Origin of the sequence: Pasteuria penetrans, assembly GCF_900538055.1 — a bacterium.
In the GTDB taxonomy this organism is placed as follows: domain Bacteria; phylum Bacillota; class Bacilli; order Thermoactinomycetales; family Thermoactinomycetaceae; genus Pasteuria; species Pasteuria penetrans.
Genome location: NZ_UZAC03000001.1, coordinates 1326439 through 1384109, shown reverse-complemented (window position 1 = coordinate 1384109; position 57671 = coordinate 1326439). Strand labels below are relative to the sequence as shown.

Below are 57671 nucleotides of genomic sequence, written 5' to 3'. Positions count from 1 at the left end.
CCCAATCGTAGAACAACACAAGGGCCAACGCCCCCGCACAAGGCAACACCCATTAAGGATACACCATTGTTCCCAAAAGTGCAAGGGGTCATCACCGTATTTTTTCTCCACCTCATACATTTGCTTTACGGGACGGAATTTACTATACCAGGGAGAAGCTGGGAATCGGCTGGGGGTGTCGAGTAGGGCCGGCATCTCAGTCAACCCCCCCACGTCGGATAGGGCTGCTGGCACCCGGAGCCAACCCTCCTCCCCACAGAACAACGTACTACTCTCGCATTATGCGTCTCTTATGGTCCTATCCTAGCGTCTTATGGATATGCCCATGGACGAAGCGGTTCCCGTACCTTTCTCGTATATATTGGATCCACTTGCTGGCCTTTCGCATGCTATTGATTGGGCCCCTTATAAGCCCACTAAGTCAAAACATTGTCATCAAAGTTGCGTAGTAGATTTTCTCAGATGTGGGGGATCAAAGGTGCCATAGTAGTGGACCCAGTCCCCCCATATGGGATTGGGCATTTTTGTTACCTCGTGCAGTTTCATATCTGGTCTTACGTGTTTTTTTATTTTCTCCCCCCGTCCAACCATCCTTCTCTTCGATTTCCGTCTGGTGGCTGGATTGTAACTTAGAAATTTTACTGGATCTTGGCCGCATATCGGATCTGGGGGTTCAGTCCTGGGGGTGGGGGTTGAACCATTATTCGATAGATCGAATGTATCTTGACAGGGTTCTGTGTGTTGTGTCGTGCTCTATGAGGGATGGGGGAGGAGGACCCCCCGGAATCGGCAGGTGGTATGCAGAGTTCAAACCGCCCAGATTTATGGTGGTGGGCGTTCTAGGAAAAAGCAGGATGAAAGAATCCCGTCCAGTGTGAATCAGGGGGATTGGTAAAGCGAACCATGGGAGGAAAGCATTGAAAGGCTCAGTCGATGTTGAAACAAGGGACCTATCCTTGGAACAAAGCCATGGAGGGCGAACCACCTACTGTTCTGGCGGCATTCGGTGCACAGATGGAATAACTTGATGTAGGTCCTCATTAGGGAACCACGGGAGACTATCGCACGGACACCTGGCCTTAGCCAGGAGGTGTAAAGGGCTAAGGGTATACCACAAGGCCCCCGTGAACAGAGTCGGATCAACTCATAGTAGTGAAGAAACCCTTGTAATGAGGATGGAGTAAAGGGGTTGAATGGTCTGCCTGGACCAGCCAACGTACAATTTCCGAAGCAAAGAGATGATGGTGGGTTAGACCCATCGGGTTTAACTGGACGCACAATCTGAGGTAAGGAGATGATCGCAAGTTGGACCAGGCAACATTGGATCGAAATTCGGATAGAACACAGCAGAGGAAGGTACGAAGAACGTTACACCGAGACTGGGATCCCGAATGGGCAAAATCCTATGGGATCATAGGGCATAGGGTCAAAAGTCTTCCGCAGGGCTTCTAAATCTTCGGGACCTATCTTTTTTAAAATATAATATATTTATTTAATGATAGTACCCATCACATGTATTTGTTAGCAAATAGTATCTTGTGATTGTATGATGGCAAGCACGAAAACTGGAGTGGGCGTGTTTAAACGATTGCTGGCACTACTCTCATACTTTTGACCCGACACCCATAAGAGCCACATAATGCGAGAGCAGTACGTGTGGTTTTGTGAGAGGGTTGGCTTAGATGTCAGACCTACCCGACGTGGTTGTATTTGTCTAGATTTGAATTTTTCCCACCGCAAATTACCATCGGGGTGACAAGGCTACCCATTCTTTTATAGAGGGAAAAAACTATGCCCCCAAGCCCGATTTTCGTCAACGTTTGGGGGTTCGGATTGGGGGGAACTAGGAAAACCCTGCTATCGTATGTCGCAATAGTCACCTAGAAAATGATCAGCGAAGAACGCCATCGTAATGTTTCATAAAAATGAATATAGTTTCTAATACACATAAAATAAAATGAAAATTATTCAATAATTTAGAATAAATGCAAATAATAGAAAAAATAACATAATTTTTTTTATTTATTTTATATATTTATTTTATAAATTAATAGAGACAGTTGTTCTTTAGCATAGGCTCGTGTACAGTGAACTGAATAAACAAACCAATTATGGAAGGAAAGTAGGCCCCTACCTAATTCATCCTTACAATCCAGAATTAGGAAAAAGTCGCTCGAGGATATTTCGGGCCCGAAGTTTGGCCAATATTCAGAGTTCACACCCGCAACGAGATGCTATGGGCTGCTTTTTAGACTCTGGGTTGCATTCGTAAAAATTTCAGATGATTCTCTATATGTCAACTCTGTATTGAAATTATGTTTTCCAAATATTTCTCTCATCGCCTCCTCGTACCTTGTGTAATGAGTATCATTATTTTTCTTATCTTCGATCAGTGATTTTTTGATTTTCATTCCGTCCTCATCATTTTGGGCATTGGACGTTAATTCTTTTTCGAGGTCCTTTACTTTCAATTCCAATTCTTGTTGTTTAATTTTTAAATCCTGGGAGTCTTTGTCCGTGTTGTGTATTGCCATATAAAGGGCTACCGCGAGGCTTCCCCATGCCGCTATGGGAAAGAGGTTCTTTTTCACCCATCGACCGGGATTACGTTCCTTGTGTTTTTGGACCAATCTATCTGCGGTATTGCTGATTAAGTTCTCTCTTAGTTTTGTCAATTCCTCAGGGCTCAGGGTCTCAGCTAGTCTCTTGTATTCATCCGATCCAAGAATCCTTGTCAGGGAGGTTGTTTTTTTATCCACACCGTGATTTAGATTGGACGCCCCCCTTCCGCTTGTCCCTGGTTTCCCTTCAGTGATCTGATTCATGGGTGATGCAGACAATGCTTCGCTTCCCATTCCTGAATTTATTTTGCTATTGGGAACAGAATCTGATGAGGATTGGGACGATGGTAGGGCTCCGTTGTCCCATGTTGTCCTTGTTTCCGATTTACCTTTTATCCCTTGTTCCGGTAGGGCTTCGCCGTCCCATGTTGCCCTTGTTTCCGATTTACCTTTTATCCCTTGTTTTCGCAGGGATTCACCTTCCCATGTTGCCCTTGTTTCTGATTTACCTTTTATCCCTTGTTTTGGCAGGGCTTCGCCTTCCCATGTTGTGGTGGTTGGTACGGATCTGCCTACTTTTGTCTTTGGTGTTCTCCTTAAAAATTCCCAAAATGCGTTTACATTATCGCATTGTATAGGGGTTATAAGTAAAGAAACTATGAGTAGTATTGGAGTTATTTTTTTCCTTCTAGAATTCACATCGTACTCCCCTTTTTTATATGATAGTAATTTCGTATAATGATATCATATAGGTACGTTGTACCCTATTATAACAATGTAATTTATTATATTCAAATATTTTCTCTTCATTAAATAATATTTAATATTTAGTTTTCAGATCGTATTCAGTTTTTGGAATGATCTTTATCGTGAGGACTTTTTCTGACTTTTCACTTGATAACGATCAATCATCGACCTCGTTATGGCAGGGGTGAGAATCGTGTGATAGAGCATATGTAGAGTATGTGTGGATTATACGTTTGAAAGGGAAGTGGACAGGGATGAATACCATAATTGTGGGAAAAATAACAGTAATATTTTTTATTTTCTCGTTGTTCCTCGTTCCCATATCATCGGGTGCGAGTGGACCATCTCCTTCCCCCGGGGTACAAAATCAAGATTGGGATACAAAGTATGGGGGAGAATACCCGGTAACTAAAACAGGGGAGTGGATACGGTCCCATAGGGAGGTTACCGATCAGATTAGGAACGCCATTGTCGAAAAGGATCCTAAGCTAAAGGAGGAAGGGCCAGGGAAGGACTATGAAGTTAGAAGGGTTAGGCTGAGCCCAGATGAGGGTAGGGGGGTAGCAGAGATATGGTTCCCGACTTATAATAAGAGTTTTAGTTTGTTGTTCAATTTAAATAGTGGTGACATCAACGGGGGGAAGGAATCAGAACCGAGACATAGCGGTAATTCGGACAACTCCATTGCAAGATGGATAGACAATCCCTTGGAAGAGGGGGGATGGGAGAAATTGAAGAAGGATATAAACAGGGATCCTGGTGGGACCCTTCTCGGTGCAACTACAGAGGTACCCGTAAGTGCTGTCAACAATTTATATCGGGGGATTGTGGATTTTGGACAGGATACAGAGTACAAAAAACAAACGATGAAAAAAATGGATTCTGGACCCCTGAGTCTTCTTCTTACAGGACTTCTTAGACCCACTGTTGATTATCTTGATTATGGCTGGAGGAAATTGAAAAATCTATTGGGGAACCCATCATAAGTTCCACAGCAAAGTAACGATGATGAAACCCGAAAATCGGATACAAACAGAAAAGAAACAACACCCGAACCGGACAGTCAATGAAAGCCAGGGGGAAAGGAGGACCTTCCCAAGGTCATCCTTTTGTAGTTTTATACTCCTGACAGGTTGTCAATGTCTCAGGGATATTCCTTTTGTCTTGCTGTCTTTTATGGGTTTGTTTCATCTCCGTGGTCCGACTTGTAGACAACCTTCATGCGGGAATCACGCGACCATTGAATTGAATGATAGGCGCCCTCAACTCTTTGGACAAAAATTTCGCAAATTCATTCCCCTTACTGCGGTCACCATGAGTGGCATTGGGCGGAAGGGTAAGACGAATAGCAGGCGAGTCATTCTTTTGTTCCATAGCGAACAGCAAGCCAGTATAAAGTTTAGGCTGGGTGGATGTAAGTTTTAGGTATTTTTCGCCGCCCTCCCCCTCCTTCCCTATATGTTGAATGGTATAAGGAAAGGCAGCGGCTGCATAATCCCAATCCAGCTGCTTCCCTGTTTTTTGTAGGCGACTACGATAAGTCTCCAGGAGTTGCATCAACTCCAATAAATCTAGTTCGCTGTGTTTTGTATTTTTTAACGTGATCCAGGCATCCTTTCCCAAAATTTCTTCAGCCCCTTTTTACCCCATGCTGGGGTCTATTGGATTTTTGCCTTCCATTATCTTTCATAACTAATCCATGGCGATAATCTTTATATGGTAAAAATATTTATTAATTTCAATCCGTATGCATTGGGTACAGCGTGGTAAACTGAGGGGGTGTGGGCCTAGTGTCATTGGCAAATTCTGCTTCCTAGGGAAGGGAAGCGGGGACGGTGATTATAGTACAAATTCAGGATCCCCTCTACGATGAATCAGAAACGGTACGTGTACGTTTTGTTGGCTTTGCCACAGAAGGAAGGCGATATGATCTTGGTTTGATTTACACCCACATGTTTTTCAATCATCCATTAGTGATCTGCATGCAGACACGACGCTCCTCCCTGTTATCAAAGGATGATCTGGAGAACATCGAAACCATTCGCCATATTTTCCATCTGGACTCCTTGGAAGAGGCGGCTGATGTAGCATCGTTTTTGTCCGGACAACTTCCACAAACATCCTTTGTAGCTGAAGTGGAGCCTAGGTGGAATCATAGAGAAATTGAGTCTGAATACCCGCATTAGAGCAGGTCGCCCCGCTTCTTGTTGAGAGAAGGGGGGCGATAGAACGTTTCGCAGGACTCGATGGAGGAGAGAACCCAAGCAGGAGGGGATGATCATCCCTTAGGACAGAGAAGAGGCTTCCCTTTGCGGATATGGTCTCCGTAGGGATTACGATAATGACTCTTTATCTATCTAATAACTTCTATTTAGTAATCTTAATTTTTTCAACCTTCAAGTTTTCCGAACCCTGTACATGGTAACCCTCCCGCAAATGTGTGATGATGTATTGGATGCTTTCTGTTGTAATTCTCTCTCCCGGCAGAAGGACAGGAATACCGGGGGGATAGATGGAAATTGTCTCCGTTGAGATACAACCGGATGCTTTTGCCAGGGGCACGGAATGGGAGGGGGAAAAGAGTGCTTCGCGCGGTGAGAGTACCAATTCGGGAATGGAAGGGATAGACAAATTTTGTTGTATTTTCCGATGGGGAGTATAGAAACAGCGTGCTAGATCATGCAGGCCGTTGACAAGGGCACCCATAGAATGGATGGTATCGGCCCAGGTGACAAAACAGAGTAGGTTGTTGCGATCGCTCAACTCCACCTCGATATTGTGATGTGTTCGCAGCCATCGCTCGGCCCCAATCCCCGTAATATCTAGATCTCCCAAATGGATTAGTAGCTTAGTACCATCCATAGCATAGGCCGTCTCCCCATCGAGGCATCGAGCATCCATACATTGAAGACCCGGGATTTTGTTGATTGCTAATCGTGCCTGTTGTGCTAAGTAAAGGGCTTGGTCCAATAACTGCTTGCCCCGTAGGGCTAATTGTTGGCGCGCACAGTCTATGGAAGCGAGTAAGAGATAGGAGGTAGAAGTCGTTGTGAGCAAACTCATCAGTGTTTTGACCCGTTGTAAATCAATCCGTTGCGTACGTATGTTGAGTAGGGAACTCTGTGTCAATGATCCCCCTAATTTGTGAAGGCTGGTGGCTGCCATATCGGCCCCCGCCTCCATGGCCGAACAGGGTAATAGGGGATGAAAGTACGTATGGGCCCCATGAGCCTCATCGACCAAAAGGGGGATGTCATATTGGTGAACGCATTGGGCGATGGCTGCAAGATCACCGGTGATTCCATAATAAGTGGGATGGATGATGAGTACGGCACGTAAATCGGGATGTTCCCGTAGAGCCTTATCTACTTGTCGGGTACTCACCCCATGGGCGATACCGAATTTCGTATCCACTGCGGGGGGGAGAAAAATGGGATGGCTTTCGCCCAATATGAGTGCCGCTAAAATGGATTTGTGGATGTTACGGGGGACAAGGATCTTATCCCCCGGGTTGCAAACGGACATAATCATGGCCATGATGGCCGTACTGGTTCCCTGTACCGAAAATAAACAGACATCAGCACTAAAGGCCCGAGCTGCCAACCGTTGCGCTTCGGCTATGATTCCCTCTGGTTGGTGTAGGTCATCCAAGGGTTCGATATTGATGGAATCAATGGAGAGGGCATTTTCGCCGAGAAAATGACGGAAATCTTCCTGCATTCCTTGCCCCATCTTGTGACCCGGGATATGGAAATTGATCGGCTTGCGGGCGGCGTGATTTCGTAAATGGGTAAAGAGTGGTGTGGATTGTTGGGGACTGGTTTTTCTCCCTGGTGGGGGGGGAGCAAGGAGACCTGTATTGAGCGTTCCTCTGTGCATGGCTGTGTTTGCACCAGCCTTTCTGAAACCTTTTTTCGGCTATCCTTGTATGGATTGTAGGCCCTTGTTGAAAATAGAAACCACTGCATTATAGCGATTATTGATTGCACAATGCAATGTGGTGGGTTTGGGGGGTAAGGGGGGTAGGCCCTCCGGCTTAGAGGGGGGGTAAATTTTTGAAGTTTATCCTCTCCCCCTAAGGGTAATCCTTGAGTTGTTGCCGCGGGGGCGTGGTCCCCTTTTGGCCGCCTTCACGCGGGTGTCCGAAGTGTGTCTCTGCTTGAAACCTTTGGTGTGAGAGAGGGTGCTGCCCTATGAATGATACGATTGGTGTCGAATTGAATTATGATTTTGCGAGTGCTCATGCGGCTCTGAGTCAGGTTATTGACGATGAATTAGCCTGTCTGCATTCTGCTTTGCGTTCCGAGGATCGTTCCCGTGTCGATGCCTGCAAGAGTCGACTGCTACAGTTACATGGTGCTATGGAGAAATTGCATGGTCGCAAGAGATGAGTGGTTCTTTCCCCCTCTTTCTGGGGGTTCTTAGCCCTTCTTTCCCTAGAGTTGCGGGCGTTAGGAGGCCTATGGTACGATGGAGGCAGTGGTACATCGGGCGCCTGTAGAGGTGCCTTTTGTGTTGCTCACAGTCTCCATATCATTTTCCCATCTTTGCAACAGCTTGGAGTGGATTCCTTCAATGAAAATCGGTTGTCATATCAGTGTGGGTAAGGGTTTTTTACGTGCCGCCCAGCGGGCTGTGTCTCTTGGTGCTACTTCCTTTCAGGTATTCACCAAAAATCCCCGGGGTTTGCGTCCTAAAAAGCTAAACCGGGAGGATGCAGAGGCGGGACGGAATTTTTGCCAGGAACATCGTTTGACAGTGGTTACACACACACCTTACATAACCAATTTATCTACTCCAAAGGATGATTTGCGTTCTGTCATCATCCGGTCCATTCGTGAGGATCTGCAGATTACAGACGCTTACGGGGGAATAGGGGCCGTGGTTCACTGTGGAAAGCACGTAGGGGAGGGAGAGGAATACGGAAAGCAGCGGATGGTTGATACCCTCAATGCAATTTTGGATATGGATCAGGAAGGATCCCCTAACGCTTTACTACTTCTCGAAAATACAGCGGGGCAGGGAACAGAGTTAGGAACCCAGTTAGCTGATTTGGTGGAATTGCGGGCCGCTACCCGTTACCCTGATAGAATAGGCTTTTGTTTTGATACGTGCCATGGTTTCGTTGCGGGGATTTGGGAGGGGGAGAGTTTTGTAGGCCTGGTTTCCACTATGAAGGAGGTCGCTTACTTACCCCACCTACGTGTGTTGCATTTCAATGACAGTTTGACCCCCTTTGCCAGTCGTAAAGATCGTCATGCCAAAATTGGCAAGGGGGAGATCGGCACATCAGCATTGCATCACTTTCTCAAGGAGCCTGCTTTTGCCCATCTGCCCTTCATCCTTGAGACCCCTGTGCAGGATGAGGGAGAGTACAAGGATGAGATTTCCTATTTGCATGCATTGTGCAATATGCCATTGAATGCTGATCTTCCTGGTCCAGAGAAGTTCATAGGGTGTACCTGAATCCTGGTTCTGTGGGGTTTATGCTGCAGGGATGAAGGCGATTATGATCCTACTACCTGAACAAGGGTGGCTGTCTCCCCCTATGGCTGGGGCACCACACCCTATCTATTATAAATGGTATAATCTGAAAAGATAAGGATTCTTTTATTTCTATAGGTTCATCGGGGCTTTTGGGGTCTTCCTGTTCCCTTAAAGGATTGGGTTGTTTTGTCCTTAATGATTACATGAATAGATGATATTTTTTAAAATTACAAAATTATGTCTAGGGGGTTCCTGTTTCCTGCGGAAATAGGAGTAACGAATTCGGGATTGATGGACTTCGGTGTCTTTCGGTACGGGTTCCCTTGCGGCAAAACGGTCCCAATCGTTCATTGATGGTGGGCGGGTCTTGGTCAGGCACGGCAATGGGATGGACCGTTGCTATGGAAAAGACCATGGATTTTCGTATACGGTTGATTCGCCATCGAATGGACTTACGAAGAAAGGGAAGATGTTGTGATGTGGGAGGAACTGGTTCATACCCTGCCCCGGGGTGTAGCTTATGCCCTAATTACGTTCTTGTCCATTGTTATTTATCTATTGGTTTTTGCTCAGCCTCTTCCCCTTGGCCGGCAGTTGATGGTTGTGGGGACGCTGGCCCTAGGTACCTATATTTTGTGGTTCTTTCATAACCGAAAGTTACCCATTCTTCAGGTACTCGTTGTTACTGTAGTGGCAATTTTCATAGTTCGGATACGCCTATGGTGGACAAGGCGACGATGCGAGAAGAGGGGGGCTGAAGGGGGGAATAGGAAAACAAATTAGATGTCTTTGTTGATTTTGATTTTTGTTACTCTTCCTTCGGGGGGAGTGGATTGTGGTCCTATAGGGGTCCTATAGTGTTAAGAAATATCCGTACCATAATGAATATGCTATGTAATTCATGGCCCCCCTACTCCGATGAACGGGACCCCATCGTGCCCTTAAGGGGGTGTAGATGGTTTTGGGGGTTTGTTTCGGAACATTGAATGGAGAGGGGGAGCTGTCCAAGGGGGTGGTCCCTATGCGCAGGGGCAAGTCCCGCCCGCCCGCCATCCCGACACAGGAATTAGGTGGTGGGGTCTGTCATGAGAGAAGGTGAACGGTTTCTAAGCTGATTAGGGTGGTTGAGAAGGAATGAAACTTTCCGAAAAGGAATCACTACGTGCCTGGTTGGAACTAACGGTAGTGGCGGCCGTGCATCCCGAAGATATGGCGGCCCGGGAGAGTTTGCAGGTGTTGCAGTCGAATCTGCGGGATCAACACGACGTAGAGTCCGTTACATGGGAAGAAACACCGATGGGTTATCGGGTCAAGGCGCGGCGACAGGGGGGTAGCCCTCCAATGGTTGTCTATGATTTTTCTGAGGATGAAGCCTATCGCCTTTTTCATCAGCTGGAAAGTGACTCACGTTATCGATGATAGGATTACGTTTGTCGTCCCTTGCTATGGCTTCGTGGGGTTGCGTTGTTGCTTCTGGCGGTTCGTTTGTGCCGGGGGGAAAAGCGCGGATTTTGTCTTGGTGTGGGACGGGAAGGAAAAATATTGTGTTTCTTTCGATTTTCATATCGTGCTATGGTTTTGCTGGCAATCAATTGATTACAAGGGGGACAGAGCACGAGTCGATGGGGTTGTTTTTGTAGTCGACGAACGATGTTATCATCAGGCACGAAGGGTTTGTCACAGAGAATACAAGTCACACGCACAGTCGGGGTCCTCCTTAGATTTTGCGCCCAGTTTCATAAAGTGTATCTCCAGTATAGCAGAGAAGGGAATGAGGGGGGAAAGTGCAAATTCATACCTTTGTCCTAGGTCCTGTGAGTACCAACGCTTATTTGGTCGTTCGGCCGGGTACGAAACGTGCCCTTGTCCTTGACCCCGGTGGTGATCCCGCGCCTCTGGTGGAACATATCCAACAGGCTGGTTTGCAGGTAGAGGCAATCCTGCTTACGCATGCGCATTGGGATCACATCGCGGGTCTAGACGAGGTACGCGAGGCCACCCAGTGGCCCCCTGTGTACCTGAGTGCAGTTGAGGAGAGTTGGACGGGGGATACGGAGAAGAATGGTTCTGCGCGTTGGCTGAAGGACGGTTGTACGGTGTCCAAACCGGTTGAAAATTTGGTGCAAGGTGAACCGTTGTTATCCTTTCTTGGTAAGGAAATTCAGGTAATTTCTACCCCGGGTCACACACCGGGCAGTCTCTCCTATAAGATGGATCAGGTGATTTTTTGTGGTGATCTTGTCTTTCGTGGTTCTGTGGGTCGGACAGATTTATATGGGGGGGATGCACAGGTTTTACGGAATTCACTGCGACATTTAGCGATTTTTTCATCTGCGGGGACGCGTCTATTACCGGGGCACGGGCCCGCTACCACTTGGGGGTATGAGCAGGAGCACAATCCATGGTTACAGGTCGGGCGGTCCCCGTGGTAGCCACACGGGGGGGTAGCCTGTCGCCCGCCGTGGGCGATGGAATAGGATCTTCCCCGCTCGCTCGCCCCCCTATTGTACCCCGAAAATTAGGATGGTTGTCTTGGATTTCTACCCTAGCTTCCTACGTGCTTCTGTTGGGCGGTTCCATTGTGAGTAAAACAGAGTCAGGGGATGCCTGTGGGCGTACGTGGCCTCTCTGTCAGGGGGTATTATTACCAGAACATTGGTCCTGGGCCATGCTGTGGGAGTACAGTCATCGTTGGGTGGCGGGTGTGGTAGGTATTCTTGTGATCACGGTGGCTGTGCTTGCCTGGCGCTCCTGTGGTCAGGTTCGTTTTGTCCGTACACTGGTTCTCAGTAGCGTGGGTTTCGTTCTCCTACAAGCTATATTGGGGGCCCTAACTGTCAAGGTCCGTGGGCCTTTAGAACAGAAAACCGTTTTGGCCCTTCATTTTGGTTTCTCTATGCTTGCTTTTGCCAGCACAGCACTACTCACAGTGGCGATTCATCGGTTACTACGTCGACCATCAGAACCCTTCTCTACCCTCTCTGTTCCCCTCTCGATGGGTGTGATGGTTTATATTGGTTTGGTGGCCATTTATCTTGTTGCGTATACAGGTGCCTGGGTACGTCATATGCATGCAACATTGTCCTGCGGAATGGTCTTCCCCCATTGCCATGATGGGTTGTGGTTACCGGATTGGACAACCCCTGCCGGTATTCATCGTTTCCATCGTTGGATGGCCATTTCGTTGTGGCTGGGTTTGTGTGGTTTCGCGGCTTGGGTTGTCAGGAAACGGGGGGGTTCCACCTTTTTCCGACGGCGTTTGCTATGGGTAGCAGCGATTTTTACCGGGCAGTTATGGACTGGAATTGCCGTGGTATTATGGGGGGAATCCTTATGGATCGCCCTGTTGCATCCAACATTGGTGACGATCGGGTTTACCGCATTGGCTGAGATGGGTTTGCGTGTTCGTTGTCGTTCTCAGAGGGCATAGATGGAATTTATTGTGATCATGTGGTACAATGGAGCCCACGCCGGGGTGTTTTTTATCCTTGAGGGATGGAGATCAACGAGCTATGAAAAGCCCTGAGGAATGGATGAAGTTAGCCCTCGAACTTGCCTATGAAACCCATACCTCCCCCAACCCCCGTGTGGGTGCCGTAGTGGTACGCGAGGGTGCGCTTGTGGGCTGTGGGGCGCATGTGTGCGCTGGATCACCGCATGCGGAGGTGCAGGCATTGCGTATGGCTGGGGAGGCCGCGGAGGGTGCCACGTTGTACGTGACCTTGGAGCCTTGTGTGCACTATGGACGCACGCCCCCCTGCGTGGAGGCTATTGTGGCTTCTGGAATACGGGAGGTAAGAATTGGTTGTTTAGATCCCGATGAGAGAGTGCGGGGGCGGGGTGTCGAGTTTCTGCGGGCAGCAGGAATCTACGTGGTTCCGGGTGTGGTTGAGGAAGATTGTATGGCGTTGAATGAGGGTTATCTTCATCATCGGGAAACGGGCAGGCCACTGGTGATTCTGAAGGTTGCCAGTACATTGGACGGCCGATTGGCTACAGTGACGGGGGACAGTTTATACATAACAGGTAAAGTGGCGCGTGCACGGGTGCATGAATTGCGTCATCGTTGCGATGCCGTCCTTACAGGCATCGGTACAGTTTTGGCTGATGATCCACAACTTACGGTCCGCTTGCCTGCGGGGGGTCACCAGCCGATGAGGGTGATTGTGGATAGTCAGCTGCGTTTGCCCCCCAAGGCCCGCCTTGTCCGGGAAAAGGGTTCATCCACATGGGTGTTTACCACGGAGGAGGGGGCGGATCCGGATCGTCGTGCGTTATTGGAGGGGAAAGGGGTACGTGTTTCGATAGCGGGAAAGGGTCCCCGTACCTGTTGGGGGGAGGTTCTACGGCAGTTAGGGACAGCGGGTATTACCTCCCTGTTGGTAGAAGCAGGGGGAACGGTCAATGCGAGCCTTTTGCACGCTGGAGTCGTGCAGAAGGTGGTATGGTTCCTGGCTCCCAAGCTTCTGGGGGGTATAAACTCTTTGCCCTCGATTGCAGGGGGTGATCCCTTGTTTTTGTCCGAGGCTCTCCCCTTGCACGACGTGCAAGTAGAGAGGTTAGGGGAGGATTTGTGCCTGAGTGGTTCTATAAGGTGAGGGGTGTATCTTGTTCACAGGGTTAGTGCAGCGAATAGGTAGGATTGTTTCCCGGGATGACAAAGGAGAGCGCCTCGAGATTGCCACGGGAGTATGGGATCCCCCGTGGGTTCCAGGGGAGAGTGTAGCGGTCCAGGGTGCTTGTTTGACTGTTACGGGACGAACTGCAGTAGGGTGTGTTGTGGACATAGGGAGTTTTACCCGGCGCCGTACTACCTTGGGTCAGTTGCCCGTGGGAACCAGCGTTCATTTAGAGCGTGCTCTCCGGTTAGGGGATCGTTTGGGTGGTCATATGGTTCAGGGTCATGTTGATGGTAGGATTGTTGTTCAAGAACGGTTGGTAGATGGACGGGGTTTGCAGTTGACGTTTTCAGTTCGTAGGGCCTGGCGTGCTTACTGTATTTTGCGCGGTTCCATTGTGCTGGATGGGGTGAGTTTGACGATTGCTGCTCTCGATCATGGGGCGGACAGGGAGGAGACCTTCCGACTTACGGTTATGTTGGTCCCTCATACGGTAGCGAACACGCTCTTGGGTGAATTGACGGTGGGCGAATGGGTCAATGTAGAATTCGATATGATGGCTAAGTACGCGGAGAATTGGCTTGCACCGGTTGTTACTACTCGGTCTGCAGTTATGGGGGGGACGTAAGAGATGGAAGAGGGGGGGTGAGGGAGGATTGGATTTTTCGACGGTTGAAATGGCCCTGGAATCCTTACGGATGGGGAAGCCGATTATCGTGGTGGATGACGAGGATCGTGAAAATGAGGGTGATTTGGTAGCCCTAGCGGAAAGGGCTACCCCCGAGTTGGTGAATTATTTTCTGACCCATGCACGGGGTTTGTTGTGTGTACCCATGACGGCGGAGTGTGCTGCTAGGCTAGGTCTAGCCCAGATGGCAGCGCACAATACGGATCGTCGTGGTACGGCTTTCACCGTTTCTGTGGACATAGCAACGGCTTCCACGGGTATTTCAGCCGCAGAACGTGCAGCCACGGTTGCGGCACTTGCAATGCCGCAGTGTACGGCGGATGATTTTCGTCAACCCGGTCACGTCTTCCCTATCGTTGCACGTGAGGGTGGTGTACTACGGCGGGCTGGACATACAGAAGCGGCTGTCGATTTAGCACGTCTGTGTGGGGCTCAACCCGTAGCTATGATCTGTGAAATTTTGCGTGAAGATGGTGAGATGGCCCGTCTTCCTGATCTGCAGTTGGTGGCTGCGCAGACCGATACGCCCCTCCTGATGATTCAGGATTTGATTGCTTACCGACGCAGGAAGGAAGTTCTGGTTCAACGCGAGGTTCAGGTTGATTTGCCTACCTCCTTCGGTTCCTTTCGTGCGGTAGGCTACACCAATGTGGTGGACAGCAAGGAGCACGTGGCGCTGGTTAGGGGCGATTGGCATCCTCACCAGCCCGTTTTGGTACGTGTTCATTCAGAGTGTCTGACGGGGGATGTGTTTCGTTCCCAACGGTGTGATTGCGGTTTGCAGTTGGAGGCTGCTCTGCATCAAATTACACAGGAGGGGAGTGGGGTTCTCCTTTACATGCGTCAGGAGGGACGTGGGATCGGTCTGCTCAACAAATTGCGGGCTTACAAGTTGCAAGAGGATGGTCTCGATACGGTGGAGGCAAATCATCGTTTGGGATTTGGTGATGATTTGAGAGAATATGGAATTGGTGCACAAATTTTACGGGATCTGAAGGTCTGTAAGATGCGTCTCCTGACCAACAACCCTCGTAAGATTACAGGTTTGCGGGGTTATGGTTTGGAGGTGACAGAGGTGGTGCCATTGGAGTGCCCGACAAGTGGTTCCAACCGTGGGTATATGGAGGCGAAGAAGGAGAAATTGGGGCATCGTTTGCGCCTCTCTCATCCAAAACCAGGGGGGATTGGCTAGCATGCAATCGCATGGTGAGACGATGTTGTTGCGGTAAAACCCCGCGGTAGTATTCTTGGTCCACTGGGACAAAAGACTGATGCCATGATTTTTGTATTCATCGTGCGGCAGGCAGTGAAGGGAATCACGATGGGTTAGCTGGAAAGCATCGGATTCTTGTATTGTTGACGGGAGGACAACGGGGGTCGTTCTCGGGTACCGCAGGTATGTTGGAAGAGAAAGAGGGGTACCGGAGGACTGGCGGAGGCAACCATTGAAATGGACCGCCTGCAGGAAAAGTTGGGATTTCGCTTTATCTCCTTCATTTTTGGGTCTTATGGGGAGGACCTTTGTGGGTTGATTCATGCCTCAGGACTTGGTAAGTGATAGGGGATATACAAGGAGGTTGGGGGATGGTTTTGCCTCATGCATATGTACGAAGGAAAATTGCAGGCGGAGGGATTACGGTTAGCTGCTGTTGTGTCGCGTTTCCATGCTCCTCTGACTGAGCAATTGTTGGTTGGGGCGTTGGATGTGTGGCGTCGCTATGGTGCACGGGAGGATGACTTGACGGTTGTGAAGGTGCCTGGTGCATTTGAGTTGCCCTGGGCGGTGGATACCCTGGCCCGCCGGGGGGAGTTTGATGCCATCGTTGCCCTGGGTATTGTAGTCCGGGGTGCAACATCGCATTATGATTGGATCTGTCGCACAACGGTAGAGGGCCTATCGAGAGCAGGACGTGAGAATCAGGTTCCTATTTTGTTGGGAGTATTGACGGTGGAGACGTTGGAGCAAGCATGGGAGCGGTCAGGAACGAAGCATGGCAACAAGGGAGCAGAGGCGGCTGCGGCGGCGGTCGAAGTGGCTTGCTTACGGAGATCGTTGGATAGTTTGGTACCCTAGTCGGTCGCGGGTTTACTGCTTGGATGGGTTGGGATGTACAGTATCGTATTTGGGATCCGTGTAGAGGGAGGCGGGGGAGTCCAGTCATTCCTGAGATGGGGTGGTGGTTTCGTCGGTTCCATAGAGGTAATCTTATGAATAAAGTAAATCGTAGTAGTCGTGTAATCGTTTCCGTAATTCTGTTTGTTGTGATTGGTTCTTTACTGTGGGTTCTCGTGGAATGGGGTCCTAAAACAAAGGAACGGGGGATCCTTGGACAGGGATCATCCGTTAGTCGTCACTCCACCATCGTTGGTTCCCCACAGGGTTCCCATCCCCCACCAGCTAAAACGGTTGGTGGGGATGTTGTGTGGGCAGATACAGTTTCCTTTACCCCTGTGATTATTTCTTTACGGAATGGGATGGAGGTAAGATTACAGCAGCGGGATCTGGTGCATATTTTGGAGCGTCATCATCCGCGTTATTTTGATGCTTCGCAATGCAAACGGCACAACACATTATTGCCTGCCTCCATGGGTGTGGGAGATGTAGTGGCCCTTGCCCGCGCCTTGGTGGTAAACCACCAGGACGCCATTTCTAGGTCGGCCCAAGCAGGCAGTTTTTCCTATCATAGGATCCGTGGTACGTATCAGGGTATTTCCTATGTGATGGGTCTTCGTCATTGGGAAATTGTGCAATTGTATCCCGTGCAGGGTCAGGAGGCTGAGGTTTGTTACCGTAAGTCGGCCCGTTTGTGGCGGTACAGGTGTGCAGCTGCATTCTGTGCGATCCCGTTTTTCTAGAGATAATGGGTGTTTTCTACCTGCATGTTCTTGATTATGGATGCAATGATCCAAATATGGTTTTAGACCGTATGGGTTGCACAAGTATGGGGGTGTAGTTTTCAGATCCCTGGGTGGCAGGTCCGTTCTCATGGGAAATTAATTTACCTAAGGTTATTCTTTGTAATCATTATGGTATTCTATGAGTTTTCCGTGGTGGTGGTGGGAGCGCCGATAGGAAAATAGGGGATTGTAATCTAGTATTTTGGGGGGGAATTTGGGATACTGGGGGTAGGAACCTTTTTCGTATAGGGTGTGAGGACTAGCACAGTAAGGAGGCGGGCTCTGGTAATGACTTACCAGTTATCCACCCATGGTACCTACCTGTGGCGTGGTGGAGAAAGGCTACCTGTACGGCGGTCGGAACGTTTTTTTTCTGTCATGCCTACGCATCCTAGTGAGCTCTCCGTGATCCAGCGTATGGACGGTGTAGTGCAGGTGGAACGTCTGCTACCCTATGTGTATCGGGTGGAGGCAAGTGGCAAGGATCGTCGTGATCTTTTGATGGATAGGATTCGTGAGGGTTCCTTGCCCAGTATTGTGTACCATACTTACAAATTAGAGGGTAGTTCAACGACCTTTTTTATCACAGATAAGGTGTTCGTGGGATTTCGGTCGGGTACCTCGGTGGAGACCATCGAGAGATTGTTGGGGTTTTGGAATTTGCATTTGATTTCGATCAATCCTGGGGAACCGCCTGTTTGTGTGGTTCAAGTAACGTTGCAGAGTGGTGTTAATCCCCTGAAAGTAGCTAATTGTCTGATGGGGGAGGCTTGCGTAGAATATGCCGAGCCAAACCTGGTGCATATGTTGCGGCCCGCGGGTAACGTTTTTACAGGGATGACGGGGTCGTTTCCTAAACGCTGGCACCTATACGCTGAGCAGCGACAGGTTAACCTCTTGCCAAGGTCAGCCATCGATGTGCAATCTGCGTGGTCGATTAGCAAGGGTGTGCGGGATGTAGTGATAGCGGTTCTTGATGCGGGTTTCGATCTCAGCAATCCCGCCTTTCAGGGGGAAGATAAGATTGCATCGACATATCATTGGGAAAGGGAGTTCGATTCCCCCCCTCAGCATGATTTGGTGGTTTGTCATGGTACAGCTTGTGCTGTTGCGGCCTTAGCGGAAGAGGATGAATATGGTCTGGTTGGAGTGGCGCCAGGGTGTTCTTTTTTGCCTGCTCATATACCATGGATCGTTGATGATTACCGATTGATGGCAATATTTTCCGAGGTAGGACAAAGGGCAGATGTTCTCAGTTGTAGTTGGGGACCACCACCCTCTTATGCTCCTTTATGTACTCCGATGCACCAACTTCTGACCCGTTTGGCCAAGGAAGGTGGGCCGCGCGGTAACGGTTGTGCGATTTGTTTTGCCGCGGGAAATGACAATGCCCCATTGCTGGATCGTAAAAATCAGGAAGGTGTCCCCTATCTCGACGCCCAGGGGGATTTGAAGCGAGCTACAGGACCCATCCTCAACGGTTTTACCAATCACCCCCATGTAATTACGGTAGCCGCCTCGACAAGTCTGGCACGACATGCTGATTATTCGAATTGGGGCGAGGCCGTGTGTGTTTGTGCCCCAAGTAGTAATTTTCACCCCTATGATCGTCGTAAGTTTGTTCCCGGACTTGCTGTTTGGACCCTAGGAAGCGAGCCGGCGGGGTTTACGCCTCGTAGTCATTTTACTCATCGCTGTAGTGGTACCTCCATGGCTGCCCCTATTGTGGCGGGGGTAATAGGTTTGATGCGTTCTGCTGGTCCACATCTCACGACAGATCAGATTCGTGAAATCCTACGTTCAACAGCGTGTCGTTTGGTGGATAGCCACCCTGACGTGCGTGGGGATCGCCGAGGTGATTATAATGAGAAGGGACATAGTCCTTGGTTTGGATATGGTCGTGTAGATGCAGGCAAGGCAGTGGCTATGGCGGCATCCGCTAGTTTTATGGGGGACCATTCGTCTGCATAGGTTTTTGTTAGAGTGGGGACGACGGGGGGATGTTTGTCGCCCCCTGGTTTTCCCGCTGTATTTGTATTCGTGACTCTGGTGGGGTGGGGTTTTCCCCCAAAATAAGGAAGGGGTTGATTTTCGTGCGTAACGTACGTATCCTTTGTCCTCTGATTGTCCTATGCGGGTCCTTCTCCCTGATGACGGCCCCCACTACTGCGGTAACTAACGATCAGGGGGGAGGGAATCAGGAAAATAGGGAAAAACAGGAAAATAGGGAAAAACAGGAAAATAAGGAAAAACAGGAAAATAAGGAAAATAAGGAAAATAAGGAAAATAAGGAAAATAAGGAGGAGGATACCCGCTGCATATGTGTAGGGGATGATTGTTCACATAATTCTCTGAATAGTAGTTTATCGGAGGAATGCACCAAGGAAAAAGGTGGCATACATTATCGCCTATAAGGGTATATCCACCTGTAACATTGGGAATTTTGGATCTTGGCCGCATATCGGACCTGGGGGTTCAGTCTCGGGAGTGGGGATAGGCAACTCACCCCCTACCAGGTAATAAGGGGTTGTTGATATGAAAACAGAACTAAATTTCCCGGGGCCCCCCCTTTTTCGGACGAAGTGAAAATCGTGAAAATAGAGAAATTGGGAACCACAAAATCAGATAAAATGAGTTATATCCTAGAGTCCATTGTCAACCGTCCATTCCCGGGAATCAGGTGTTCCTGTGAGGATTCGGGAAATCTGGGGCCCCACCTAACTCATCCTTACAATCCAGAATTAGGAAAAAACCGCCCAAGGATATTCCGGGTCCGAAGTTTGGCCAAGATCCGGAATTTTTCCTTGATGGTTGTTTATCAAGTAGTTAAATTTAAAAATTTAACTACTTTTTTCGATACCCATTGATACTGTAGTGATAAAATATTCATAAAAGGTGCTGGTGCAGGAAGTAAAATTAAGTTGATTTGGTTTTTTACGATATTAATTATATTTCAAAATAAGATATATTGATTGCTAACAGTTAATTAATTACTTCTGTATGGAAATTAGGTTTTTGAACCCATGATTGTGAAAATGAATGCCCTATTCCGTACATCTTAGCACGACAAATAGACCAGCTTATATTGCTTACTCATTCTTAGTTAAATTTTACTATATATTCGGATATTTGGGATGTGTTATACGCCACACACTTTGCGAATATATTGCCAACCTAGATTCTCGTTCACCATGCACCTCAAGTCAGCAGGCGCCGTAAGCATTTTTTAGTGCGGAGCAAACGCGCCCTCAATGGCTGCACTATGGTTCCCTGCTTCCCTATATTTTGACTCCTCCAATTGATCTCTCTGCTCCGTCGCCGAATACGTTCGGTCGGTTAGTCCTATCTTCCCCCTATTTTGTTGGGTTTGCCAATGCATTGATCCGCAAAGGGGCACTTCTTGCAATCTTCCCTGTTGAAATAAGCCACACTGGTCCCGCGCTCCCTGGTTTGTACTGGCTGTTCTCGGGTTTGTTTGCCACGCATCGTGTAATTTCCTTTGTTTTTTTGTCTCGCACAAACGTGCTTGCTCCCAATTGATTGGGGTTTTCCCTTTGGCCCGTCCTATGGGTGAAACATAGGGAAATACCCTTTGATTGGGCAAGCTCGCTTATCTCATCATGGCCGTAGTACCCCCCATCGGCACACAACCGCGTTCCATCATGGGGAACCCATGTTCCTATGTACTCCTTCGCAAAGGTCGTATCTGGATGCAGGGAACCTCTCAGATCAAAGAAGGAAATTAGGCTTATTTCCTTCCCTCCATCACGATCTCCTACGATTTGTCTGGAATATCCCCAACATTCCTGTTTGTTCTTTTTCCTGTACTGAGCATCAGGATCATAAGGGCTTTGTAGACCACTAGAATGCACCTTGGGGAGCATCCTGAGATTTCCTTGTTCATCTCCTCCTCAGTCTGTTCCCAGATCACCTTTTCCAGCAGTGCATACCCCTTAGTTGATCTGATTTTGTCTTATTGGGAGACCTGTTTCCTTATAACCAAGCAAACCCCAATTAATTCTGCAGTCCTATGATCCCTTGCTGTTGCTCCTTTTTGGGGGGGCTGATGGTCCAATGATTGCCGACTATCGATGTCTGTGAATTTGCATCCTTTCTCCAGAAAAACTCCCCACTCCGCGGGGAGGGGAATCAGGAGTTCAGCCGAGATACAAACCACATTTTTTGCCACCAGACAGATCACGTCATTACGGGTTCATTTCCTTATGTTGCTGTTGATTAGCGTGCTATCCATTCTACGGCAGGCGGATATCATACCTACTATTGACTTTGGGAAGGTGGTGAAGTGCTGAAAAGAGTCCCGTGTACCATTGCATTTTGCTTTCTCCTCGTATGCCAACAACCGTTTTCTGCCTTCGTATAATGTTCTCCTACCTATAAGGGGCTTTCCTTTTTTGCCCCCCAGAGCTTCAAAAAATAGTACCTCTCGTGGAATACGCACGCAATTCCCTGTCTGTCCACCCAAAGGTCTCTTTAATGAACTCCGGGATTAGGGTAAAAAGGATATCCTTGCAGGGTTGACCCATAGTGTTATGATAATCGGCATATGTTTCCCTGTATAAGGAAACATGTTCCTCTATGAATACGCAAAATCCCACTTTCCATTTTCATTTGAACCTCAGGAAACAATTGTGAACCTTCTCAACCGCACCAGAACCATGAAAAGCCCCCCGTGATACCATCATGGGGGGTTGTTCCTTGTATATATTTTTGTTCGTGTTTTCACTAATTATATATTCTAATAGTATTTATTTTGAATATATTATAATATTGGATTTCATCTATATGGACCTATCTATTTGCTTGTCCACAGAGCCTGCCCACGGAAAATAATGGCCTCTAACCTGTTCTGGAGGACACGGACCCAGCATGAGCGACTTCCAGATGGCCCTGTTTTTTGTCCTGAGCATCCCCATGTTTTTTGGAGGAGGTTATTGTTTTTCCTGACAGCCGCTTGGGATTATGATCTTCTCACAAGTGGATGATAGGAAGGGGGAGTGCATGAGAAAGTAAGGACGGAACAACTTTCCTTGAACGATCTTTGGTATTCCCCAATAGATCCCCCCTGGTATTGGTGGCCCAGCACACTTGCAGGGGGAGTCATTACCGGTTGGTGAATCGGGACGCGGGGGAAAAAGCTAAGGGAATTGTCACAGGGTCAAGAGGATGGGGTATGAGTGGAGGGACTACAAAAAATTGAGAGTTGATCCTGTTTTGTATCGCTACAGGACGGATGTTGAAGTATTGGATCGTGGTGGAACCCATCTTTGCTTTAATTCTTCTCGCTTACCTTAATCCCCCTCGCCTCCAACCATCGATGGCGCCGTTGAATCTATTCCTTATACCCGTAAATCCTGTTTTTATTCCCCTCATTGCATTGTTGATTCTGTTTATTTTTCCTCTCATTGCATTGTTGATTCTGTTGTTTATTTTTCCTCCTATTGTAGGTGGTTTTTTATATGATTCGAATGCAGAGGGTCTGGAGTCAATGAAATTATTCAGAGGATTGTACGGGAATTGGACGGGGGAGAGCTCATTGAGAGAGGGATTTTTGTAGTGGGAGTAGTTGGGTGGGAGAGATTGTTTCATGGGGTGGTTGGCGACGGGGTTGTAGTAGGAATTTTTGACTTCATTGGGGGTTGGGAGGGAGGAGTGTTGGTGCGGTCTCGATGTGGCGCTGCTCTGGTGTGGCGGCACCGGTGGTGGAGAGGAGTGTTGGTGCGGTCTCGATGTGGCGCTGCTCTGGTGTGGCGGCACCGGTGGTGGAGTTGTATGGTCCACGTTTTCATGCGTTGTTGGACTTGGCGGACCCGAATCCCAACTGTCACTATCCCAACTGTTACTCGAATGATCGTCTGTCCAATCTTGATGGTGGGGGGATGCAGCATTTAGCTTGCCAGTATTTTCAAATAATACCCCAAAGGGGGAAAGGAGGGGGGCCACGAAAAATGCTACCTTTATTGCTTTATTCACTATCATCATCCTAACATTGTATATAATTTTGTATTTGGTTTTTACTAATGATATATTTTAATAATATTAAATTTAAAAATATATAATATTGGATTTGATCTATATGGTTATACCCATGCGTTGATCTCCGAGGCCTACGAACGGAAAATAATGATTTTCAACCATCCCTGGAGGACGGATGGGTATTCAGAACGAGCGACGACCCCTAAATGGCACCCCGGTTTTGTTCTAAGCACCCCCGATGTTTTGGGAGGATTATTGTTTTTCCTGACAGCTACTTGGGGTTATGATCTTCCCACGGAACAACTCTTTGAACGCCTTTTGATATTCCAAAATGGACTGCCCCACAAAAAATTGGGGATGAGTTCTGTTTTGTACCGCTACAGGGAGGGTAGAAGTGTCTGACCGTAGTGGTGGACCCAAAAACGGGAATCGTGTTCATTGCTTTGCGCATTCCTTCTTTTACTTTAGTCTCTCTTGCATCCAATCATTGATTGCGACTTTGAATCTACTCCCTACTCCTCTCATTACATTATGGATCCCGCGTGTCGTGTGTCCTATGGGGGGAGGGCCCCCTGAAATTGGCAAGGTGGTACAACAGATGTCAAAACCACCCAGAGCTGCTATTGTAAAGAGCAATGAGGGTGATTGTCTTGGGAAAGGGCAGGATGAAAGCTTCCTATTGGGTGTAAGTCAAGGGGGATTAGTAAGGTGAACCATTGGGAGGAAGGCACTGAAAAGTGTAATCAAGGGTATTGGAGATTTAGGTCCTCCTCTCATAAGTAGTGATGAACCCCTTTCCTTGTGGTGTGAGTGGGGGTGGAGCGAAGGGGTTGAATAGGTCAACCTGAGCCAGCCACAACGCACAAGATTACCGTAATGAGGTTTTCCCTTTCTTTATTAAATTTAATATTAAAACTATTATTAATACACACCAACTATAGCATATAATTTTCTATGTAGTAAAGAACATGTTTATAACAATATTGATAAAAAATGTATTATAGGCTTACATGGTAAAATGATTAAAGAAGGGTTTTTATTGTGTTTAAACCTATCATACAATAGGTTCTATAGAGATAGTTCCTAAAGGGATCCGTATTCAAAATAACTGTGGGGGAACCAGGGAAGTGATTTTTGAATGATTGAACTGTAGTAACGCGTTTCTGTTTCATTCATGGGGGGTCTCAGGATTTCAATGGGGGAATCCCATACCTAACAACAATGTGGGAAGTCAATGGTCGGGTTATTCACCCCCATTGAAATTTCCACTATCCATGATTTTTCTTTCCGGATCTTTATTTTTCCTGATAATGTTGTATTATGGATGCGGATGATCATGGGTTTTTCCTTCCCATTTTACTGTTTTGTGTGAATCAATAGTACTTGAGGTAAGGGGTTATGAGTAATTCTCTTTTTACATAATAAGAGTAACTTTTCCTTCTATTCCTTGATATATTAGAATATGATCTTATTTGTTCATTTGATATCTTTGTTCATAAGCCATTGGACAGGATTCAGCAAATCCATAATGATGATAATATTATGTATTTTTTATCATTTTTGTATTTTCAATGAACAGAATAAATTCTGTGCAGTGGAACATGATGTCCGTCCCCCTCTCCAAGTCTGATCCCAAATTTCATGAAAAATTTTGATGATACAGATAGCAGTAATCCGAGGATACAAATCAGGAACAGTGTTATAAAATATTATTATGTCGTCAATCACTTTACCAAAGGGTACGACTAGGTTCATAGAGGGGGCATTTTCTACAGGAAATCGCACGACCTCAAAAATGCAATTAGAATCCCAGATTCCTATGCGGAATGGAATAGATTCAATTTTAAATTTATTTTATATTGGGAAAAATATTGCGGTATGGGTATGTTAATTCGATTCCTCTTGTCATCTTTTTTATTATTAGTTACAAAAAAACATAACGAGTTCCTCCTGATTCTGTAATCCTTAGGGTTTGGAGATCCGATAGGATGGAGGGCAGTTATATTAAAAAAATTTTTCCTAATTATATTATTTTATATATGAATATAATGCATTTTTTTATTAATATTATAACTTTAAAATTGTTTACTATTATTAGTTTATGGCATCAATAAAATTAATATATGTATATATAATTACTAGAACATATATTTTTTTCATTATAAAATAATAAAATGTATTATTAATTATATTATTTATGAAATAATAGCATGAATATTTTTCCGTAGTGTGTTTAGACGATCCCATAGGAACAAATAAATTGAAAATTACCCTTATTCGGGGAAGAGGCTCTATTGGGAAAAATCGTTATAGTAAGATACAATACCGGAGAGGGTGTCCAGGTGACATCCTCTGAGGTTCTCTTCCATTCCGGTTCAGAGGGATTCCCCCTCACCGGGGGTTCCTATGGACTAGGTTACCCAGATGTGGGGGGATGTGGATGATCGAGAATGGGCGCTTGCGTGTTACTCATAGGGTGATGCGGGGGATTACCGATAGTTGGAATGGTAACACAGTTTCATCTACGGTAGGCGGTTGTGTAGCTCTTCTTCTGTGTTCAGGTTTTCCTCCTGTGCAGGAAATAGTGTATGCAGCCCAGGTGCCCTTGTCGATATCGGAAACGACCACATTCCCCACCACAGACCAAGGGGGTGGTGATTGTCCTCCGCCTCCTCTCCGTCCCTCGGAAGTTGCGCGGACTGTGGAGGATGGCCCTACCTATAAGGTGGCTATATCCCCCCCTCTTCCCAGGGGAGGGGCGGAACCCACTCTTTCCGTTCCATGGTATCCGTCCTCGGGTAAGAAATCTAATAAAAGGAACAACTCAGTCTTTAGTGAGGGAGCCGAGGAAACTAAAAGGGAGTCAGGGGACAAGGAGGATGAAAGTACCCACGTCGCGTCTATGCTCGAAAAGGGCGGGGGGGGAACTCACTACGGCGATGATCAAAAAGGGGGAATTCCCCCCATTGTCGTACAGGAGGAGGAGACCTCTTCGTTAGCTCCGGGGGATGTACAGGAAAAGGCTCCCCCGTCCGCCCCCCCGATCAGAGGGGGTTACAATGTACAGGGGGAGATCGCCCCGTCAGACCTTATCGAAGGGGGAAAGGGTTACCATTCCCCCCGTTCGATGGATGCGGTAAGGGAGACAGGGATCTTTGTTTCTCCCATTTCTTCTACCGCTGCTGTACCAAACGAAGTGGTACCCTCTTTCCCCGATGTGGAAGGGGAGATAGATCGTTCTTCCCCTACGTCCACCTTTTCTAGAGAGGATCGGGCGAGTGGTATGGTGCATACCCATTCATGGGAAGAGGATGCGATCAAAAGGGCCGTAACACTCCTCCCCTCCGTTCCCCCTGCTGCTGTGCAGAATGAAACGGTACCTTCCCCCCAAAATGGGGAAAAGGTGGATTGTCCTTCCTCCGCTCCCGGCCTTTCTGAGGAGGATCGGGCGAGTAGGACGACTCATCCATGGGAAGAGGATGCGGTCAAAAAGGCAGTAACACTCATTCCCCCTGCCCCCCCCGCTGATGAAAGTGAGGATGTGACGCAGGGGGGGGAGATAGAGAATGAGATTGTGGAAAGAATAGCATCTCTCTTCCCGTTTCAACAAGGGGGGGGATTGGAATCTGTATCGGGGAAAGCAAAAGAGGATCACCGGGAAGAGATATATCATAAGGATCAATCCCCCATCCAGGGTATGGAGAACAGCTGGGTGAGGGGTGGTGTTCCACGCAAACTGTCCATCGAGGAATTGGACGAAGTACATGAACAGTTGTCCAGCTGGTTTCCTAAACCACTCGTTGTAACTAGGGAAGATTGGGGGGCCCCAGCGCCCTCAGCGAAGGCCCTGCAGGTAAAAAATTTTGACATCAGGCGCATCATTGTCCACCATACCTCCTCTGTCAACCATCGCGGGACATTCATGCCTCGGTATATGAGGGCTATCACAAAGTACCACAGAGGAATTGGGTTCTCGGACTTTGGATATCGAGCTGTTGTTGCGCTGGATGGAACCTTGTATGAAGGATTTCGTGGTGTAGGACAAGGTCGATTGGATGCACTGGAGGGTGGATTTGCTTCGGACCATGCTAGGAAGTTCAACAGCCACAGTTATGGTGTGGCGTTGGACGGGGATTATGAGAATAGGGACAGGTTTGATCCCCAGAGCCCGGCAGGACGTACGTTGATGGATCTGCTCGTTTATGTAGCTACCCGTGATGGACGCATCCGGGTCGCGGTGAACGATGCAGGTGAGATGGAAATTAAGAAGATGGTTGATATCATAGGCCATCGGGATACAGGTCATTCCAATACAGATTGTCCAGGAAAAACCGTGCATAAGGCATTACCAGAGATTCGTAAAGAAGTCAGGCGTAGAATCAAGGAAGTAGTAGAACAGAAGATTAGGGAAAATTATCGGTAAGAGGGTTATTTCTACAACTGTGTCTTTGTGAATGGTTTACTTGGAAGAGTCCCCGTTGTTACAGTGATTCAGTTGTTGGTAGTTGTCAGTAGCAAGTAGTTTTTGTTTTGTCCTATGTTGGGGTTGTGTCGGGATCGTTGTCAGTGTGGTGGATGTCTCTGGTTACACCGAGACCCCTTATGGTGATGCTAGCTCCCATAAGGGGTCTCTCCTATTGTCATGGAACGGACCTTTTACCCGAAAGACTCTCATTTTACTATAGTAAAATAGATTGTTGATACGATAAAATAGAGAACAGTTCTTGCCCATATGAATTAATTTGACAATAAATACCAATTATTGGTATAATTAGGGCATAGTATGCATTGGAGCAATATTTTGCAGTGTGGGTGCGGAAAAGGTGATGGTTCGAATGTATTTTTCATTTCCAAAATTTCAGTGGTTTCAGTTTCTCCCGTCCTTTGACTTCTTTTCTGATTATGTTTTCTAATCGATAATATAATTATTAGTATATATAAAAATAAAATGGATGGGTTGCTTATATTGACTGGAAAAATTTGTGATATTGAAAATTATGCAGGATGGCTGTTCTATTAATCTCTTTTAACATCATTCAAGGGGTTTAGTTCATACTTTTCTATAAATGTTAGTATTATAGAGTGCTATTATGACAACGACCATCTACACTGCCTTTTTTTCTTTGCCTTTCGCTGTGTTTCAGGTTGCAAAGTTGCACTGTTTTATGGAAGAGGGTCGATAGGAATGGAGACGGATCATCTTCCTGATGGAGAAGCGTTTCATATCCTCATGGGGCCTTTTTGTGGTATTCAGGAGCTGTACGATCGTTTCCATGTCAGGACGGAGGAATCATAATCTGTTGCAATCCCTTTTGGGAAGTTCCCGTGGTATGGAGCGCGAAAGAACAGGGTAGATCTCCGTGTCCACCTGGTTTGCCGTTGCCTTTGGTTTGGGGGATTTGTCATCCCTTTACGAATTCTTTCCAGGATGGCCAATCCCCCCTATCTGAACAGGGAAGTGATTTCTCTCTAGTAGAAATGTCCCCTGTATGGGGCTACACAATGGTACCCCGACTGGATATGGGAAAATCTTTTCGTATGGCTTGTATCGGGTCCATTATGGGCCTCCATAGTCATCATAGGGGTGAATATTTCTAAAAATTTTCTTCCTGTGTCAGGTTCAGACGGATTCCGGGCGATTCGATTCTTATAGTACAGAGTTTGCCGCAGATACGGTCCTCCAGAATGGATCCAGAGATCTCTTTGCCCCACTCCTGTTATGGGAGAGCTCCCACACTTGCTATGTGCGGATTCTACTGGGGTTTTCTGGTTTTGCTTCGGAAGAAAAAGGACCGGGGAACATCTTCTTGCATTTTTAATAATAATTTGGGTTCGTTTTTGTCCCGGGCATCGGGTCAAGAGTAGGGATAGTACTGGCTGATTGATCTGGACATGCCTGCCTTAGTTTTCGTGTTTTCTATCCTAAAATTATAACATATTATTTAATAATAAATACATGTTATTAATACTTTTATTCATTTAATATGTACATTCAATGGAAAAATGGGGATAGGGTTCCGGGAACCTAAGAATCCCGCTGTGGACCTCTGCTTCTACGCCCTCTTCGTTCTTCCCTCGTCCATTTTTGACCATAAATAACATATTGATTGGAAAGAAAGGAGACTCCTGCTTTATCCCGATCGTCAACCCCCGATGGGACAACTCAAACCAGACAAATAAAAAATAGGTATATAAAAAATATAAAAAGGAAGGATGGGGGCGGAACTGAAATATATATTCATTATTTCAATACAATAGTATTTCATATTCCAACCTGAGGAGGCTCGAAAAAGATAAGGGGGGGATTTCCCCCGATCCCCTTGTTTCTGAAAATTCGTATCCACAATGGGATGTTGTCTTCCGAACCATGAAAACTGAATACTTTGCGTTTTTATAATGCACTCATAGAATAGGGAATGGTTTTGTTTTTGTAAAGGTATCATCCTAATTATATTTTCCTATTCTTTGATCATTCCGTAAGGATTGCAGGGTGTTCGCTGTTAGAGTTCATCATTATAGGGGGACTGAAGGGTCTATCAGAGGGAGGAGAATCTGGATAAATCTTCCTTATTATTTTATATATTTTTTATATAATTTTATATAAATAGAATTAGGAAATACCGTTTATATGAGTGGAATCCTGATCATATTTCCAATCAGTTGAAATGGTGGTGTGTCTGTCACTGTGAATGAAGGAGTAGGCAAGAGTTATGTTTGTAAAGTTATAGTTTTTATCGCTATTATTTTATTAAATTTTGTATTTTTTTTGTTTTTTTTACCCGTGCAGGGTAGGGTCCATTTTGTACACCCTAAGTTGCATTCAGATTTTTATGATGATTATGTTTATGATTCATCTTGTAGGGATCCCTGGTGTGTAAGGAATCATTCATTTCCTACACATTCAGGATACTACGATCGGGTGCATCCGACACAAAGGACAGAAGGACAGCAAAATCATTGGGTTGGCAATGGAAAGGGGATGTACACACCCGCAACGAAGCACAGCGAATCGGGACCGTTATCGCCATCGAATGGGGGATACCCGGTAAAATATTATAGTAAAGAAAATAATTACAATAATAAAAATATAGGGGAAATGGGGCGACCGTGGTCGACCTATTCATTACCCCCGTGGCCCTCCCATCCTGGAGACAGGATGGGAACATCATGGTCGACCCATCCATACCCTTCTTCGTGGCCTCCTCATCCTGGAGACAGGATGGGGACATCATGGTCGACCCATCCATACCCTTCTTCGTGGCCTCCTCATCCTGGAGACAGGACGGGGACATTATGGTCGACCCATCCATACCCTTCTTCGTGGCCTCCTCATCCTGGAGACAGGATGGGGACATCATGGTCGACCCATCCACACCCTTCGGGTCCCCCTCATCCTGGGGATGGGATGGGGACATCATGGTCGACCCATCCACACCCTTCGGGTCCCCCTCACCCTGGGGATGGGATGGGAACATCGTGGTCCTCATCTTACCGTCCTGCAGGATCTTCTCCTTATGGTAAGGGAGACCATCGCCCTAATTTTAGCAAGGGTCAATTTTCCGATAGGGAATTGGGGGATGCGCGGAATAAGTTGCCGAGCTGGTTTGCTAAGCCCAGGGTAATTACTCGGGAGGAATGGAGGGCACCAAGAAAACTATCCCGCCGGGGTTCAAATATTAGGGATCACCGTATTGTTAATATTGTCATTCATAATACAGGTTCTTCCTCCTCCGTGGGTACCAGGAACGCGGCCCCGGGATACCTGAGGGGAATTGAAAATTACCACGAGGCTAAGCGGTTCGGTGGCATAGGGTATCGGGCTCTCATTGGAGTTGATGGTGATCTATATGAGGGTTTTCGTGGTTTGGGGCAGGAAAAAGGGGATGCTTTGGAACGTGGTTTTGCTTCCAGTAATGTTAAGGGTCTCAATGCTGGTAGTTACGGAATTGCGATGATCGGTGATTATGAACATAAGGATCGTTTTGAGATTGATAGCCCGGCGGGTAGAAAGTTGATTGATACGATTGTGTATGTTGCTACCCGGGACGGTCGTTGCAAGTTTTGGTTGGATCAGTGGGGGAGGATACAAATTAAAATTCCCAACATCATAGGACATGGTCAGGCCCGCGGGGCGCATACCGATTGTCCGGGCCGTTTCATTTTGCTTAAGATGGGTGATATCAAAAAGGCGGTTAGCGACAGGATCAAGGGGGTAATTGAAAGGGAGTTGATCGTAAGCAAGAGGGGTGCCTATTCCTAGGGATATCGTTCGGATCCTATATTGGTATTGTTACGCATTTCTATAGAATAGAGATTTATAGTTCTAGTGCAGAAGGTAAGATCGAATTCATCATTATATTATAATATATATTATTTCACAACATAAATATCCATTCAATTGGGTTTGGGGTAGTAACTCCCAATGGGTGTGGATGAGAGGGGACCGTTCACCCCCCCTTAGGACCGTAACTAGGAGGGGGTTGTTTGCATATTCTCCTTGATGACAGGGCTGAATAGCGGGTTTTCCTTTGTCTTCGTTATCACCAGAAACAGCGAGAAAGAGTGAATCAGGGGACGGCATGGACTTTGCCTGGAGATTAGGGAGAAAACAAAAATAGTATTGAGTTGTATACACACCAAAATTTAGAATAATTATATTTTTTTAATTGCTATATTATTTATATTGAAAAATTGACGAGAGAAAGAGGAGTAATTTTCTACCTATACAAATAAGAAATTATCCTTAAAAATACGGGAAAATGTCCCCTAAAGGGCCAGAAATTAGGGTTAAAAAATTCCCTTGGGAATGTGTCGAGTAAGCTGTACAAGTACTGAAGGTTGTAAGTAGCCCTTCAGATCCAGTTGGTGGTGGGTAGCAGCAAGATTCAAACTATCCAACATTGTTGTATGGAGACACTCCGGTGGTAAGCGGTTTAGGAAAAGGAGGGGCTAGAATTCTCGTCAGGTGGGGATTAGGAAGACTAACGAAAGTGAACCGTTCGAGGACGTATCGAGAGAAACAGTTTATGTCAAAACCGAGTGTGGCTGGACACATTGGGGGAAGTCATGGAAGACGATCTACACTTACTATTCGGACGAAATGTGGGATGGGAGAAACCTAATCTAGATAGCCCACATGGAACAGAGAGATCGTCGCACGGACGCTTTGATAGAGCGGGGTCAGTCGTAATAAAAAAAGCCAAAGATAACTAAGGGGCCCTGTGTATGAAATCAGATCAGCCCATAGTAGCTGCGAAGTTTTGATAAGGGAGATGGAGGGAGGGGGGGAAAGGATCTGAATGGTCATGTACGAAACAAGGATGAGAACTGTGAAAAGGGGACTCCAACACGGATCAGGCGACTCGTATGAGATGGTAATGTGGGCCCATTTCATTCCCACGGGTTGATCCACTCCCTCTATTCATCATCCACCTATATATTAACGGCTTTGAGCGGTTATCCACTTGTGGACGACCACGTGGGGCCGTTGATCGCGTTTGGAAACAGGTGGTAAAGATGGGGGGGCACGGGGTAGGGAAAACAGAAGCGAAACAATTCCTTGAGCGCTTCCCTAGCATTCCCCAATGGGTTTTCCTACTGATGTTGTGGCTAGCTCATACTTCGTGGGTATTACGACATGGATTGATGAATTGTGATATAGGGGGAAAGGGATCGCCACAGGCTTAAGGGAACGAACGGGTTATGAATTATGAATGCGGGGGCTCATCACATACAAAAAATGGGGATGGATCCTGCTCCGTATCCCCACAAGGTAGATGTTGAAATAGGGGACCGTGGTGGACCCGAAATCGGGGGGTCGATTCTCCTAGCAACGATTCTACTGTCCCAACAATATCCCCATCGTTACAAATAGGAACCTTACACTTCGAATTCTTTATCCGGTCGAATATTCTCCAAATTTATGGTACAATTATCGATAGAAGGAAATTTATGTAAATAAATACCATTTAGTTTTCCTAATTTCAGCTGAATTTTTTCACTATAGGAGAGAAAAAGGGGAATTTTACGATTATGATAGAAACTTTTTTGTTGCCGTTATTCCTATTCCTATTCCTGGGGGTTGTGTGGGCTTTGATGAAATTTGATCATGCCCACTATCAGCATGTGGTGGTACTAGAAAACAGTCCGCGCCGGGGAACGTTGCGAAATTGGGGTAGAGTAGTTGATGTTTTGCTCCCATTAGCGTTTTTTAACATGTTTTTTCGCAAGTTTTTGGATCCTATTAGGTTTTCTGTTACTGCAATTGATTTCACATTTATAGTGGGGGTACTCAAGCGTGTTTGGGATGAATCGGTATTCAGATGGTTGGCCTTATTGGGTTATGTTTTTTTCCTGTCCTTGATATGTATCTCCCTCGTATGGCCAAGATTCCGCGCCTATATGATGTCAAAGCTGAATTTGGATCCGCAGCGATATGCCCATTGTTTTGCGTTTTGGGGGCTCCTTTTTCTCCTCCTGGAGGCTATGTTTACTTGGTCTTTTCTGAGCATTCCAGACTTTATGGGGTATCTCGATAAGATTCCCCCACATGAGTTTGCTCAGGAGCTGATTGTAAGTTTGCTTCTGAATAGTGTTCTGGCCTTCTTGATTGTGGGATGGGGTACCCATCGGAGTTGGTGCGAGGTGTGGGAGCGGTTGGGGTTGAATAGGAGGCCAATGTGGAAGGGATTTTTTCTGACTCCTCTTCTTGTTGTTGCTTTCCTTCTTGTGTTTGGACAGGTGGAGTGGTTTGTTACCTCAATAGGAAATCAATGGGGTGTTTCGCTGATACAACAAACGAATCCTGTTTTTCCCTCGTCGGCTTGGATTATAGTTCCCCTTATGGGAATATGCGCGGGTGTTGGTGAGGAGCTATTATTTCGGGGTGTTTTTCAACCACGTGTAGGGATTTTTATCTCTAGTATTGCGTTTACCCTGATTCATGTTCCAAATGGATATGATTGGTTTGGACTTTTGGGGACTTTCACGATGTCTTTACTATTCGGGTGGATAGCACATCGGTATTCTTTATGGTTGTCTATGTGGGCCCATGCTTTTCATAATGTTATTATATTTCCCTTGATGTTTTTTTTCGCGCGAGCGGGGTAGTTCAATCCTTGGGGTTTGTTCCATGGCAGTCCAAAAAATTGCGGAACTCAAACCTGTCCAAAAAATTGCTTTTCACAATACTTATGATAAGACTTGATGTGCGCATTATGGTTGGGTATCCGTTCGTGGTAGATTCCAGTGGTTTCCATGAATTTGTGAAACTCGTGACTGACAAATTGCGAACCATTGTCTGTTCGAATCATGGGATTTTTCCCCCCTTTTCCCACGTGCTTTTTCAAAGCCTCCTGTATTGCTTTCACAACGTCCTTGGATTTACAGGATAAGTAGACTTGGGAGAAAACAGTAACCCTGTCAAAAACATCGATTATGCCCAAAATTTGAACCATAGTAGGGTCCCGCTTTCCCCCTGTCCTTTCCCTCAATCGACTGATTTCCAATTCTTTACCGTCCAAAAGCCTTTTTAAATCATCAATGGTGCTGGTGCGGTTAAAAAGGTTGGACCTTGGCCGCATATCGGACCTGAGGGTTCAGTTTCGGGAGTGGGGATGGGCAACTCACCCTCTATCAGGGAATAAGGGGTTTTCGATATGAAAACAGAATTAAATTTCCCGAGGTCCCCTTTTTTGGACGAAGTGAAAATCATGAAAATAGGGAAATTAGGAACCACAAAATTAGATATAAAATGAGTTATATCCTAGAGTCCATTGCCAACCGTCCATTCCCGGTAATCAGGTGTTCCTGTGAGGATTTGGGGAACCCGGGCCTCCCACCTAACTCATCCTTACAATCCAGAATTAGGAAAAAACCATCCAAGGATATTTCAGGTTCGAAGTTTGGCCGAGAGTCACAATGGTTGCAAAGTGTGTAGCGTATAACACATATCAAGTCCCCGAATATATAGTAAAATTTATAATAATAAGAAGGAGGTATGCGATATAGTGAGTAATATATATCATAATCGAAAAATTCATACTATTCATTTTTTATTTACATTACAAATTATCTATACATATTATACAGGAGTAATTCATTACCTGTTAGCAATTCAATATATCCTATTTTGAAATATAATTAGTATTGGAAAAAACCAAATCAACTAAATTTTCAACTAACTTTTACTTCCCGCACTAGCACCATCTATGGTACAATTATCGATAAAAGTAAATTTATGTAAGTAGATACTATTTAGTCTTCCTAATTTGATCGAATTTGTTCATTTACGGAAGATAAAAAGGGGAATTTTGTGGTTATGCAATATTTTTTATTAGTGGTATTCCTACTCCTGTTCGTGTGGGTCCTGATGAAATTTGATCATGCCCACTATCAGCATATGGTGGTACTAGAAAACAGTTTGCGCCGGGGGACGTTGCGAAATTGGGGTAGGGTAGTTGATGTTTTGCTCCCATTAGCGTTTTTTATCATGTTTTTCCGCGTGTTTTTGCAGCCTATTAGGTTTTCTGTTACTGCGATTGATTCCACATTTATAGTGGGGATATTCGAGCGTGTTTGGGATGAATCGATATTCAAATGGTTGGCCTTATTGGGTTGTGTTCTTTCCCTGTCCTTGATATGTATTTCCTTTGTATGGCCAAGATTTCGTGCCTATATGATGTCAAAGCTGAATTTGGATCCGCAGCGATATGCCCATTGTTTTGCGTTTTGGGGGCTCCTTTTTCTCCTCCTGGGGGCTATGTTTATTTGGTCTTTTCTGAGCATTCCAGACTTTATGGGGTATCTCGATAAGATCCCCCCACATGAGTTCGCTCAGGAGTTGATTGTAAGTTTGCTCCTGAATAGTGTCCTGGCCCTGTTGGTTGTGGGATGGGGTACCCATCGGAGTTGGTGCGAGGTGTGGGAGCGGTTGGGGCTGAATAGGAGGCCAACGTGGAAGGAATTTCTTCTGATTCCTCTTCTTGTTGTTGCTTTCTTTTTCGTGCTCGGACAGGTAGCGTCGTTTGTTATTTCAATAGGAAATCAATGGGGTGTTTCGCTGATACAACAAACGGATCCGGTTGTTCCCCCATTGGCTTGGATTATAGTTCCTCTTATGGGGATATGTGCGGGTGTTGGTGAGGAGCTATTGTTTCGGGGGGCTCTCCAACCACGCGTAGGAATTTTTATCTCTAGTATTGCATTCACCCTGATTCATGTTTTGAATGGATATGATTGGTTTGGGCTCTTGGGGGTTTTCACGACATCTTTACTATTCGGGTGGATAGCACGTCGGTATTCTTTGTGGTTGTCTATGTGGGCCCATGCTTTTTTCAATGTTTTTCTATCTATCTTGATATTTTTTTCCAAGCGAGCGGGGTAGTTCAACCCTCGGGGTTTGTTCCATAGTAGTCCAATACCTTACCAGTGGCCCCATGGCGGTGCGAAGCAGGATCCATCTCATAGCTCATTGCCTTGTCGTTGGTTCCCACCATTCCCAACAGGAAGAGGGCGAACTATCCAGAATGGGGGCGTCGTCCCCTCATAGGACCATGGGAATAGGATCCATTCATGCGAACACCCGGGGGACACCTCGTTCCGATAAGGGTTTTGGGGTTGATCCTATCTCCAACCATGCACTAGGGAGGGTGACGGGATCTTGCATTTCGATGGCGTGTACGTGTGTCAAGAGGTCGTTCAGGAGATGAAGGTTGCTCGACTCTTTGTAACCGGCTGATAGGTAGCAGGTTACAAACTGCCTAGTGCTGTTGGGGTAAAGTGCCCTGGTTGTGAGCGGCATGCCCCTGTCCGGTGTGAATCAGGGAGATTAGTAAAGCGAACCATATTTAGGCCCTCATAGGGAACCACGAGAGACTGTCGCACGGACACCTGGCTAAGGCCAGGTGTAAAGGGCTAAGGGTATACCAAGGCTTCCGCGAACAGAGTCGGATCAACTCATAGTAGTGAAGAAACCCTTGTAATGAGGGTGGAGCGAAGGGGTTGAATGGTCTGCCTGACCAGCCAACGTACAATCCGAAGCAAGGAGATGATCGTGGGTTAGGCCCGATGGGTCTAACTGGACGCACAATCTGCGATAAGGAGATGATCGCAAGTTGGACCAGGCAACATGGGATCGAAACCCGTATAGAACACAGCAGAGGAAGGTACGAAGAACGTGACACCAGACTGGTGTTTTAAATGGGGAAAATCCTATGGGATCATAAGAGCCACATAATGCGAGAGTAGTACGTGTGGTTCTGTGAGAGGGTTGGCTGAGATGCCAGCCCTACTGGGCGTGAGGGACTTGGCTGAAATGCCGGGTCTACTCGGCAACTGCTATGAGGTAAAGGGGAGGTAAGCCAAGAAATGGATCATCGATATACACCCAACCGATAGGATGGGGGGAAGGGAAAAATTCCAGTAAAAAAAGGGCAGGCTGGTTCAAGGGAGGAAAGAGAATGGAAGAGGGATCAATCGGTGCCCAGGTGGCAAGGTTCTTCGACCCATCTGTATACCAACCTCCGGGTAGAGTGGTAGGGGTAGGATGGTGGCTCACTTCCATGAGGGGACCTACCTACGGGGGATGTAAATTTCGCTGAGTAATGTGTTGCCAAACCTAATGAAGAAGGGGGAAGGATTCTGCGCACACATTGCGGATGAATCCCCCGTTCTATGGGTGCATAATTGCATGTATACGGAAACAAGCAATATAAATAATCATAAAAAGTAAATTATATAAAATTTATTTAAATAAAAATTTATATTCTATGTTGTTCGCCACTTCCTACATAGAATTTAGTATGCAACAAAATTTTAAATAAAAAAATTAAGGATCAACATAAATTCGATTCATCTGGAGTGTGCAAAGGGGGTAAAATGGGAACCAGCGATCCTTATCCTTCAGCGATTTTGGGTGTTCAACAAAAAACAATTGTTGGTAATAAACTTCTGCGTGTACTTTTCCCTAAAGTGGTACTTTTTAACTACAAATTATTGATATGATGGCAACGGTATAGATTTTTTATATTATATAATAATGAAAATTTTTATAATAAATTTTCTGTTATTACAAAATATTCTAAGGAAGTGAGTTTTGACATTGTCTTCTGAGGGAGAACCATTGGTCCAGTATCTTGGGATTTTTCTCTCGGAAATTTCGGTACCCTATCTGGATCTTGTGTGCTCTGCAATCCAATGGTAATACCCCCGATGAATGGGAAGCAGAGGCGGATAGGTTGACACGGGGTGGAATGAATTCGTTGTCATTCCTTTTTCTTCCGGCAGGCCTTTCATTCCGAAATCCTGTATCATGGTGTGTAATGGTATTGGCATAATGTAATGGCGACAGGGTTCCCCTATCCCGCTTCTTTTCCCCCGTTGCCTACGGAAACGAGAGATGAGGATATTTCTCTTTGGAGGGTGCATAGGTTGGGTGGATCATGGGGTGGTCTGGGTAAGGCTTTGTTTCTGTCTTGTTGTTATAGGGTCTGTAGTCGGGTGTTTTACTACCCCACACTGCGGTGACTATAGTTGGTATTCGTATGCAGATGAGTTGATGATGGGAAGTGAGGTAGTTTCCTTGCGTTTTTTTCAGCGTTTGCGTCAGCAGGTGGGTCAGGTTAGGAAGACAACGGATACTTTTGTTCGTGGTTTGTCACGTACACGTAGCCGATTTACCAGCGCCCTGCAGGAAATGGTGGGTAGACGGGGTGAATTGGACGAGGGGCTATACGATCAACTTGAGATGATGTTGTTGGCTGCTGATGTTGGGGTTTCCACCACACAGAAATTGCTCGATCAACTGCAGGAGCGAGTTCGCAAGGAGAGGATTTCGGATGCGGGGCTTGTTCCAGAGATTCTGGCTCAATTGGTGAGGGATATGTTGATTTCATCGGGTGACGCGAGTCCCCTACGTCGTGCGGACCAGGGACCTACCGTCTATCTCTTTGTGGGTGTCAATGGGGTGGGCAAAACAACAACTATTGGAAAGTTGGCTTATCGTCTACGACAAGGGGGTGACAGGGTACTATTGGCCGCGGGGGATACTTTTCGGGCTGGTGCCATTGAGCAGCTCGCGATTTGGGGGGAGCGAACAGGGGTAGATGTCATCCGTCAGATGGAAGGGGCTGATCCAGCGGCAGTTATCTATGACGGTATCCAGGCAGCAAAGGCACGTGGGATCGATGTGTTACTTTGTGATACAGCGGGTCGATTACAGAACAAGAGGAATCTTATGCAGGAATTGGCCAAAGTCAAAAGGGTCATAACTCGCGCTATTCCCGAAGCCCCCCATGAGGTGTTACTCGTACTGGATGCTACTACGGGTCAGAATGCTCTACATCAGGCAGAGCAATTTTGTGAAGTGGTAGATATTACAGGATTGGTACTGACTAAGCTAGATGGTACAGCGAAGGGGGGGATTGTTCTGGCTATTCAGGATACGATGCAGATTCCGATTCAATGGGTTGGTCTAGGTGAATGTCCTGATGATCTGATGCCCTTTGATGCCGATATGTTTGTACATGCAATGTTTGCCGACTCCTCCCCTGTTCAAGGGGGGGAGTCCTAGTCTTATCCTCAATAGTTTCCTGTGTAGGACAACGTTTTACCGTGAGTGGGTTGGCTTGACGGTGCTTGAAGGATACCGTATAGTGAAAGGGAGCTGTGTTACCCTCGGTTTCTTTGGGATTAGGGGTGATCCCGTGGCGTGCTTGTGTTTTTCCTGATAGGGGTGTTCCGGATCCTAATCGAGTTGGGCCTACTTACGATAGAGAAGGGATGTGTTCCCCGTGTTTGCGCGGTTGTCAGAACGTTTACAGAATGCAGCACGTAGCTTGCGGGGCAAGGGGAAGGTAGGTCCTACGGATGTGAAGAGGGCCATGCGTGAGGTCCGTATAGCCCTTCTGGAAGCAGATGTTCACTTCTCCATCGTGAAGGATTTTGTAGATCGTGTTACGGAACGAGCGTTGGGAAAGGAAGTCTTAGCGGGTCTCAACGCGGGCCAACAGGTAATCGAGGTTGTGCAGGAGGAGCTTACGGTACTGATGGGTGGTGATGCCGCTGAGTTGGTGAAGGTCCCTAAGCCACGCCGGATTTTGCTTGTTGGGTTGCAAGGGGCCGGAAAAACCACAACGGCTGGGAAGTTGGCCCGTTATCTTGTAAGACAGGGGCGTACTCCCCATCTGGTAGCGGCCGATGTGCATCGCCCTGCTGCGGTTCATCAGTTGGAGGTATTGGCGAAGCAGGTAGGCGTGGTTTGTACATCCCCTGTTCAGGGGGAGGGGGCTGTGTCGGTGGCCGCGCGAGGTCATGAGGAGGCTCTCTCCAGTGAACGTGATGATGTAGTGATTGATACCGCTGGCCGTCTCCACATTGATGCGGTGATGATGGACGAGTTGCGACAGGTGGCAGCCAGTGTGAAGCCGGACGAGGTCTTGCTTGTAGTGGACTCCATGACGGGTCAGGATGCTGTTCAGGTGGCCAGGACTTTTCATGAACAGATCACCCTCACAGGGGTGATTCTTACGAAGCTGGACGCTGATGTCCGTGGTGGGGCGGCTCTGTCCGTTCGGTCCGTTACAGGTTGCCCTATCAAGTTGGTGGGGACAGGTGAGAGAATCGATGATTTGGAGTCCTTTTTTCCCGATCGTATGGCCTCGCGGATCCTTGGCATGGGCGATGTTCTAACGCTGATTGAGAAAGCTCGCTCCGCTGTGGATGAAAGGGAAGCCCGTGCTATGGAGGAGCGTTTGCTCCGTGATGAATTTACGATCGATGACTTGTTGGGGCAAATAGAGAAGTTTCGTAGTATGGGGACGTTTAAAAGTTTGATCTCGATGATGCCAGGCATGAATGTGGCCAAGTTGATGCCGCAGCTAGAAGGTGGTGAGAGGGAGTTCGATCGTATTAGGGCGATGGCGCGGTCGATGACTGTAGGGGAGCGTGCCAAACCTGAAATCATCAATGCTAGCCGTCGTCGTCGCATCGCTAACGGGAGTGGCACCACAGTGACCGAGGTGAATCGTTTGTTGAAGACGTTTGCCGGTCTTCGCGTTTTTTTGGGTCAGATGGTAGGTACGGCCAAGGGCAAACGACGTAATCTTACATTGCCTATTCCCCCTTCTAGGGGTAGTTTTAGAAAGAGGTGAAAGTAGTGGTTCGTATTCGTTTACGTAGAATGGGTGCCAAGAAGAAGCCTTTCTACCGTATCGTGGTTGCGGAGTCCCGTTCCCCCCGCGATGGTCGCTTTATCGCTCAGTTGGGTTATTATGATCCTCTTACGGAGCCCTCCACTGTGAAAGTGGACGTTGAGGAGGCCAGAAAGTGGTTGTCGCAGGGGGCCCAGCCTTCTGATACGGTTGCTAGTATTTTTCGACGGCAGGGTATTCTGGATCGTCCTCAGCCGGGTTGATGGATGGTTGGGCCCCTTCCCCCCACGCGTTGGTTGATGGTTGGGTCTATTGTGGCCACACAGGGTCTCTGTGGTGGAGTTAGGGTGCATTCCACTACTGATTTTCCTGAGATTCGTTTTCAGAAAGGGGGAAGCTTGTGGGTTCGCCCTCCGGTACGGGGGAACCCTTTCTTCCCCTTGCCCACGGATCCATTACGGATCGCCCGTTCTCGACCCCACAGGGCGGGTTACATAGTTCATTTCGTGGGTTGGGATTCGATTGAGGTGGCAGAGCGTTATCGGGGGTGTCGTCTTGCGGTCCCCTATGAGGACCAGGCGCCGAGTGTCGAAGGGGAGTATTACTATCAAGATATTGTTGGGTGTCGCGTGGAAACTGTGGCCGGGGAAAATCTGGGTGAGGTTATTGGTATTCGCTCTATGCCTGCGCAGGATTTATGGGTGGTGCGTGACCCTGGAGGGCAGGTATGGATGCTTCCCTACACGGATGCGTTGGTGAAGGAAGTAGACGTTAGTAGGAAGAGGGTTTCGATTGTTTGGTTGGAAGGACTGCGTGGATGATTCGTTTTGATGTAATTACACTTTTTCCCTCGATGTTTGGCGATTTTCTCTCGACCAGTATCATTCAGCGGGCGCAGACGAAGGGGAAGTTACAGGTGGTACTTACTGATCCGCGTTCGTTTGCCTGTGATGGGTATGGTACGGTTGATGATGCCCCCTATGGTGGTGGTGGGGGGATGATCCTCAAACCGGAACCCATCTTTGCGGCCGTGGAGCACGTGTTGCGGGGTAGGGATCTACCGGTCCTTTTGTTTTCTCCCCAGGGGAGGGTTCTCACGCAGTCCCTCGTGAAGGAGATAGCCCTCCATCCGTGGTCCGTTTTGTTGTGTGGTCATTATGAGGGTTTCGATGAACGAATACGGTCCCTGGTTACTCTGGAGGTGTCGATCGGTGACTATGTTTTGACGGGTGGCGAATTACCTGCAATGGTCCTTATCGATGCAGTGTCTCGTTGTGTCCCTAGTGTTTTGGGTGGTGAGGATGTGGTGGGTAGAGATTCCTTTGGGGAGAGTGGTCTGCTAGAATATCCCCATTACACGAGGCCATTTTGTTTTCGTTCCCTGGAGGTTCCATCCGTGCTCCGTTCGGGTAATCATCGGTTGATAGAACAGTGGCGCCGGCGGCAGTCGCTGTTGCGCACTCTACAGAGGCGTCCAGAGTTATTGCGGAGTGCCCGCCTTACGGCAGAGGATTATGTTTTCCTGCGTACCAAGGTAGGGCGATGTTCGGTTCGCAAATCGGTGGAGTGGGTAGAGAAAGGAGAGGATATGAAGGATGCAGGGGTTGATTCATAGTGTAGCTGCTTCACAACTGCGGGGGGATTTTCCATCCTTTCGCGCGGGAGATACGGTACGGTTGCACGTTCGTGTAAAGGAAGGGCAGCGGGAAAGGATTCAGTTGTTTGAGGGGGTAGTCATTCAGCGTCGTGGTTCGGGGATTAGTGAGACGTTTACGGTACGTAAGGTTTCCTATGGAGTAGGGGTGGAGCGTGTTTTTCCCCTCCAAACACCGCGGTTGGCAAAAATCGAGGTGGTGGCCTGTGGGCGCGTTCGACGGGCCAGATTGTTTTATCTTCGTAAGTTGCGCGGTAAGGCGGCGCGCATCCGTACGATCCATACGCCACACGGCCGTGGTAAGAAGGAGGTCTGAGGCAGGGGGCTGCTCTTTTGTAGCCTCCTGTTATTTTGTTTTTGCAGCCCTTTGGTTCAAAAGAGGGCAAGGGGGGTGGAGGAAAGGATCGTGATTCAGTGGTTTCCGGGGCATATGGCACGGGCGCGGCGGCAAATAGAATCCCAACTGGGTCGTGTGGATTTGGTTTGGGAGATAGCAGATGCACGGTTGCCCCAGGCGAGTCGTAATCCGTTGCTCGATGAATTGTGCCAACACAAACCCCGATTGGTGATTATCAATAAAACCAATCTAGCGGATCCTGTGGTTACCCAACAGTGGTTGAAATATTTCCCTCAACGAGTTGTAACAATGGACGTACAGAGTGGTAAAGGTGTGACGTCTGCAGTGGAGACTAGTAGGAGATGGGTTCGATCTTTGCGACAAAGCACACGTTGGGGTAGTCTACAACGGGGGATACGGGCTATGGTAGTAGGGATTCCCAATGTGGGGAAATCCTCACTCATCAATCGGTTGGCACGACGATCCTCTTCGGCAACGGGAAAATTGCCGGGGGTCACGCGTGCGCAACAATGGATTCGCGTTCATGACGAATTGTTGTTGCTGGATACACCTGGGTTATTGTGGCCGTCTTTCTCGAAGCCTTCGCTGGGCAAGGTGCTTGCTGCCACAGGGACCATTCGGGATGCCCTGTTTCCTCCGGAGGGGGTGGCCGTTTTTCTCTTGCGCTGTTTGTATCGTACCTACCCCCAGGTTGTACGGGATCGTTACGGAGGAAAGTTTTCTGATCTTCCTCGACATGCCTGGTTATCCCATATTGGGAGACAACGTGGTTGTCTACGGGCAGGGGGAGTGGTAGATACGGAGAGGGCTGCTGCCGCTGTGTTGAGTGATTTTCGATACGGAAAACTGGGTCGCGTTACCCTACAACGTCCTCCGTCCATGCTTCAAGGGGGGGAAACCTTTCCCCCCTCTTATCACCCATGACATTGTTTTCTTGTGAACGGGCGGCTTGTTCCCTCTGGCATTATGAATTGGCCTGGGAAGCTTGCGGATACCGTGGGATAGCCGGTGTTGATGAGGCCGGACGGGGCTGTTGGGCGGGTCCTGTGGTGGCAGCGGCTGTGGTGTTGTATGGGGGCGGGGGGGCGACTATGTGGAAGGGTTTGTACGATTCCAAACGTCTCAGCTCCCAGCAGAGGCAATATTGGTTGGGTTGCATTCGATCCCATGCATGTGCGGTGGGCATTGGTTGGCGTGAGGTGGCTACTATTGACCGTTTGGGGATTGTCCCCGCTACTCAGGGTGCTATGCGGGATGCTTTATCCCGGTTGGCTTGTTCCCTACAGGTGGTTTTGGTAGATGGATTCTATCTGCCGGGTATTCACTACCCGCAGGTTCCTTTAGTAAGAGGGGATCAACGGAGTATTTCGATTGCCGCTGCTTCTATTGTAGCCAAGACCTATCGTGATACATGGATGATGCATTTGGACAAGCAGATGCCGCAGTACGGTTTTTCATCCCACAAGGGCTATGGGACGAAACAACATAGGTTGGCACTGGCTACCCACGGTCTATCCTACCACCATCGCAGGAGTTTTGCCCCCCTACGCGCGTTGTTGTCCTCTGTTTGAACGGGTATCCCTCTTTCCCCCTTCCTGGGGGGACCCTTCGGAATCTTGTTAGGGTGGAGTGTATTCGTACCTCTATGGATAAATAGAACAGGGCTAAGTTTGGGTTCTTCCTATATACAGAGGAATATATTCTTCGATCTTCCTATCCACACATTCTTCTGCGGGTGATTATGAGTCCACCTATCTGTCCTCATCAATTGTGGAATACGGCAGTGGTATTTTCCTCAGAGCGGCCTATATTCATTTCCTTGACATTGGGATTTAGCATGTTGGCATTATGGGGGGGACTGTTTTTCCACCCCTCAACGACTTCCTCCGGCGTGGGATGTCCCTCAGCTAGATTCTCCGCACTTTCCCGGTTGCGTTTGCCGGTTTTTCTCAGCATTTCCTTAGAATCACCAATCCCTGGCATGCCGTGCTCCATGCCATGCTGTTTTATCCTTCTTGATTTTTCCCGGGTGATTCCCTTTAGACTATCATCGTTTGTGGAAAGTGGCTCTAGGCCATTATGGATACGGTATTCATTGATGAGCCCGGCTACTTTTGCCTCAAATTCAGAGTGGCTGTTTGATTCAGTTTTCGGGGCCACAGTTTTCTTGGATGGTAGCCTTGTTTTACGAGTTTTCCTTTCCCCTTCTTCACCCCTCCGGAGGTCTTTTTTCTGTGGATGGGTTTTGGGGGTTGGCTTTGGGGTTATCATCAGATCAGGTATGGGTTGATTGGATATGGGTGTGCGCGGCGGGGTTGTTATGACTTGTGATTCTATCGTCCTGGGGGATGAATCATTCGTAGAGGGGGGTGATGTTTCCCTCTGGATCCAGAAAATAAGGGTACTTGTCAGGCAGATGGTAAGAATGGTTGCCCTCGTGGGAAGATAGCGGTCGTAATTTTTCCCTTGTCGTCGTCTTCGTCCCCTCCTAGGTATTGTTTGCCATAATTCCATTGCATTTCTCCTATTCTTGTGCAGGAACAGTGGGCGCCTGTGGGTGTATTTTATGGATCTATCTCCTTATATTTCTTATATTTTTTCCTAATGTTTCATAATTATTATAGGGATAACGGGTGCCCGGGATATTAGGAGTTCATTGGATGGAGCGAAGGAAATGAAAATGATGGATCCTGCCGTATATCTTATCGCATGGACCAACCGAAAGGATCTCCAGAATCAGGAGAACGAGAGTGGGTTGGTTACTCCCTATTAATATGATAACAATGATCGCAGAAATAGGTAAGGGGGGACCTACTTTCCCAATTGGGGGTGGAGGGTGTTATGATAGGGCTCATTGTACTGGGTTGGTTGTTTCATAGTCTGATGTTTTGGCATGCCTATTGGTATTTTATTGCCCCCTCTTCCTATGATAATTTTATTATTATTTATTCATTATATACTATTTTTTATATTATTTCCCTGTGTTCCCTCCCCTATTGTCCCTATGGGGGAAAACGTAGGATATGGGATCGCCTGCGGTGGGTTCATCAACAATGGGTGCAACTCCGTCAACAAAGGCGTGAGTTACGTATACAGGCACGTGTCCAAGGGATTGCAGGCTGGCGTTGGCATGGTTTGTCCTATCTGGGTGTGATGATGTCTGTTGTTTCCCTGTATCCGGCCTCGGAATGGCGATCATCCTGGTGGTCGGCCTGGATTTCCACCCTGGGTTTCTTGGGTTGGATCGCAATTTTTGGTTGGAAAATACGGTGCGAAGAGAGATGGGGCCATGGGGAGGGGACTGTGGATCGTAGTTTTGTCCATCGTCGATTGTTACAGGTGGTACTTTCTTATAGTTTACCATTGTTAGCCTTTCCTTTGTGGAGGCTAGTGATGGGTACCCGTTACCAAGGATGGTTTGTTATAGGGGTTCTATTTTTCTATTCCTTCTCCGTTTTTCCTATGTGGGGACACCTTTTGCTTGGGCAGAGGACCGCTCCACCCCATTTTTCCCCCTGGAAACCCTGGCATCCCTATGGTCATTTGGTGGTGGAACGGGATGGAGAGGTGGGGTTTGGGGATTATGTGAGATCATCGGGCGGGGTTCCTCTTCCCCTAGTAGTTTTTTTCATAATTTTCGGGGCCTTTGTATTGTTATTTTTTCTAGCTCGTTTCCTCATTTACATAAGGTTTGGGATAGGAAGGGAATGAGGGGTGGTAGGTGTGGTGCGGCGGTTATCGCGGGGGGTCATGTCCTCTATATGGAAGTTTTTCTCTGTTAGCTTTTGTTTGCATGCATTGTTGTCGGGGGTGATGTTTCTCCATCTTCGTAGTGTTCATGATGATACTTTTTTTCCTATCATCTTTTTTGCATTTACTTTCCTCGCCTATTTGAATTCGCTAACTGTTTTTCCCAACGCCGGGGGGAAAAGGGATTGGCGGCATCATCTAGGGTTCATCGACAGGCAGTTTAGGGAGCTCTCCCGTTACCGAAAAACCTGCTATCGGTTGGCGAAACAGAGAGGTATTGCGGGTTGGCGTTGGTATGCCGTGCCCTGGATGGGGGTCCTGTTTTTTCTGCTCTCTATAGGTGTGTCCTTTGGTATTGACCTCCTACCGGTGGGTCTGGTGGTAGGCATGATCCTCTGGTGTGCTGTTTTCAAGTGGCAGACACTACGGGAGGAGCGTTGGTGTGCAGAATCAGGGGAAATCGATCGTAATTTCGTCCATCGTCGGATTAGCCAGTTTCTTTTCTTCTACCCCATACCCTTGCTCCTGTTTTATGGATGGGTTCATTTTTCCGTAGTGGATCATAGTAAGGATTATTTTGCTATTGTTTTTATATCCTACTACTCCGTTTCTGTGTTTCCTTCTTGGTTGCAATTGCTTCTCGGTCAACGAACGGGTTCCTCCAGGGATCGATCCTTATGGAAATCCATCAATTCTTACGGTTGTTTTGGAAAAGTGGATCACTACAGTATTAGGACGGGGGGGAGAACCACATGTACCTTTCTTGAATTTCTTCCATTGGCGATGGCCGGTGTGGTGATCTTGATTGTGGTAAAAATTGGGGTACATGGATTGCTATAGGCTTCTTTGGTCTGTCCACAAGAGGTATATCAGACAAAAACATACCTATATTGGGTGTGTTTCTGTGTGGGGTAGCATTTCGTTGGAGATGTGAATTCCCGAACAAGGTTTTCAGGTGGGATTTCCCCCCACCCTTGGGACTCCCTTAGGGGCTTCATATGTACAATGATTTTATTATTTATAATATAAAATGTATATTTGGGTCCTGATCCTTTCCTCCCTTTCCCAACGTCCTATGTTTTCATAAGGATAGCTGCCCGTATACGTGGAATCCTATCCTTCTTGCAGAGCTGATACTCCACCATTTAGGTCCCCAATGGCTACCTTGCCTGGGAATTCTAGGCGGCAAAGGGGAAAAGGTGGCCATTTACACAGAGTGATAGAACATAGATGGGGATGGTGTCTGGGGGATTCTTTGCATTGGATATGGTCCCCCTGAAACATTTTTAGTACCTGGGACCAGGTTTTCAAAAATATTTGCTTGTGGTATTGTTTCCATTGGGTATACCTGGTTTTGTTCCATTCCTATCCTAAATCTACTGTGGATGAGGGGGTCCTCTTGTGCGAAGGATGTAGGGAGGTCCAAAAAGCCCTTAGCAGGGTTTTTCAATCACTTGAGAACCCATACGATTATTGTTATTTAATGAATTTTTCATTTTTGGAATGGTCTCGGTCGAATAGGTGTTTATAGGACCAATACACACCCTATAAAGGTGTGTATTGGTTTGGTCCTTTTCCACTCTGAGTATCTTGATCCTGTAGTTGATTTTTTGTACAACTCTTAGGGTAATGAACCATTCCCATTGGTTTCAATGACGGTGGTCCATTCATTAGAGGAGGTGTCTTTGATGAGACCAATTCCTACTTTTGCGGCATCCCTATCCTTGAGAATAGTCATGTGATTGATCCCTTTAGGTCCTGGATCCCTTTCTTTGAGCATCTTTTCTAGACTTGTTTTACCGGCATCCTGGTCTTGACCAACACATTCAGAACTTGGGGGGAATCCCATGGGTTGGCTATTACTGGGGGGCAGATTGTGTACGGCAGGTCCTAATTTCCCGATGTCCACTCCCCTCTTGACTATGGTCTTGGCTTTTTCGTTTGCTTTTTTTGTATAGGTGGGATCCAACGTGACAGGATCCGATCCGTTCTCACGTCGGAATTTGTTGATGCGATCCAGAATAGCCTGTACATTTTGTGATGAGGCCGTTCCATCTGTTTTGGTATCATGGTTGGATGGGTCTGTATTTGTTTCAATATGGTTGTTGGTGGGGGTATCGGTTATATTTTTTTCTTCAGATGATTCAATTTCCAGGAATTTTTTTAATTTTTCGATTATTTTTTTTGATTCTTTCCCAATCATTTCAGGGATGGAGTCTTCTTCCTCTTCATAGGTAGGTTTTTCGATGGGGTCAAGATCAGATCGCCATTCTTTGTTGCCCTCTTGCAACCCCCAATTCGTATGGTTCTTATCGTTCCCGGTCGTCGCTTCCCGGTACCCCATGTCCGGGGAGGGTGGTACGTTAGAACAGGATTGGGATTGGCAATCCGTTGATGGTGTACTTTGGTCGGGTTGTGCGTTGAGTGGTAGAGCAGGGAGTGTGAGTGCGCCGAGACTTGTGATAAAGAGTATAGGGTGGGGGAAGGTTTTTTTTCTGATCCATTTCATAGTATAACTCCTTTCTTGTGGGTTTTGATTGGGGGGGCGTTCATTTTTTTCGACCTGTGTTTATCCTTAGGCATGTAATTTCCTTTTTTCTGTAGTGAGTGGTTTTTCCTCTCGATATGAAGTAGAGGGATATCGTAGGCCCCTTCATGACTAAAACACCGCTTATAACACAAAACCTCTGCTACGTGATTGTTTCTTAGTGTAAGTTAATTTTATTTATAAATAATTATATTCAATATTAATCTTTCACCTGTTTTGGGGATCTGAATAGTTTCCATTGGGTATATCTGGCTTTGTTCTATTTCTGATCCATTGTAGGTGGAGATTCCCCTGTATCAAGAGTGTAAAGTGGTCTAAAGTCTATAGTAGGGTTCTTCAATCACGGGGAACCGATCCAATTTTTTTATTGAATACGTGTATATATTAAATAAAAGCACCTATCGCATGTATTGGTTGGTAAATATTATTTTTTGATAGAAAATACAAAAACTGAAGGGGTCGTGTCTAGAGGACTGGATCAGTATGATCCATATCTTTGATCCGATATCCCAAGATTTTTAGCCCCCCAAATGGACCAACCGGATTTTCTGTTCACCCCCCAGCCAACCGGGGATGGGATCGATGATATATATAGATTGGTATCACATCCTTATTTCTCCAGAGTTGGTTTTTTTGAGGCCATAGGATGGGATGGAAGGGTAATCTGTTGTCCCCCATGGGTTTGTATTACAAATCATCGTGCGGATCGTATGGGTATTTATATTATACAGTATAATTTTATTTTTATAAATAATATATTTTTTCTTATTGTTTCATTTATTGCCATTTGATAGTTTTTTTATTTTCCGACAGAGTTTCGGTCGGATAGGTGCTCATAAGACCAACACACACCTTGGTAGAGTGTGTGTTGGTCCCGGATATGGTTTTTTTTCCGCCCCGGGTATTTTGATCCCGTGGTTGATTTTTTATACAGTTTTCTAGGGTAAGATGCCATCCCCATTGCTTTCAATTACGAGTGTCCACCCCCGGTAAGGGGGCATATTTTCGCTGTGGATGAGGCCAATCCCCATCTTTGTGGCGTCCTTATCTTTGAGAACAGTCATGTGATTGAGATATCCAGGTCCTGGATCCTTCTCCGCGAGCATTATTTCTAGACTTCCTTTACCAGCATCCCCGTCCTGACCAACACATTCAGCACTTGTGGGAAATCCCATGGGTTGGCTATTACTGGGGGGCACATCATGTATGCTGTGATTTGTGGCGCTCGCCCTTCTCTTGACTATGGTCTTAGCTTTTTCGTTTGCTTTTTCTGTATAGGTGGAATCCAATGTGATGGGACCCGATCCGTTTTCACGACGGAATTCATTGATGCGATTCAGAATAGCCTGTATATTTTGTGATGGGGCCGTTTCATTTGTTTTGGTATCGTTGGGTGGGGCTGACGGGTCTGTACTTGTCCCAGCGTGGTTGCTGGTGGGGGAGTCGGCATCGGTTTTGATGTTATTATGGTTGGGTGGTGGGGTTGATGGGTCTGTACTTGTCTCAGTAGGGTTGCTGGTGGAGGGGTTGTTGGTTACATTTTTTTCCTGTGGTTCCTTCACCGGGCTTTGGGGGGTACTGTGTTTGTCGCGTTTTTCCCTTGTGGGGGTGGTGTCGGGTTTTGATTTTGTCTCATGGATTTCTTCTTGATGAGATTTATTAGAATCAAGATCGGATTGTTCCCTTTTGTTGTCCCCTTGTTCATCGTCCAAATTTTTCCCATCCGAGGAACGAATCATAGTAGTTTTACCGCTGGGTTCTTTGACCCGAACGTCTATGGTGTGTCCTCCCTTGAGTTGATAGGAGCATTCTGCTAGTTCGTAACCACTTTTCATTATTTTATCCTTTAATTTATCGTCTATAGATTTTGTGGGTATGGGTTTCCAGTGGTCCGTTTCCGAAAGTCTGCTGCATCCTTCTTCCCCGGATTGTTTCTCTGACGGACTGTTTGTCTTTGTTGGTATGGTATTTTTCCTGTTTTGTTCGTCGTGTGATGATGAAGGATTCTTGGTTTGTTTGTCTTCGCTCTCTCCCTTAGAGTTTAGATTATTGGGTTGGGCGTTGGTTGATAGGGAGAGGGCAGGGAATGTGAGTGCGGTGAGACTCGTAATGAGGAGTATGGGATGAAAGAAATTTGTTATTTTAATTTGTTTCATAATGATTACCTCCCTATTTTATGAGTTTTTACTGAGCAGTCGGATGCCACCTGTGGCTTCCATGATTTGGAATTTTTGGGGATGGGGGTTAGTACTACGAGGTGATTTGGGATGTTTGGTTTCCTTCTTGTATCCAGGTTTGTCCATTCAGATATGAGATGTTTTTTTGTTGTAGGCGGGCCCTTTTTTTTCTGGTATTTGGTTTGGGATAATTATAGGGGGTATTTGAAATCATCCATACTAAAATGTAATTTGTATTCTATAACTCTCTGGCTGTGGTTATTTTTTTATTGATTATATTCATAAAAATAAGAAAATTGTTTCCCGATGTGAGGAGTCTCCCGGAACATTCCCCCATCAGGTTGCATTTTCGTAGAAAGGTTTGTCTTTATGGGGTTCAGCGGCTTGTTTGTTAGGGTAGGAAGTGCGAGCGTAGAGGGACTTGTAATGAAAGGATACGTGGCGTGGGGTGCGGTGAAGGGTTCTTTCTTGATCCGTTTCATATTCATAATAGTTTGTATTCGGATTTCATTATTGCTGTATTTATATTATATATTTATATTGTGCAAAAAAAATTTATTTTTATAAACAATATATTTTTTCTTATTGTTTCATTTATTTACTTATGATAAATTTTTTATGATAAATTTTATGCCCTCCAAGTTGGAGGGCTTAGTTCAGAGAGAAACTTCATTCTTATGTTTTCCCCATGATAAAAGGGCCCCCTATGTTAACAGGGGGCCCTTTTAGGGTCAGGTTGCTCAGGGGGAAGGTTTCCCCCCTCTAAAACAAGGGGAGAATTGAAACACCGAGTTTCCTATTACCAATGGGATTGTGGTTGATGTCTTCATCAAATGGGGGATTCTCGGATATGTGGTGGTGGGGGGCTCTCTCATCCTTATGGCCCACTCCCACATCTTGTGGCTGCGTTGTTGGGTTTGGTATCCCAGACGCCCATCGCGGCTCCATGGGTGGAAAGGCTACGTGGGTTGCTAGATGGGCTTACTGTTCCCGGCAACTTATTTTTTCTATTTTGTTACTGGTTTTCGTTACCTGATGGACAATCCTCGGGCAAACGGTACAACCATTTCTTGAAAAAATATCTCAAATCTTTTCCGGATTGGGATTCCACAAATCGAATGAAGTCGCAGCTCGTTGCAATCTTGTAGCGATATTGAGTGTGGTATTTTTTCAATATCCCCAATAATTCATCCATACCACCCACTTCAGTAGCCAAATCGAACATCATGGCCGCGGGTCTTGCATAGGCCATAGTGATGTAGGATTCTTTGGAGGGGGGATTCCCGGCGAGTGCTTCCTTTTTGCCGATTCCGTTTTTATCGGCTTCGGAGACAGATTTCCTTAAACCGTCTAGTATACGGTCTTCCCCTTCCACGTTCTTCATGTAGAGGTTATGGGAAAATGTGGTCAATCCCTCATCGAGCCATGCTTCTCGCGCTTGATTATTGCCTACAAATCCATACCACCACTGGTGGGCTATCTCGTGGGTCAATGTGTCCTTTATTGTTGTGCTATTATGGGATGCGGGAGTCCTTTGTGTGCTCTGGGTGGAGATGGTGACTAATCCCGGGTATTCCATACCCCCCATGTTGCTAGGATTGGTTTTTGATGAATCAAGCACGATGTCCAGTTCATCGGTTATTTCGTCACGGTATGCTCCGAATTTTTCGCTAAAGAAACGCAAGCTGGAAACAGCAGTATGTTGCGATGATTGTGCTAGTTTCCGATCTTTGGGTCGGTGCCACAGATGGATGTGTACGCCATCCTCTTGAACGGTGAGTGCCTGGTACTCTGAAGTGATCATTGCTGTAAAATCACGTGTTTGGTGGGATGAGATCTGTGCTGTGTTTTTCATAGGTTCTGGATTCCTACCAGTGGAAATGACACGGTATCCAGGGGGAACCTCGAAGGAGACATGGTAATCAGCTGCTCGGGTGTAGAAAGGTTCACTCGTAGGGGTGTAGGGATTTAGGTGCCAACCCTTTTGATCACGAACAGCTAGCATAGGGTACCATTGGGCTAAGAAGGCGGTTTTCCCCTCCTGGCTCAACCGTATGCCTCCCTTAGGAATGCGGAGGTGATAATCCATTTCTATGTCCAATGTGGTTCCCTTTACTTGCTGTGGCAGGTGGATTTGCAGGATTGTTTTATCATGATGTAGTTCTGTAACAGCATTCTGCCCGTTGATTTTCACGTTGTGGGGGATCAAGAAACCGGGTTTTGCAGGTCGAAAGGATTTTTCATGTTTCCAATGATGAAATGCATTAGGGTAGAGATGTAGAAATATGGAATCCCCTTGGGCCTCGGGGAGATTTGCCGATACATAGAGCTGCATATGACCTTTTAGACTACGTTGCTTTGGCTTATAGGTACCGGTAATTTTATAGATAGGTCTTGCGGGGGTCCATTCCCCACCACTGTGGATATCATGGGCATGGGCGTAATTCCAGAAACAAGGGTTGTATTCGATGCTTGTCCAAATGCTAATACCTACGAATCCTAAGCAAATCTGCAACATCTTTCTTTTCTGTTGTGGTAACCATCGAACCAATTTTCTCATTACGTATGTCATCCTATTTCTCTTCCTCGTATGTTGGGATCGTGCAATTTTCTGTGGGGAATGTTCCCACTGTTATGAACCTAGTTACACCTTTTGGTAAAATAAACTAGTAATATAATAACATTTTATTAGTGAAAATACCTGTCCATAGTATAGGCACGCTGAACCCTGTTTGATGACCATGAACCGAGCTATCGGATAAAAAATAGAATACTGTCACACTATTTACAACGAATTAGGAGTGAAAATTACCGCTACGGTATGTAGAAAGGGGATGATGGCCTATGCCCCCTATCCCTGGTAGGATATTGGGTGTAGGGTCAAAAGTATGAGATAGTACCGGCCGATCGTTTATACACGCCCACTCCAGTTTTCGTACCTGCTATCGTACAATCAGAACATACTATTTACTAACAAATACATGCAATGGGTATTCTCATTAATAAATAAATATATTCTATTAAAAAAATACAAGATAGTTCCCGAAGACTTAAGAGCCCTGCGGGGGACTTTTGACCCTGTGCCCATTGATTGGCACAAAACAATAAAACCAGAAGGGGGAAACCCTAAGCACTCACATCCATGGTACAACATTACTAGGAAAAAAACAACATTTCAGAGAGAAAAATCTATTATGATAGCGGGAAGTCTTATGGGGGTAAACAACCCGTCCATTGACTTCCCATAGTGAGTCAGAGAGCATCGGAAAGTTCATATTCCCTCTGCTATAGCCATAATGACCTGGTGGATGGGGGGAGTTGGCCTTAACCGCGATATCGATGGTCCACTGTTTGCGTTGTTTCCGCGGCGTTGGATTGGTTCACCGGATACGCCGCGGCTTCATGGGGGAAGGGTCACATAAATTGCTAGATGATCTGCTGTTCCCAGCAACCTAATTTTCCTCTATTTTGTTACTGGTTTTTCGTTCTCCGATAGACAATCATCTGGCAAACGGTACAACCATTTATAGAAAAAATATCTCAAATTTTTTCTAGATTGTGATTCCACAAATCGTATGAATTCGCAGCCTGTTGCAATCTTATAGCGATATTGATTGTGGTATTTATTTAAGATTGCCAATAATTCGTCCATATTCCCCACTTCAGTAGCCAAATCGAACATCATGGCTGCGGGCCTTGCATAGGCCATGATGCCATAGGATTCTTTGGAATGCGGATCTCCAGTGAGTGTTTCCTTCTTGCCGATTTCGCTTTTATCAGAGCTGGAGACGATTTTCCGTAAATCGTCTAGATGGGTTTCCCCCTCCACGTTCTCCATGTAGAGGATTTCAGAAAAGGTGGTTAATCCCTCATCGAGCCATGCTTCTTGTGCTTGGTTATTGCCCACAAATCCATACCACCACTGGTGGGCTATTTCGTGAGCCAATGGGGTTTTTATTGCGTTATCGGGTATGGGAATCTCTCTTCTCATCCGTGATATGCCTCGGGTTTGGATGGTGATTAACCCGGGATATTCCATACCCCCCATGTTGCCGGGGTTGATCTTCGATGAATCAAACACGATGTCCAGTTCATCGGTTATTTCGTCACGGTATGCCCCGAATTTTTCGCTGAAGAAACGTAAGCTGGAGACAGCGGTATGTTGCAATGATTGTGCTAGTTCTCGATCCTCGGGTCGGTACCATAGATGGATATATACACCATCCTCTTGACTAGTGAGTGCCTGGTATTCTGAAGTGATCATTGCTGTAAAATCACGTGTTTGGTGGGATGAAATCCGTGCTGTGTTTTTACTAGGTTCCGGATTCCTACCAGTGGAAATGATACGGTACCCGGGGGGGGTTTCGAGGGAGACATGGTAATCAGCTGCTCGGGTGTAGAAGGGTTCCCCTATAGTGGTATAAGGATTCAGGTGCCAACGATTTTGATCATGGACAGCTAGCATAGGATACCATTGAGCTAGGAAGGCGGTTTTCCCCTCCTGGCTCAACCGTAGTCCCCCTTCCGGGATGCGGAGGTGGTAATCCATTTCTATATTCAATGTGGTTTCCTTTGTTTGCCGTGGCAGGTGGATTTGCAGGATTGTTTTATTATGATGTAGTTCTGTAACAGCATTTTGCCCGTTGATTTTTACATTGTAGGGGATCAAGAAACCGGGTTTCACGGGTCGTATGAATTTTTCATGTTTCCAATGATGAAATGCATTAGGATAGAGGTGTAGAAAGACGGAATTCCCTTGGGCCTCGGGGAGATTTTCTGGTACATGGAGTTGCATGTGACCTTTTAGATCGCGTTGTTTTGGCTCATAGGTACCAGTAATTTCGTAGACAGGCCTTGCAGGGGTCCATTCCCCACCACTGTGGACGTTATGGGCATGCGTGTGATTCCATAAATAGGGGTTGTATTCGGTGCCCGCCCAAATGCCAATACTTATGCATCCCAAGCAAATTTGCAACGTCTTCATTCCCTTTTGTGGTAACCACCGAGTCAATTTTCCTATCACTATGCCATCACGGTCCTCTCTTTTCGTGTTCCATTACCATACCGATCCTATTATTGAAAAATAGAAAAAATTAAAATAATAAGAATTATACAAATGTTTATTGTATTATTTTATTTCAATCTATCGATATATACAGGGCTTCTACGTGCATGAGCATAAAAAATCTGTTCGGGTACTGTCTTTCCCGTATTCCATAGTATGGGTGTAGGGGTATACCCATGTATTTATATTTATTAAAAATTTATACTTAAAAAACTGAAAATAATTAGTTTTACTGGATTTTTGTATTAGGATTCGATAAGTATACGGGTGAAGGGTGTTATGAATGAAATAAACCTTTTTCAGGATAGGAAAATGGATGCCATACGTACTTGGTTAGCCAGGGAAGGGGTCTGTGCGCTACAATAAGGGCTGAGTGTGAATTCCGACGGGCGAACGAAAAAATATGACATACTTAATGGAAGTTTGAAGGGGGAACAGATATGGCTACCGATCAGCGTCCAGATTTGCGGGCGGCTAAGAAACGTACACGCAGTTCCGTTGCTGTGGTCGATATGGAACCCTTGCCGTCCCATCTCCGTACCTTGGGTGTGGGTAAGAAATACCGGATTGTTACTTACGGTTGTCAGATGAACGTTCATGATAGTGAAGCCCTGGCAGGGTTGTTGGAATCGATGGGGTATGAGGTAACGGAGGAGGAGGAGGAGGCAGATCTTATCCTTCTCAATACGTGTGCCATTCGCGAGAATGCGGAGGATAAAGTGTTTGGGGAATTAGGACGTTTGGCACAACGTAAGCGTGAACATCCCGGGCTCCTGCTCGGGATTTGCGGTTGTATGCCACAGGAGGAGGTTGTGGTGCGGCGTGTCTTAGAAGTTCATCCGTATGTAGATCTGGTTTTTGGTACGCATAATATTTATCGCCTTCCCTATCTTCTAGAAGAGGCGTACTTTAGCAAGGAGATGGTGGTGGAAGTTTGGTCGCAGGAAGGGGAAATAATCGAGCAACTTCCTAAAGT

The 57671-nt window shown here is 46.7% G+C and carries 54 protein-coding genes (2 of these 54 only partly in view); 38 read left to right on the top strand and 16 right to left on the bottom strand.

Translation table 11 applies throughout. From position 1 onward, the window contains the following. Together PPRES148_RS05690 and PPRES148_RS05685 are read right to left on the bottom strand one after the other, a co-directional pair. Positions 1–264: the 5' portion of a hypothetical protein gene (locus tag PPRES148_RS05690; protein WP_149453622.1), read on the bottom strand. 27 nt of this gene lie to the left of the window's left edge; only the first 264 of its 291 coding nucleotides appear in the window; it begins with the start codon at positions 262–264; its stop codon lies beyond the left edge, outside the window. A 1970-nt stretch (positions 265–2234) separates the two neighbouring features. Next, positions 2235–3260 (bottom strand): hypothetical protein, encoded by a 1026-nt coding sequence (locus PPRES148_RS05685; protein ID WP_149453621.1) that lies wholly within the window; start codon positions 3258–3260, stop codon positions 2235–2237. Between the two features lie 317 nt (positions 3261–3577). Here PPRES148_RS05685 and PPRES148_RS05680 point away from each other — a divergent pair, with 317 nt between their 5' ends. Then, complete coding sequence (locus PPRES148_RS05680) at positions 3578–4294, top strand: hypothetical protein (protein ID WP_149453620.1); 717 nt, start codon at positions 3578–3580, stop codon at positions 4292–4294. 232 nt (positions 4295–4526) lie between these two features. On the opposite strand, the gene PPRES148_RS05675 is transcribed toward PPRES148_RS05680, so the two are convergent. Continuing rightward, entirely contained in the window at positions 4527–4931 is a 405-nt protein-coding gene (locus tag PPRES148_RS05675) for a DUF1885 family protein (protein ID WP_187820689.1), read from the bottom strand. Positions 4932–5158: 227 nt separating this feature from the next. On the opposite strand from PPRES148_RS05675, the gene PPRES148_RS05670 reads away from it, so the two are divergent. Next, on the top strand, positions 5159–5494 hold the full coding sequence (locus PPRES148_RS05670; protein WP_149454256.1) for a DUF3055 domain-containing protein: 336 nt from the start codon (positions 5159–5161) through the stop codon (positions 5492–5494). A 181-nt stretch (positions 5495–5675) separates the two neighbouring features. On the opposite strand, the gene PPRES148_RS05665 is transcribed toward PPRES148_RS05670, so the two are convergent. Then, complete coding sequence (locus tag PPRES148_RS05665; protein ID WP_149453618.1) at positions 5676–7187, bottom strand: aminotransferase class I/II-fold pyridoxal phosphate-dependent enzyme; 1512 nt, start codon at positions 7185–7187, stop codon at positions 5676–5678. Between the two features lie 314 nt (positions 7188–7501). Here PPRES148_RS05665 and PPRES148_RS05660 point away from each other — a divergent pair, with 314 nt between their 5' ends. From PPRES148_RS05660 to PPRES148_RS05645, 6 genes are all read left to right on the top strand, one after another. Then, complete coding sequence (locus PPRES148_RS05660; protein WP_149453617.1) at positions 7502–7699, top strand: hypothetical protein; 198 nt, start codon at positions 7502–7504, stop codon at positions 7697–7699. Positions 7700–7778: 79 nt separating this feature from the next. After that, on the top strand, positions 7779–8774 hold the full coding sequence (locus tag PPRES148_RS05655) for a deoxyribonuclease IV (RefSeq protein ID WP_246142909.1): 996 nt from the start codon (positions 7779–7781) through the stop codon (positions 8772–8774). A gap of 322 nt (positions 8775–9096) precedes the next feature. Continuing rightward, complete coding sequence (locus PPRES148_RS11315) at positions 9097–9273, top strand: hypothetical protein (protein WP_187820688.1); 177 nt, start codon at positions 9097–9099, stop codon at positions 9271–9273. Further along, complete coding sequence (locus PPRES148_RS05650) at positions 9273–9578, top strand: YlaH-like family protein (protein WP_149453616.1); 306 nt, start codon at positions 9273–9275, stop codon at positions 9576–9578. The genes PPRES148_RS11315 and PPRES148_RS05650 overlap by 1 nt, the downstream gene beginning before the upstream one ends. Positions 9579–9756: 178 nt before the next feature. Then, a complete protein-coding gene (locus tag PPRES148_RS11310) occupies positions 9757–9894 on the top strand; it encodes a hypothetical protein (protein WP_223127974.1) in 138 nt (45 codons plus the stop codon). Between the two features lie 35 nt (positions 9895–9929). After that, a complete protein-coding gene (locus tag PPRES148_RS05645) occupies positions 9930–10214 on the top strand; it encodes a hypothetical protein (protein WP_149453615.1) in 285 nt (94 codons plus the stop codon). Positions 10215–10219: 5 nt separating this feature from the next. Here the strand turns inward: PPRES148_RS05645 and PPRES148_RS05640 are convergent, their stop codons facing one another. After that, the gene (locus tag PPRES148_RS05640; protein WP_149453614.1) at positions 10220–10498 is read right to left on the bottom strand and encodes a DUF2197 domain-containing protein; all 279 of its coding nucleotides are present in this window, start codon (positions 10496–10498) and stop codon (positions 10220–10222) included. A gap of 81 nt (positions 10499–10579) precedes the next feature. Between PPRES148_RS05640 and PPRES148_RS05635 the strand changes: the two genes are divergently transcribed. The 9 genes from PPRES148_RS05635 (at position 10580) to PPRES148_RS11305 (ending at position 19414) form a co-directional block, all read left to right on the top strand. Continuing rightward, the gene (locus PPRES148_RS05635; RefSeq protein ID WP_149453613.1) at positions 10580–11227 is read left to right on the top strand and encodes an MBL fold metallo-hydrolase; all 648 of its coding nucleotides are present in this window, start codon (positions 10580–10582) and stop codon (positions 11225–11227) included. Beyond that, a complete protein-coding gene (locus PPRES148_RS05630) occupies positions 11197–12225 on the top strand; it encodes a COX15/CtaA family protein (RefSeq protein WP_149453612.1) in 1029 nt (342 codons plus the stop codon). The genes PPRES148_RS05635 and PPRES148_RS05630 overlap by 31 nt, the downstream gene beginning before the upstream one ends. Before the next feature lie 58 nt (positions 12226–12283). Further along, positions 12284–13393, top strand: coding sequence for a bifunctional diaminohydroxyphosphoribosylaminopyrimidine deaminase/5-amino-6-(5-phosphoribosylamino)uracil reductase RibD (gene ribD, locus PPRES148_RS05625; RefSeq protein ID WP_342779837.1), 1110 nt, complete (start codon positions 12284–12286; stop codon positions 13391–13393). 10 nt (positions 13394–13403) lie between these two features. Then, complete coding sequence (locus tag PPRES148_RS05620; RefSeq protein ID WP_187820685.1) at positions 13404–14042, top strand: riboflavin synthase; 639 nt, start codon at positions 13404–13406, stop codon at positions 14040–14042. A gap of 28 nt (positions 14043–14070) precedes the next feature. Continuing rightward, a complete protein-coding gene (locus tag PPRES148_RS05615) occupies positions 14071–15294 on the top strand; it encodes a bifunctional 3,4-dihydroxy-2-butanone-4-phosphate synthase/GTP cyclohydrolase II (RefSeq protein WP_149453610.1) in 1224 nt (407 codons plus the stop codon). A 405-nt stretch (positions 15295–15699) separates the two neighbouring features. Further along, a complete protein-coding gene (gene ribH, locus PPRES148_RS05610) occupies positions 15700–16176 on the top strand; it encodes a 6,7-dimethyl-8-ribityllumazine synthase (RefSeq protein WP_149453609.1) in 477 nt (158 codons plus the stop codon). A 23-nt stretch (positions 16177–16199) separates the two neighbouring features. Next, positions 16200–16958, top strand: a complete 759-nt coding sequence (locus PPRES148_RS05605) for a hypothetical protein (RefSeq protein ID WP_149453608.1) — start codon at positions 16200–16202, stop codon at positions 16956–16958. Between the two features lie 330 nt (positions 16959–17288). Beyond that, entirely contained in the window at positions 17289–18971 is a 1683-nt protein-coding gene (locus PPRES148_RS05600; protein ID WP_149453607.1) for a S8 family serine peptidase, read from the top strand. 122 nt (positions 18972–19093) lie between these two features. Further along, positions 19094–19414 (top strand): hypothetical protein, encoded by a 321-nt coding sequence (locus PPRES148_RS11305; protein WP_223127973.1) that lies wholly within the window; start codon positions 19094–19096, stop codon positions 19412–19414. Between the two features lie 812 nt (positions 19415–20226). On the opposite strand, the gene PPRES148_RS11300 is transcribed toward PPRES148_RS11305, so the two are convergent. From PPRES148_RS11300 to PPRES148_RS05580, 4 genes are all read right to left on the bottom strand, one after another. Next, complete coding sequence (locus PPRES148_RS11300) at positions 20227–20379, bottom strand: hypothetical protein (RefSeq protein ID WP_187820681.1); 153 nt, start codon at positions 20377–20379, stop codon at positions 20227–20229. Further along, a complete protein-coding gene (locus tag PPRES148_RS05590; protein WP_149453606.1) occupies positions 20354–20872 on the bottom strand; it encodes a hypothetical protein in 519 nt (172 codons plus the stop codon). Before PPRES148_RS05590 ends, PPRES148_RS11300 begins: the two co-directional genes overlap by 26 nt. A gap of 101 nt (positions 20873–20973) precedes the next feature. Then, positions 20974–21201, bottom strand: a complete 228-nt coding sequence (locus PPRES148_RS05585) for a hypothetical protein (RefSeq protein WP_149453605.1) — start codon at positions 21199–21201, stop codon at positions 20974–20976. Between the two features lie 12 nt (positions 21202–21213). Beyond that, positions 21214–21459 carry a hypothetical protein gene (locus PPRES148_RS05580; protein WP_149453604.1) on the bottom strand — a complete coding sequence of 82 codons (246 nt, stop codon included), beginning with the start codon at positions 21457–21459 and terminating at the stop codon, positions 21214–21216. Positions 21460–22641: 1182 nt separating this feature from the next. On the opposite strand from PPRES148_RS05580, the gene PPRES148_RS05575 reads away from it, so the two are divergent. The 4 genes from PPRES148_RS05575 to PPRES148_RS11290 all read left to right on the top strand — a co-directional run bounded on the left by PPRES148_RS05575 (position 22642) and on the right by PPRES148_RS11290 (position 28348). Next, positions 22642–22869, top strand: a complete 228-nt coding sequence (locus PPRES148_RS05575; RefSeq protein ID WP_149453603.1) for a hypothetical protein — start codon at positions 22642–22644, stop codon at positions 22867–22869. 519 nt (positions 22870–23388) lie between these two features. Next, positions 23389–23706, top strand: coding sequence for a hypothetical protein (locus PPRES148_RS05570; RefSeq protein WP_149453602.1), 318 nt, complete (start codon positions 23389–23391; stop codon positions 23704–23706). Between the two features lie 1728 nt (positions 23707–25434). Continuing rightward, positions 25435–27417: an N-acetylmuramoyl-L-alanine amidase gene (locus PPRES148_RS05565; RefSeq protein ID WP_223127972.1), complete on the top strand. Its 1983-nt coding sequence runs from the start codon at positions 25435–25437 to the stop codon at positions 27415–27417. Positions 27418–28201: 784 nt separating this feature from the next. After that, on the top strand, positions 28202–28348 hold the full coding sequence (locus PPRES148_RS11290) for a hypothetical protein (RefSeq protein ID WP_187820677.1): 147 nt from the start codon (positions 28202–28204) through the stop codon (positions 28346–28348). A 1539-nt stretch (positions 28349–29887) separates the two neighbouring features. Here PPRES148_RS11290 and PPRES148_RS11285 read toward each other — a convergent pair. Continuing rightward, complete coding sequence (locus tag PPRES148_RS11285) at positions 29888–30427, bottom strand: hypothetical protein (protein ID WP_223127971.1); 540 nt, start codon at positions 30425–30427, stop codon at positions 29888–29890. A 32-nt stretch (positions 30428–30459) separates the two neighbouring features. On the opposite strand from PPRES148_RS11285, the gene PPRES148_RS11280 reads away from it, so the two are divergent. The 3 genes from PPRES148_RS11280 (at position 30460) to PPRES148_RS05555 (ending at position 34103) form a co-directional block, all read left to right on the top strand. Continuing rightward, positions 30460–31254 (top strand): N-acetylmuramoyl-L-alanine amidase, encoded by a 795-nt coding sequence (locus PPRES148_RS11280; RefSeq protein WP_187820675.1) that lies wholly within the window; start codon positions 30460–30462, stop codon positions 31252–31254. A 1449-nt stretch (positions 31255–32703) separates the two neighbouring features. Beyond that, complete coding sequence (locus PPRES148_RS11270; protein WP_187820673.1) at positions 32704–32868, top strand: hypothetical protein; 165 nt, start codon at positions 32704–32706, stop codon at positions 32866–32868. A 221-nt stretch (positions 32869–33089) separates the two neighbouring features. After that, positions 33090–34103 (top strand): CPBP family intramembrane glutamic endopeptidase, encoded by a 1014-nt coding sequence (locus PPRES148_RS05555; protein ID WP_246142955.1) that lies wholly within the window; start codon positions 33090–33092, stop codon positions 34101–34103. Between the two features lie 47 nt (positions 34104–34150). Here the strand turns inward: PPRES148_RS05555 and PPRES148_RS05550 are convergent, their stop codons facing one another. Further along, the gene (locus tag PPRES148_RS05550; RefSeq protein ID WP_223127970.1) at positions 34151–34450 is read right to left on the bottom strand and encodes a DDE-type integrase/transposase/recombinase; all 300 of its coding nucleotides are present in this window, start codon (positions 34448–34450) and stop codon (positions 34151–34153) included. 863 nt (positions 34451–35313) lie between these two features. Here PPRES148_RS05550 and PPRES148_RS05545 point away from each other — a divergent pair. The 10 genes from PPRES148_RS05545 (at position 35314) to PPRES148_RS05500 (ending at position 44726) form a co-directional block, all read left to right on the top strand. Next, positions 35314–36378 carry a CPBP family intramembrane glutamic endopeptidase gene (locus tag PPRES148_RS05545; RefSeq protein WP_187820670.1) on the top strand — a complete coding sequence of 355 codons (1065 nt, stop codon included), beginning with the start codon at positions 35314–35316 and terminating at the stop codon, positions 36376–36378. A gap of 617 nt (positions 36379–36995) precedes the next feature. Further along, entirely contained in the window at positions 36996–37193 is a 198-nt protein-coding gene (locus tag PPRES148_RS12315; protein ID WP_149453596.1) for a hypothetical protein, read from the top strand. Between the two features lie 1381 nt (positions 37194–38574). Next, complete coding sequence (ftsY, locus tag PPRES148_RS05535; RefSeq protein ID WP_149454253.1) at positions 38575–39564, top strand: signal recognition particle-docking protein FtsY; 990 nt, start codon at positions 38575–38577, stop codon at positions 39562–39564. 220 nt (positions 39565–39784) lie between these two features. Continuing rightward, on the top strand, positions 39785–41143 hold the full coding sequence (gene ffh / locus PPRES148_RS05530) for a signal recognition particle protein (protein WP_223127969.1): 1359 nt from the start codon (positions 39785–39787) through the stop codon (positions 41141–41143). Next, the gene (gene rpsP / locus PPRES148_RS05525) at positions 41140–41406 is read left to right on the top strand and encodes a 30S ribosomal protein S16 (RefSeq protein ID WP_281289931.1); all 267 of its coding nucleotides are present in this window, start codon (positions 41140–41142) and stop codon (positions 41404–41406) included. The genes ffh and rpsP overlap by 4 nt, the downstream gene beginning before the upstream one ends. Before the next feature lie 3 nt (positions 41407–41409). Continuing rightward, entirely contained in the window at positions 41410–41964 is a 555-nt protein-coding gene (gene rimM, locus PPRES148_RS05520) for a ribosome maturation factor RimM (protein WP_149453594.1), read from the top strand. Next, positions 41961–42758, top strand: coding sequence for a tRNA (guanosine(37)-N1)-methyltransferase TrmD (trmD, locus tag PPRES148_RS05515; protein ID WP_342779836.1), 798 nt, complete (start codon positions 41961–41963; stop codon positions 42756–42758). The genes rimM and trmD overlap by 4 nt, the downstream gene beginning before the upstream one ends. Continuing rightward, the gene (gene rplS, locus PPRES148_RS05510; RefSeq protein ID WP_149453593.1) at positions 42739–43113 is read left to right on the top strand and encodes a 50S ribosomal protein L19; all 375 of its coding nucleotides are present in this window, start codon (positions 42739–42741) and stop codon (positions 43111–43113) included. Before trmD ends, rplS begins: the two co-directional genes overlap by 20 nt. Before the next feature lie 90 nt (positions 43114–43203). After that, positions 43204–44079 (top strand): ribosome biogenesis GTPase YlqF, encoded by an 876-nt coding sequence (gene ylqF / locus PPRES148_RS05505; protein WP_149453592.1) that lies wholly within the window; start codon positions 43204–43206, stop codon positions 44077–44079. A 47-nt stretch (positions 44080–44126) separates the two neighbouring features. Beyond that, a complete protein-coding gene (locus PPRES148_RS05500; RefSeq protein WP_223127968.1) occupies positions 44127–44726 on the top strand; it encodes a ribonuclease HII in 600 nt (199 codons plus the stop codon). Positions 44727–44919: 193 nt separating this feature from the next. Here PPRES148_RS05500 and PPRES148_RS12310 read toward each other — a convergent pair whose 3' ends face one another. Then, on the bottom strand, positions 44920–45669 hold the full coding sequence (locus PPRES148_RS12310) for a CAP domain-containing protein (RefSeq protein ID WP_149453590.1): 750 nt from the start codon (positions 45667–45669) through the stop codon (positions 44920–44922). A 309-nt stretch (positions 45670–45978) separates the two neighbouring features. Here PPRES148_RS12310 and PPRES148_RS05490 point away from each other — a divergent pair, with 309 nt between their 5' ends. Further along, a complete protein-coding gene (locus PPRES148_RS05490) occupies positions 45979–46866 on the top strand; it encodes a hypothetical protein (RefSeq protein ID WP_187820665.1) in 888 nt (295 codons plus the stop codon). A 3-nt stretch (positions 46867–46869) separates the two neighbouring features. Next, the gene (locus tag PPRES148_RS05485; RefSeq protein WP_149453588.1) at positions 46870–47745 is read left to right on the top strand and encodes a hypothetical protein; all 876 of its coding nucleotides are present in this window, start codon (positions 46870–46872) and stop codon (positions 47743–47745) included. Between the two features lie 781 nt (positions 47746–48526). Here PPRES148_RS05485 and PPRES148_RS05480 read toward each other — a convergent pair. Both PPRES148_RS05480 and PPRES148_RS05475 read right to left on the bottom strand, forming a co-directional pair. After that, on the bottom strand, positions 48527–49414 hold the full coding sequence (locus PPRES148_RS05480) for a CAP domain-containing protein (protein ID WP_149453587.1): 888 nt from the start codon (positions 49412–49414) through the stop codon (positions 48527–48529). Positions 49415–50391: 977 nt separating this feature from the next. Next, complete coding sequence (locus PPRES148_RS05475) at positions 50392–51609, bottom strand: CAP domain-containing protein (protein WP_149453586.1); 1218 nt, start codon at positions 51607–51609, stop codon at positions 50392–50394. 871 nt (positions 51610–52480) lie between these two features. Here PPRES148_RS05475 and PPRES148_RS05470 point away from each other — a divergent pair. Then, entirely contained in the window at positions 52481–52666 is a 186-nt protein-coding gene (locus tag PPRES148_RS05470) for a hypothetical protein (RefSeq protein ID WP_149453585.1), read from the top strand. On the opposite strand, the gene PPRES148_RS05465 is transcribed toward PPRES148_RS05470, so the two are convergent. Both PPRES148_RS05465 and PPRES148_RS05460 read right to left on the bottom strand, forming a co-directional pair. Then, complete coding sequence (locus tag PPRES148_RS05465; RefSeq protein ID WP_187820664.1) at positions 52646–54190, bottom strand: M1 family metallopeptidase; 1545 nt, start codon at positions 54188–54190, stop codon at positions 52646–52648. The genes PPRES148_RS05470 and PPRES148_RS05465 overlap by 21 nt on opposite strands. Positions 54191–55093: 903 nt before the next feature. Beyond that, positions 55094–56653 carry a M1 family metallopeptidase gene (locus PPRES148_RS05460; protein WP_149453583.1) on the bottom strand — a complete coding sequence of 520 codons (1560 nt, stop codon included), beginning with the start codon at positions 56651–56653 and terminating at the stop codon, positions 55094–55096. Between the two features lie 482 nt (positions 56654–57135). On the opposite strand from PPRES148_RS05460, the gene miaB reads away from it, so the two are divergent. Further along, a protein-coding gene (gene miaB / locus PPRES148_RS05455; RefSeq protein ID WP_149453582.1) for a tRNA (N6-isopentenyl adenosine(37)-C2)-methylthiotransferase MiaB crosses the window boundary here: on the top strand, positions 57136–57671 show its 5' portion. Its footprint extends 931 nt past the window's final position; the window shows 536 of its 1467 coding nt (coding positions 1–536); the start codon lies at positions 57136–57138; its stop codon lies off the right edge, out of view.

Excerpts from the sequence above, each read along its gene's own strand:
- PPRES148_RS05630 (WP_149453612.1), top strand. The coding sequence starts at position 11,197 with ATGGTTACAGGTCGGGCGGTCCCCGTGGTAGCCACACGGGGGGGTAGC.
- PPRES148_RS05660 (WP_149453617.1), top strand. The coding sequence starts at position 7,502 with ATGAATGATACGATTGGTGTCGAATTGAATTATGATTTTGCGAGTGCT.
- PPRES148_RS12310 (WP_149453590.1), bottom strand. The coding sequence starts at position 45,669 with ATGGAATTATGGCAAACAATACCTAGGAGGGGACGAAGACGACGACAA.
- PPRES148_RS11280 (WP_187820675.1), top strand. The coding sequence starts at position 30,460 with ATGGGAACATCGTGGTCCTCATCTTACCGTCCTGCAGGATCTTCTCCT.
- trmD (WP_342779836.1), top strand. The coding sequence starts at position 41,961 with ATGATTCGTTTTGATGTAATTACACTTTTTCCCTCGATGTTTGGCGAT.
- PPRES148_RS05470 (WP_149453585.1), top strand. The coding sequence starts at position 52,481 with ATGTGGTGGTGGGGGGCTCTCTCATCCTTATGGCCCACTCCCACATCT.
- PPRES148_RS11290 (WP_187820677.1), top strand. The coding sequence starts at position 28,202 with ATGGAGAAGCGTTTCATATCCTCATGGGGCCTTTTTGTGGTATTCAGG.
- PPRES148_RS05600 (WP_149453607.1), top strand. The coding sequence starts at position 17,289 with ATGACTTACCAGTTATCCACCCATGGTACCTACCTGTGGCGTGGTGGA.
- PPRES148_RS05480 (WP_149453587.1), bottom strand. The coding sequence starts at position 49,414 with ATGAAATGGATCAGAAAAAAAACCTTCCCCCACCCTATACTCTTTATC.
- PPRES148_RS05655 (WP_246142909.1), top strand. The coding sequence starts at position 7,779 with ATGGAGGCAGTGGTACATCGGGCGCCTGTAGAGGTGCCTTTTGTGTTG.
- PPRES148_RS05465 (WP_187820664.1), bottom strand. The coding sequence starts at position 54,190 with ATGAGAAAATTGGTTCGATGGTTACCACAACAGAAAAGAAAGATGTTG.
- PPRES148_RS05645 (WP_149453615.1), top strand. The coding sequence starts at position 9,930 with ATGAAACTTTCCGAAAAGGAATCACTACGTGCCTGGTTGGAACTAACG.
- PPRES148_RS05550 (WP_223127970.1), bottom strand. The coding sequence starts at position 34,450 with ATGGTTCAAATTTTGGGCATAATCGATGTTTTTGACAGGGTTACTGTT.
- PPRES148_RS05475 (WP_149453586.1), bottom strand. The coding sequence starts at position 51,609 with ATGAAACAAATTAAAATAACAAATTTCTTTCATCCCATACTCCTCATT.
- PPRES148_RS11300 (WP_187820681.1), bottom strand. The coding sequence starts at position 20,379 with ATGCATTGGCAAACCCAACAAAATAGGGGGAAGATAGGACTAACCGAC.
- rplS (WP_149453593.1), top strand. The coding sequence starts at position 42,739 with ATGCAGGGGTTGATTCATAGTGTAGCTGCTTCACAACTGCGGGGGGAT.
- rimM (WP_149453594.1), top strand. The coding sequence starts at position 41,410 with ATGGTTGGGCCCCTTCCCCCCACGCGTTGGTTGATGGTTGGGTCTATT.
- PPRES148_RS05545 (WP_187820670.1), top strand. The coding sequence starts at position 35,314 with ATGCAATATTTTTTATTAGTGGTATTCCTACTCCTGTTCGTGTGGGTC.
- ribH (WP_149453609.1), top strand. The coding sequence starts at position 15,700 with ATGCATATGTACGAAGGAAAATTGCAGGCGGAGGGATTACGGTTAGCT.
- PPRES148_RS05665 (WP_149453618.1), bottom strand. The coding sequence starts at position 7,187 with ATGCACAGAGGAACGCTCAATACAGGTCTCCTTGCTCCCCCCCCACCA.
- PPRES148_RS11270 (WP_187820673.1), top strand. The coding sequence starts at position 32,704 with ATGAATGCGGGGGCTCATCACATACAAAAAATGGGGATGGATCCTGCT.
- PPRES148_RS05555 (WP_246142955.1), top strand. The coding sequence starts at position 33,090 with ATGAAATTTGATCATGCCCACTATCAGCATGTGGTGGTACTAGAAAAC.
- PPRES148_RS05565 (WP_223127972.1), top strand. The coding sequence starts at position 25,435 with ATGATCGAGAATGGGCGCTTGCGTGTTACTCATAGGGTGATGCGGGGG.
- PPRES148_RS05650 (WP_149453616.1), top strand. The coding sequence starts at position 9,273 with ATGTGGGAGGAACTGGTTCATACCCTGCCCCGGGGTGTAGCTTATGCC.
- PPRES148_RS05605 (WP_149453608.1), top strand. The coding sequence starts at position 16,200 with ATGGGTTGGGATGTACAGTATCGTATTTGGGATCCGTGTAGAGGGAGG.